The organism is Nocardia veterana NBRC 100344 (genome assembly GCF_000308855.1).
Lineage (GTDB): Bacteria > Actinomycetota > Actinomycetes > Mycobacteriales > Mycobacteriaceae > Nocardia > Nocardia veterana.
Genome location: NZ_BAGM01000208.1, coordinates 1 through 57,671, shown reverse-complemented (window position 1 = coordinate 57,671; position 57,671 = coordinate 1). Strand labels below are relative to the sequence as shown.

Below are 57,671 nucleotides of genomic sequence, written 5' to 3'. Positions count from 1 at the left end.
GGTCGATTGGGCCCGGCACTACTGGGAACAGCAGCGGTTGGACGGCGACGAGCAAAGGTTTCTCGCATTGACGTCATTGCTGCGCTACCAGCGGATCGTCACCGATGCGGTCGACACCGAACTTCGCTCGCACGGACTCAACATGACGGATTACCTGCTGCTCATGACCCTGCAGCTGTCGGAGACCGGCACGCGCCTGATCTCCAGCTTGGCGCGCAACCTCCTGGTGCACGCCACGACGGCCACGCTGGCGACCGACCGCCTGGAGCAGCGCGGGATGCTGCGTCGCAGTCCGCATCCCACCGACCGCCGCGCGACCTGCGTCACCATCAGCGAGCACGGCCGCCAAGTCGTCGAGAACGCGACGCGCGGACTGACGACGATCGATTTCGGAATGCAGGGCAGCAGCACGGAGGAGATCAACCGCCTGCACGAGGTCCTCACCGCCATGCGGCATTCCCTCGGCGACGCATAGATCCCCCGAGGCCGACTACGCCGGACGAAGCAGGGGCGCACTCCCGGCCCCGCTTCCCGCCGGCCTTCGCGGCACACAGAAGGCGCGGCCGCCCTCGACGACGTCGTCGTAGCCGACGCTCACCAGGATCTACTCGGCAGTACCACCATCGCTGCCTGAAATTTTACGCGAGTTCGCAATAATCTATCCCTCAATAGTCGCACTTACGATAAAGTGACTCAGGTCATACGACCTGTCCGGCGATTACAGAGCAGCGGTCTGGCTATCTTTGCCGTCCGCTGGCGTCGCGGCTGATCACTTACACAGATTCATCGGCCATCCCGGCGTCTACCCCGTAGCGCGGGAGGCCGACCCGACATGAGGGAGTCCATGATGACCGTCCGAAAATCCTCAGTGGTGTGGCTTGTCCTGGGGGTCGTGCTGATAGCAGCCGCAGCGATCATCAGATTCGTCGCGCTCCCGGCCCTGACGAAACTTCCTGCCGATCTCGATCAATCGCAGAAGTACGAGGGCACGATGCAGACGATCGATCCGAAAGCCTTCGCCGCCAACGACCTCGCCCACTTGCTGACTCCGGAAATGCCGATCACTGCCGATCGCTCGCTCAAGGTCGACACGGTGAGCGGCGACACGGCCATCGTCACCAGCAAGGCCCTCCTCAGCCTGCCGGACGGGTCGACGCAACCGGACGTGCACACCTACGCGGTGAGCCGGGTCGACTATTCGCCGGTCACCATCAGCGAAACACAGGAGAAGTCGCTGGTTCCCAGCGACGACCAGGCCTCCTTCGAAGCCCACAAGGGTCTCGCGTTCAGCTGGCCGATGAATCCGCCGAAAGACGGTACCGCCCTTTATGATCCGGTAACTCGCACCGCGCAACCGGCCGCGTTCCAGAACGAAAGCACGATCGACGGCCGCGACGTCTACAACTACAAGATCGACGCGGCCGGCCCCATCGCCAGCCCCGGCGTTCTGAGCCAGTTCAAGGACTTTCCCAAGCAGCTGCCGAAAGCGGCAGTCGCCGGCCTGCTGCAGGCGGGGATCGTCCCCGTGGAGTCCCGGGCCACGCTCACCGCGGCCCTGCCGGCCATGTCCGATGTCGTCACCATCGGGTTCGGTAGCACGAACCTGATCAACGCCGCCGTCGACAGCCAGTTCGGGGCGCCGTTGAAGGTGAGCCAGACCCAGGGGTTGTACGTGACCGTCCCGGTCGACGGCAAGGACGTTCCCACGATCCCGCTGTCGATCGTGAAGTTGCACACCGCCGATTCCGCGGTCAGCGACACCGCCCACACCCTGTCGAAGAACGCCACGATGCTGTCCTTGCTGGGGGTTTGGCTTCCGATCGTCCTGCTGGTCGTCGGGATCGTTCTCGCCGCGCTGGCCGTCCTGCGCTGGCGGAAACCTGCGCTGGCTACGACCGCGCGGTAAGGGCTCACGAGGCGACACTCACCGGTCCCGGCTCGGCGTCACCCACACCTGTGGGTCTCGATCGAGCCGGGACCTTGCCGTCTCACCACGACTCGGCCCGAACCCTTTGTCGCACTTTATGTTTCCGCGACCATCCGCAACGGGACGGAGTCCGGCACACGACAGCGTCGAGTTTGCGCAGCGCACAGCGTGCCGAAAGTCTTGTCCCCCTGAACCACCGACTCAACTGTATAACGCACAATGGCGAGGGACGTGTAAGTGTCCCTCGCCATTGTGATGGTCGATCGAAAACGCGCAGGCCTCAGGCCGACGAGCGCCTCTCGACTATGGTGACCACGCCCGCAGTTCCGTCCACGCGAATCATGTCACCCGTGCGGATGACCCGGGAACCCGATCCGGTGTTGATCACACAGGGAATTCCGAGCTCACGAGCCACGATCGCGCCGTGGCTCGCGGTGCTACCGATGTCGATGACCACCGCGTCGACCAGCGTGAACAGCGGCGTCCAACTCGGATTGGTGGTTCGGCAGATCAGAATATCGCCGCTGTCGAAGATTTCGTCGTCCACGATGTCGTCCACGACCCTGGCGCGCCCGGACACGACGCCGCTACTCGCTCCGATGCCTGTCAGCTCGGTGACGCAACTGTCCGCTCCGGTCTCCCGCACAGGTTCCGGAACACCGTAGAACGTCATCGGCAAGGTAATGGCGTCGTACTCCTTCCGCCGCTGGCGCCTGAACGCGACGAGCGCGCGAAGGGCCTGCGGGGGCTCGCGGAGTTCCTCCATGGTCAGAAAGAACACGTCTTCCGGGTCCGCGACCATCCCACGCTGGTGAAGCTCCGCACCGAGCCGGCGCGCGGCGGCACGGCAGCCATCGAGCGCCATATGGTATGTCGCCTTACCCAGCTCCAGATTGCGAACCTGAGTAGCGGCCTGTCGAAACAAGAAGCGCGCCACTGGTTTCCGTGTCCTCGGCAGGCAGGCGAGTAGTTCTCGCTCTGCCTCCTCCCGTGCCCTGATCACGTCCTCGGCTCGACTGCGAGCCTCGTCGACCGAGCGTGCGGCGACCGACTTGGTCAGCGCGTGCAGCGGCGACTGGTCCTCTCGCCAAGACGACGTCCACACCATCCCCTCGTTCGGACCGTAATATCCGTGCCGTTCGAGGAACGCCTGCATGGTGAGACGGCCGTTGCCGAGTCCCCAAATGTCCTCGGCGAGGGCGGATTCGCTGACACCACCGAATCCGGAGAAGACCGCCAACGCGAGGTCCGAGCGCCCGCATGCGCCTGCCAGATCGGTCAGCGCACCCTGCACTCCCTGGAGAAAGGTGCGCACGCGAATGTGCAAGCTCATTGTTTCGCGGAATCGCTGCGCGGACGCGTGGAGATCGGCGAGTGCGTCGCCGCCGCCACCGGCGTGGAAAACCTCCTTCTGCCACCACTCGTGGGTGTCCTGGTGTCGCGCGTGAAGTTCGCGGGTTGTGCGTCGGTACGCCGATGGCAACTTCCTCACCATCGCCGGCAGTCGCCGATTGGAACCCTTCGTGTCGGGCATGCCCGGACGGACCGTTCCGCAGATATCCCTTTCGAAATCGTTCGGTGACGCTCCGGGCACGGATCCCATGAACGTGCGCACATAGTCGACGTTGAGCGCGTGGCGCCCATAGAAGGGAAAGGTCTGGCGGAGGTTCGGATCCGATGGCAGGTAGACGTCCGACTTTCGCATGATCCCGAGATCGAACCACGCTTGCCGCACAGCGAGTTCGAAGTTGTCCCACACACTCCAGTCCAGCGCCGCCAAAATCCCCGGCGTGACTTCGCCGGTATTGGCCAAGGTCCAGAAGCGGTCGCTCTCTGAGGTGCCGTGCACCGGATCGAAAAGCGTGTCGGTGGCCGGGGTCAGCGCGCTCATGCCGGCCTGCCGTCGGGACCGATTCGGTCGGTGAAACCCTCGTTCCAGGTGAGCCCATCGGCCAGTGTCCGGGTGTCACCGACCAATCGAGTCTGCCCCAGCTGGGCCCGGTAGTTGGCCCAGCGGGATTGTGAGAACTCGGTCATGCGACCGTTCTCCGGCCCCACGAACCGGTACGTCTTGTCGCCGATACCCCAGGTCGTGTCCACCGGCCAGGCGTCGGCGTCGAGGGTGAACAGCGGGTCGGTCCGGCTCGTCATGGCGACGTCTCCATTGCTCTGCACCACGACGCCAGGGCTGAACCCATCGCGTCCACTGACGAGATGGCCCCATTCGAAGCTTCCGTCGTCGAACTTGTTGCAGAACACGTGCCACATGATCTGGTAGTCGGTGAAGTAGCCATATTCCTTCCACTCCAGGCCATGGCGCCAGAAGGCGTTGTCGAACCAGATCGGGCCGGATACCTGTTTCCCTTGGAAGAGGCCCTCCATCCAGAAGCAGGTCGAGGTGTACAGCAGCGGGCGCTCGAGGGACGGGATGAAGAACTGCACGCCGAGCCCGGCCGACGGTCCCTCCAGCGAGAGGATGTCCCCCTCGTTGTAGATCAGCCGCTCGCGCGTGAACTCCAACTCCACCGGCTGCTCCCCTGCCGGCAAGGTGCCTTCCGGCAGGCGTTGGAAGACGGGATCGAACCAGCGGCGGGACTTGCCGTCGAGCACCCGGCGCAATTCACCACGCGCGCTACGGCCGGAATCCTTGTGCACATCGAGTTCGGCGGCGGGGTCGCCGTTCTGGGTCATGACGAAACAGCCGGAGGTCAGAGAACCGACGAACTTCCGCTCTGCGCAGTACGTCAGACCATCTTCGTCGCGGAAGAACCCGTACAGCCACGTCGTCTGCAGGCCGATGCCGTGCTTGCTCGTCAGAACGGCCATGTCGTCCGGGGCGGGGTCGAAGGTTCCGACCACCGGCTGCGTACCGAAGTCACCTAGCTTGTGCGACGCCATCATCTCTCCTGATACGTAGGTCGGCTCGATGTATCGAGCTGGTGTGATGCTAATCGCACACCACCAAAACGTCTAGTGACAATCTATCTACATATGGATGTTCCAGTTTCGGACCACACGCGACGGCGGAAGTGATACAACTTTCTTTACGCGTATCCGCCACATCGGCACCGGACCGGGATTGGCGCAACGAAACTCGTTGTACAACTTGCTGTTTCATTTCCACGGGCCGGATGCCGATTCGCAGTTGCGCCACCGAGCGCCCGAGGCGGCGTGCGCAGGATCGAACCGATCGCGCTTGCGCCGCATCGCTGCCAACACAGTGAAGCGCCCGCAAGTAATAGCTGTCCAACATCAGTCAACGGAACACAGCGTCCGAGAGAAGCGAGAGAGCATATGACGGGAAGCGAAGCAGAAGCGGCCTCGCCCGAGTTCGGTGAATTCGACTTCCGCACGGTGGTGGGCGCGTTCCAGCCCCGAGTGGCGACCATGCAGCCCACATCCACCTATCACGGGATGGGGATGCAGGTGCAGTACACCTACGCCTACCTCGGCGACGAGGAGGGCAACTCCTATGTGGTCGAACGCAAGTACATCGGCTCGATGACCGGCGGTCTCTACATCATGTGCAATGAGCACGGAACGCTCGGGCTCCGTCCCGAGACCAGTGTGAGCGCGCGTGGCGAACTACGCAGGTTCAGTTCTCCCGAGATGCGACGCTGGTCGGAGCCGGTGTTGCAACGCACCCGAGACACCATCGCGCCCCGCGACGAACGTCCCCTCCACGTCGAATTGACCGATACCTCCGTGTTGTGGGACGAGGGAGACCTTCTCCACCTCGAAGGCACCCCGGGGGCGTTGGGGGTCCAGGGCTATTCCCCGATGCCCGAGGACCCATGGTTCTATTCGGAGTACCCGTGCCGCGTATCGGGGAGAGTCGTAGGACGTCCGTGCCGCGGCATCATGGTGGTCGAAACCGGCTACTGGAAGCACGGAGTCGAACCCAAGGAAGCGAAATTCTTCCGGGAGATCGAGCACAGCTTCAACGCGTTCGGCAATCTGCTCGACGACGGCACCATGCAGTGGGGCACCCTGGTCCGCGGCGGGCAAGGCATGCGAGTCGCAGCCGTGGTCGAGGACTTGAACGGCGTCGGGACGGTCGTACTCGCCAGCAGTGATCTCGATTGCCGCTATCGCGTCGAGGATTCCGGCCAGATCCATTACGCCGAACAAGAATCCGCCGGCCAAATCTGGGAGTACCGATCGAACGGCAGTGGCCATATGGACGACTTCGAGGCGTCACGGTGGGACGGGTACGGCTCCATGGCCGGGATCACGACGTTGCGCGGCGATGCGCGCGGCGTCGAGTTCGGCTACGGCTGGTTCGAGTATTTCCGTCACCGCATTCCCGCGGACAAGCTGATCGCGGGCTGAGGATGCAGACCACGAACATGCGAGCCGATCGACGTCGCGCGATCATCGAGGCGGCGCGAACGATCCTGCGCGACAAAGGGATCGACGGCACTCGAATGGATGACATCGCCGGTGAGGTAGGAATCGCCCGCCCGAATCTCTACCGATACTTCTCGAACAAGGAAGAACTGGTACGGGCACTCCTGCAGGACGAGATCGTATCGGTCAACGACGAACGACGCCGACGCATCCCGATCAGCGGCCCGGTTCGCGACATCATCGCCGAGTCGCTGGTGATCGGTGCCGAGTTGTCGGCCTCCAACGAGTTGCTGTCGGTCGTCTTCACCGAGGAATTCGGCGATGTGGCGGCGAAGCTGGTGGCCGCAGACAGCGGCGTGATGTGGATGGAATGCGATTACTGGCAGCCGATTCTCGATCACGGCCGGCGGCGGGGCGAACTCGTCTCGCGCCTCACTGATGAACGGATCATGCATTGGTTCATGTCCAACCACTACGTCTTCATGTCGCGAAGGGAACTGGTCAGCGGCGACCTGCGTCGCTGGATCGAGGACTTCGTCGTGGCACCGATTGTGGTTCGGCCCGCGCCGACCACGAACGTATCCCAACGAAGGAAACAGTCATGACGAATATCGCAGCAACGGCCGACTACGATCCGGTTCGAGGCGAGAGCGAGCCCGGACGCTACTGGTCCACGACGAATACGGCAGAGGCCACACCGCAAATCCTTACTCCGCTCTGCTGGAGCGTGTGGGGCGACGGTCTGGAGGCCGCCTGGCTTCGCTCGATGGGTGATTTCGGTGTGCTGTCCCGACGCGAGCAAATCATGTCCCGCGATATGAATCGCCGCTCCACCGCGGCGATCTACGGGCGCCAAGCAGTGAACGTCGACGTGCTGCGCGCGGTCCTCGCGCGGCTGCCCGGTGTAGCTCCCGATGACGTCGAACGCGATCTGCTGGGAAGCGTGCGACCCGGCCTCCCACCGGAACCCCGTGCTGTGCAACGGATCCCGATCATCGCCGCGAAACTTCCCATGAGTGCGCTGCGGCTCGACTCCCGTCATGCCGCGCTGTGCGAGAGCCAATACCGGTGGTGGAAGGAGGAGGTTTTCGACGTCGACCCTGCGAACACGCACGCCCGAACCGAGCCCCTCCATCGGCTGCACGTTGCTGCCCAGCGGTTCAGCGATGCGATGTACATACACTCCATCGTGCGGTTCCTGCTGCCGGCAGCGGAGGGGGCGGTTCTCTCGGCAGCCGAGAAGGCGGGGTGCCAGCACATCGTGTCGGACACGCTGCGCGGATACGGAAGTATCGCCGAGACCCAGATGACCGAAGCGTTGTGGGAGGTGGCTCAGGGCCGCCGAACTCTGGTCGATTTTCTGGCGGACTACGGTTTCCACGGACCGAGTGAGGGCAATGTCTACACCCTCTCGTGGCGAGAAGAGCCCGGTCCACTGCACAGCCTTGTGGCCTCCTTCCGCGCCCGCGACGACATCATCAGCGCCAAGGACCGGGAAGAAGAGGCGATGCGGGCCCGTGTACGGGCCGAGCACGAATTACTGTGCCAAGTTCCCAGGCTTCGCCGACCGGCTCTGCGTTTCATGCTCCGCCGAGCGGCCGGACTGACCAGGAAACTCGAACTCACCAAAGCCGCCTACCTGATGGCGTTGGACGGATGCCGGGCAGCCGCCCGAGAACTCGGGTCACAGTACATGTCGGAAGGACGCATCCAGGAAGCCGACGACATATTCTTCCTGACGATTCCCGAAATCGACGCCATGGCTGCCGATCGCTCGTCCCGGGCCGAAGCATGTATCGCCTATCGCCGGTCGCAGCGAGAAATCTACGAAAAAATCGTGATTCCAACCGCATTCACCGGAATGCCCGACATGACGACCGAAGATCCGGCGGTGTTCGCCTGCCCGCCGCCGGACCGTCCTCTCTCGGGGAAAGCATCCGGAGGCGGGCGACGAGAGGGACGTGCCCGAGTGCTGACCCAACCCGATACGGACATAGAGCTCGAAGCCGGTGACATCCTGGTCTGCCGATTCACCGACCCCAGCTGGGCGCCGCTGATGATGTTGGCATCCGCGCTGGTGATCGATATCGGCAGCCAGTCCAGCCACGGTGCCGTTGTCGCCCGCGAATTGGGTATCCCCTACGTCATCGGTACCGAGATCGGGACCCGGGTCATCCACGACGGCGACCGCGTCGTGGTCGACGGCGCTGCCAACTCCGTGGCCATCGTTCGAGACTGACGCCGTATCCGGACCTCAATGAACTGTGATGGTTCCCGCGCCACCGTCCACGGTGATGCGGGTTCCGTTGCGAATCCTCTTGCTGGCATTCGTAACTCCGAGAACACACGGAATGCCCAGCTCCCGGCTCACGATGGCGGCGTGACTCATCACCGCGCCGACATCGACCACCACCGCCTCCGCGGACGTGAACAGCGGCGTCCAACCCGGATCCGTCAACGGAGCGACCAAGATCTCTCCGGGCTCGAGGTCGGCCGCCTCCTCAGGGTCGAGGATGACTCGCGCCGTACCCGTTGCCACACCCGCACACGCGGGAAGTCCGCTCAGCACATCGCCGCTCACCGCCACATCGACGACGGGGTCCTTCCGCTTGGCCCATGTCGTGACCGGCGGAACGCTGCCCGCTTCGATGATGAAAGGAGGCTCGAGCTCGGACAACGCGTCGAACCAGGCCCACCGCTCCGCGATCAGGTCACCGAATCCGCCCGGGTTCGCGATCAGCGCGTCGAGTTCGTCCTCGCGGAACATCGTGATGTCGTCAGGTCGGCGGAAATGTCCTGCAGTGGCATACCTGCGCCCGAGTTCCACCATCGGCAGCCTTCCCTCATGCAGGACCCGGACAGTATTGGTCTTACTCTGCTCGCGGGCCGGGGAGTACACGGCGACCGACCGCAGCGCGGCCTCTATTCTCACCAGTTCAGGGGTGCCCGCCAGCTGCTCTCGCAAGTCAGCCAGAGCCTTCTCCCGCTCGGCGCGCAACCGGCGCGCCTGCTCGGCAGGATTCTTTTCCTCCGGCTGCAGCCGCATGCGGTCGATCATGCCCAGCGGGATGGCGGGAAATGATTCCCAGGTCTTCGCGTTCGCTTCCCACTCCTGCGTCGAGCGGGAGCCGAAGCGGTACAGGAGGTCATCGAAACCTGCGACGAATTCGGCGATGTCGGGATCGGCGGAACTGCGCAGGCGGCGCTCCAGGTCGCTGGGACCGGCGTCGAACTCGGCTCGAACGGTCGGCGACTCCTGAGCCATGCGTCCCAACTGCCACATGACGTCGTTGGGAGCGGCCGATGCCACATTTCCGAGCCCGCTCATCAGCGTCACCGAGAGACTCGGCTCCCCCAGCGGCGCCAGGGCCTCCTCGAGGGCGCCGGTGACCACCGAACCCTCGTACACCATGCGCAGATGGGTGCGCAGCAACGGTGGATAGATCTCACGGAGCACGTGGCGCTGCCGCTCCAACAATTCGGCATCGGTCATCGCCGCCAGATCGGGACGCTCCGCGCGCAACTTCTCCGCGAGCAGACGATGCTCCTCGAGGTCGGGACGTTCGGTCTCCGCCATCACTCGACCGATGGTCTCGAGAATGCGCTGCGTGTACTCCGGCTTGGCGTCATCCGGATGAGGTACATAGGCCGGCGCTTTGGTGTCGCCGAGGTAGGTGCGGTCCATGAGGTCCGGTGTCGCGCCGGGCATTCGGGCGCCGAAGGTCCGCATATTCGACAGGTTCAGGTAGACGTATCCGTGCACCAGTCCCTGGATGTCCAGAGTGTCGGGGCGAAATTCGTCCAGATCGAACGCGCCGAACTCCGCCAGCGCCTGCTTCCACTGACGCTCGTTCGGAGGGCCTCCGATCATCGTCCAGAACAGCGGGGTGGCGACCGTGCCCGCGACCTCCGCGACATTGGCTCGCGTATAGACCGGCCACCGTGTGCTGAGTTCGTTGTCGACGACCCACGGCTTCGTGATGTCCACCATGACACAGCGCTCCTCTTCATCCTCGACGCCGTTCGCGCTTGACGGTACCAGATAACACAACTATTGATAGTTAGAGTTATTAGGAGGAAGCGTGGACGATCCGTTTCGGCTGGACGGCAAGACGGCACTGATCACCGGGGGAACGAAAGGCATCGGACTGGCAACTGCCCAACTCATGCGGCAACGCGGCGCTGACGTGGTGATCTGCGGACGTACCGTAGAAGCCGGCACGGCCGTCGCGCAGCAATACGGCCTCACCTTCTACCGAGCCGACGTCACCGACGAGAACGACGTCCGCGACGTGATCGACGTATGCGACTCTCGCCACGGCGGAATCCAGGTGTTGGTGAACAACGCCGGGCCGACCGATCTGCTGCACACGCGAGACGTGGACGGGCCGATCGGCACCGTCACACCGGAAGCCTGGCGGCAACTCATCGATCGCACACTGACGTCGTGTTATCTCACGACGCACTACGCCCTGCGCACGATGGTCCAGGCCGGCTCGGGAGCGATCGTCAACATCTCCTCGATCGCCGCCGCGCAGGCGATGCCGGGCTTCGACGTGTACGCCGCGGGGAAAGCCGGCCTCGAAGCGATGACTCGATCGGTCGCGATCGGTTACGGGCACCTCGGCGTTCGGTGCAACGCGATTCGAGTCGGCACCATCGCCGTCGACCACGGAGATGGCAATCGGCAACTACTCCCCTCCGCCGACACCGCTCCCGACGCGTGGCGCCGAGCCGAGCCGCCGGCCGCCGGCAATGCTGCCGACGTGGCGAACGCCGCGCTGTTTCTCGCCGCTCCCGCCGGCGCGTACGTGACCGGCGTCGTCCTCCCGGTCGACGGCGGGCTCGGCGCTCGCTCGCTGATGCCGTGGCAGACACCCCGGCCGCAGCGTGCATAACTGCCCACGGGGGATAAGACCACAGCACGTGGAGACAAAACGCCGCGCTAATCCAACCCGTAATGGGGCAAGGCCCCGCGGGTCATCACGGTGCAGTATCCCGTCGTTCGGACACCGTCGACCCGCACCGTGGCAAATTGCTCTCTGTGCCCGCTCGGGGTCGAGTTCCCGCCCAGCAGCACTTGTTCGGGCGGGACCAGGTCGTACACATCGTGCTCGGCGATCTCGCCGCGCGGGACCCCCAGTCCCCTGCCGTCGTCGAACCCTCCGTCATAGCCCGTTCCCGCGTACGCCCACGGTTCGAGTAGCGGAGCAGCCTCGATGTCGAAGGATCGCCCGTCGTCGCAGTCAACGTGCAGTGAGACGGATTCATACACCCGGGCACCGTCGACGAACCGGGGCGACAGGTCCGCCCGGATCACCGTCGCGTGGGTGCCGTCCGAGCCGATGACCTCGCCGTCGAGATAGGTGACCCGCCCCGCCGCGTCCTCGCGCCGCGAGATACAGATCGACGTATCTGCAGTGGCGCAATACAGCACTGCGTGCAGCATGGGCGCCGCCCGGCCCGCCGCGGGATCCGCGACAGACCGGTCCAGTCCACCGACGCCGGGCCGGACACCCCAGGAGTGGTCCCGCACTCCCCACCAATCACGAACGTCGATACGTTCGTCATCGACGCTGAGCCAGCCGTTCCAGCGTCCGATCTGGTTGTATCGGGTTATCTCCTGCGTGATCCGGCCCGTGCTGGCGTCGAGGTAGTGCTCTTCGGTGTAGGGGTCGAACGACGAGCTGTAGACCAAGTCCGCCGACAACGGCGTGGTCGCGCCGGACCACCGCACTCGCAGTTGTCGATAGGGCTCGAGGACCTCGACGGATAGATCACCGACCGCGGTCGCTTCGAGGTCCGCCGCAAGTGGCCGCGACCACCTGGCGTTGTGCTGACGGCGACCGGCCTGGACGGCGCCATATCCATCGCAGACGTGCATGTTCTTGTAGAAGGCCATCCCGGACAGAAATCCCGCCCTGCCTTCCGGGTCGACCCCCGCGAACCAGTATCGGTCGTAGAAGCGATGATCGGAGGTGGCGGCGAACCGAAACGGCCACGGCGCCTGATGCATCAACGTCTCGTCCAGCGAATGCAACGCCCGGGTGCTCACAGCTGCACCTCGAAGGCGTTCTCCAGACCGCTGAGCAAGAACCTCGGCGCGTGCAGTAATCCCAGAACACCGTCCAGCAACGTACGCGGCTGCGAGACGAGTCGCCCGAGCCCACGATAGGCTCCGACGAATCTCCACGCATCGTGCCAGACGCTGTAGAAGCGCAACCGATCGTCGTCGGGGGCCTCTCCACCCGCTTCTCGATAAACGCGCAAAAAGTCCTCCCACGGCTGCACTCGCGTGACGTGGGGGCGAACATAGGCAAGGTCCTGCGCGGCATCCCCGACCCGGGCGCGCTCCCAATCCAGCAGTGCCGTCAACGCCCCGTCGCGGACGAGAATGTTGTGGAACCCAGGGTCACCGTGCAGCAGGACGGGCCTGGGCACCCCCGAGGGGGCATGCGTCCTCAGCCAGGCGAAGAGCAGATTCTGCAGCGGGTGGACGACCAGTCCGCCAGCCGGATCAGCGGCGGCGACCAGCCGCTCCTGCTCATCGATCGCTGCGAGGATCTCACCATGCGTCGACATCGGCGCGACCGGGGTATCCGGCATATTGTCGAGTTCGACGGTATGCAGCCTCGCCAGCGCCCGAGCCAACTCTCCCGCCGCTTCCGGGCCGGTGCCTTCGTCCGGCCCGAAGACATCACCGAGATTGCCGCCCTCCGCGCGGCGTGAGGCGAAGAACGGACCGCCTAGAGCATTGGATTGCGGTTCGATCCACAGCGGCTCGGCGACAGTCACTCCTCGCTCCCAGACGAAGCGCAGTACCTCGTATTCCCCGGCCAGCGTGTGCGAGTCACGTCCCGGAGTGATCTGGCGTAAAACGATCCGTTCGGGCTCGCGTCCGGGCCGGCGCAGACTCACCGCGGTCGTCGTCTTGGAGAATCCGCCGGACAATTCGGCGACCGACTCCACCGAGATCGGCTCTCCCGTCTTCGCGCGCAGATACTTTTCGACCTGCGCGACACTCAACCCGGACGACGTCTGCCTTCCGAGCCAATTCATCACGGTCGCTTCCGTTTTCAAGCGCTCGGCGGGTCCCGCAGTACCCAGTTCGGGCAGGTCGGTGCGCGCCAGAAGGTGCAGCACCCGTGCGGTCAGCTCATGCGGCACGAGGTCACCCGCAGCCAGCGGTTCCGCGGTATCGGCGACAGTCCGGTACGGATCGTGGTGCGGGTCCAGCTCGGCCCACGGCGCCACAGCCGACATCAGCTCCGCGAGCTCGTCGCGGGCGCGGGCGCGGCGTGCCGGCAGCAAATCGGTCAGCACCGCGCGATGAAACAACGCGTCCGCGACCTCCAGAACATGCGACTGCTGAGCCTGGTCCGAATGCGCGCTTTCGAGTTCGAGCACCAGAGCCCGATGCACACCGGTCACAGTCGCCGTCGCGTCGACGGTTTCAGCCTGTGCGAGCACGGCACCTCCTCACCACGAAATCGCTATGCGATTTAGTCTAACACTAAAATATCTACTACTCATACATATCACTTTCGACTCCGATGTGCCGCAGCGGCTTACGCCCGAGCCCCGGCACAAGCTCGACGTGAACAGCTCTAACAGAAAATAGTCAATCAGTAGACAAACTACCTCGGGTGGCCCTACCGTCTTCCGGCATGAGAACTACGCCGCGGGAAAGCGGTGTCGACCGGGGTGTGAGCACATGATCAGGGCGGCTGTGCAGAGGTTTGCCCGCAGCCGGTTCCGACCGCGCGGGATCCGCGCCCGGGTATTGGCCATCGCCCTCGTTCCGTGCGTAGCGTTGGTGGTCACCGGCGGTGTTACCGTCACGCGCCTCGCCGTGGACGCCCACGCGGCGAAGAAGTGGTCGGAGTATCTGGGCCGCCAGATGGACCTGGCAGTGCACCTGACCAACGCCGCGCAGAACGAACGCGCGGCCAGCCTGCTGGCGTTGGCCGGCGATCGCGGCGCGGCGGCAGATCTGGCCGGACGGCGGGCAGACACCGACCGCGTGTTCTCCGAGCTGGGTCTGGTCGCTCGCGAAATGAACACCCTCAACCCCGACGCGGTGTCGAAGTCGACGCCAGCCTTCACCGCAGTCGCCACCCAACTGCCCCAAGTCCGCGCCTCCGTCGACACCGGGCGAACCGATATCGCAGCGGTCGACGACTACTTCACCACTATCACCGGCATCGTGGTGCTCGGTCTGCAGGGGTCGGCGCGGCACACGCCCGACGCAGTCGCGGCGGCCGAGCAGATGACTGCGGCGAATCTGGTCCAGGTGGCAGATCTGCATTCACGAGCGGTGGCGACAACTGTTTCGGCGCTGGCCGCCGGCTCCCCGAGTGCCGCCGATCGACATCGTGTCGGCCAGTTCACCGGCGCGTACCGCCAGCTGCTCGAAGGTCTGATCACGAGCCTTACCGACGACGGCCGAGCCGCATACCGCACCCTCACCGACAGCCCGCAATGGCGCACCGCGGTCACCGGCGAGGACCAGTTCGCCAACGACGGCACACTGCAGGTCCCCGAACACGAGTGGCGCGACGCAGAAGCCGCCGTGAACTCGCAACTGATCACGCTCTTTCACGACCACGGTCGTTACGCCACGCAACTTGCGGTAGACGCTGCTTCCCGCCTGCTCACGCAGACTCTTCTGAGCACGGCGGTCATATCCGTCGTCGCGGCGATCGCCTTCGCCTGCGCGCTGGTACTGGCCAACCGGCTCATTCGGCGGCTCGACTCGCTGCGATCGCGAAGTCTGGAACTTGCGAACGAGCAATTGCCCTCGATCCTGCGCCGGATCCACGGGGGTGAAGAGGTCGATCTGGACCACGAAACTACGGTCCTGGATGCGGGCGACGATGAAATCGCCTCGGTCGCATACGCATTCGGCGTCGCACAGCGAGCCGCCGTCGATGCCGCGGCAGCGGAAGCCCGCACCCGGGACGGCTTCAACAAGGTGTTCCTCGATATCGCGCACCGCAGTCAGACGGTAGTCCGCAGACAGTTGGACATCCTCGATCTCGCGGAAAGCAAGCAGGACGACCCGGAACATCTCGAATTGCTCTTCCGCTTGGACCATCTCGCGACACGCGCCCGACGAAATGCCGAGAATCTCCTGATCCTCGGCGGCGCACAACCCGGCCGACGTTGGCACGACCCCGTCCCGCTGGAAGACATCGTTCGTAGCGCGGTGTCGGAGACCGAAGATTTCGCACGTGTCACCGCCGCCCGTCTGCCGGCGGTCCATGTCCTCGGCGGCGCTGTCGCGGACCTGATTCACCTTCTCGCAGAACTGATCGACAACGCGGCGACATTCTCGCCGCCGCAATCGCTGGTCACCGTCCGCGGGAGCACCGTCGGCAACGGTGTCGCGATCGAGGTCGAGGACCAGGGCCTCGGAATCCGCGCCGACGAGCGGGACCGCTTGAACGAGCTGTTGCGCAATCCCCCTGAATTTCAGGAGATGGCATTGGCCGGGCGCCGGCATCTCGGTTTGTTCGTGGTCGGCCGGCTCGCCGCGCGCCACAACATCATGGTCACTCTGCACGAATCGGCATACGGCGGGACGACCGCGGTCGCCCTGATCCGCTCCGAACTCCTGCAAGGCGTACCCGATGAGGAAATGCCGATCTCGCCACCGCGAGTCGCCGTCGCGCCCCCACCCGTTTCCCGAGTCGAAGCGCATCACACTGCCGGCGAACTCGAGAGTGCCCCACCGGCCTTCGCCCCCGCCGTCGAGGTCCCTCGGCGAAGCGAAAGAGAACACGGCGAGGCGTCAGCGCACTCCCTCGACGTGAGCTCGGCCCGCGTGCCCCTTCCAGGTCGTCCCCCATTGCCGCGCCGCCGCCGGCAGGCCCACCTGGCCCCTCAGCTGAGGCTGGACGAGCAGGCCGCATCCCCGTCGAATCGCACCACCGACCGCCGACGCGACGCGGCAACGGTGAGAGGCGCGATGGCCTCCTTCCAGCAGGGCACACGACAGGCACGACATACGACATCCGCCCAGCCGCAGAGGATTCGGAGGATCGACAATGAATGACAAAACCGCGCTGCAGTCCGCCAAACCCGCGCTCGACTGGCTCCTCGACGCCCTCCTCGACCGACTACCGGGAGCTGAACACGCGCTCGTGCTCTCGGCTGACGGTCTCGCGATGGCAACCTCCCGCGGTCTCGCAACCGAAAGCGCGGAACATCTCGCGGCAATGGCCTCGGCGCTGCACAGCTTGGGCCGGGGCGTCGGCGCGCGCTTCGACAAGGGCAGCCTCCAACAGACCGTGATCGAGCTGGAGGGCGGCTACCTCGTCGTCACCGAAGCCGGCTTCGGAGCCTGCCTGGCCCTTCTGGCATCGATCGACGCCGACCTCGGAATGGTCGCCTACGAACTCAACGTCATGGTCGGGCAAGTGCACGATCACATGTCCGCTGACGCGCGTTCGTTCCCCGGCGTCACGACACCGACCTATCCGCGGTGAATGGCGACGATGCGTGGTCGGTAGACCACGATCCGGGGCCGTTGGTGAGGGCATTCGCGGTGACCCGCGGCCGAGCGGGCAGAAATGTGCACGGACTGGACATGCTGACGCTCGTAATCGCCGTCCGGTCGGAGACCGATCTGCCGGCCCCCGACCGCGAATACGCCGAGATCGTGCGATTGTGCCAAGGCAAACCACTGTCCATCGCTGAAATAGCCGCATATCTCCAACTGCTGCTGGCGGTGGTGAAAGTACTCGTCAGTGATCTGATCACCTCCGGCCACGTCATAGTCAGGACACCGCCACCGCGCGGAATGGCCGATCCCCTTCTCCTCCAGGCGGTGCTCGACGGTGTTCGCAAACTCTGAAAGCCACGACCTCTTCGGCGCACTCGAGACCATGAAGGTTTTGGTCGCCGGCGGCTTCGCGGTCGGGAAGACGACATTCGTCGGCTCGGTGAGCGAAATCGCACCTCTGCGCACCGAAGAGCAATTATCGGCATTGGGCACGAGTATCGATGACCTCACCGGCGTGGCATCGAAGACCACGACTACCGTCGCTCTGGACTTCGGCCGTATCACGATCGACAACCGAGCAGTGCTCTACTTGTTCGGAACCCCAGGTCAGGACCGATTCTGGTTCATGTGGCAGGAGTTGTCGGTCGGCGCGATCGGCGCGATCGTGGTGGTCGACACCCGCCGGATCGAAGACAGCTTCGCAGCCGTCGATTTCTTCGAATCCCGGTCGATACCCTTCATCGTCGCTGTCAACTGCTTCGACAACGCCGACATCTACTTCGACGACGAAGTACGTACCGCGTTGGACCTACCCGACGGCCTTCCGATCGTCATGTGCGACGCACGCGATCGCGCCTCGAGCAAACAAGTCCTCATCTGTCTGCTCGAATATCTGCTCGCCCAGTCTCACAGCCCCCAATACAGCTGACGAGCCCGTCGTCCTCAACCGCCAACGAGGTGTCACCATGCAGTTGTCAACATTTGTCCGCACGGCGTCCATGGCTCTCGTCGCTACGGTATTGACCGCGTGCACCGCATCCTCTCAGGATTCGACGACGCATTCGCCAACGCTTCCGGGCGACGACCACACCATAACGATTACCTTCGTCCGCCACGGTGAATCAGCTGGGAACGCCTCAGGTCTGATAGATACGTCCACGCCCGGGCCGGACCTCACGGACCTAGGCCGACAGCAAGCCCGAGCGGCCGCGGATACGTACGCCGGTCAGGGCATCGACGGCGTTTTCGCCTCGACCATGGTCCGTACCCAGCAGACCGCCGAATACATCTCACAGTCGGTGCACAAGCCGGTACGAGTACTCGCCGGCCTCAGAGAAATCGAGGCCGGGCAATATGAACACCAACCGGAAGCGACCGCGCAGCGCACCTACTTCCAAGCACCGATCGCATGGCTGGATGGTCGCAGATATATGCGAATTCCCGGTTCCATCGACGGTGACGAGTTCGACCGCCGCTTCGACGACGCGATCCAACAGATTTACGACAGCGGAGACCGCCGCCCCATCGCCGTCGCACATGGTGGATCGATCATGATCTGGACACTCATGAACGTGAAGAACCCCCAGGACGACCTTTTGAAAACACACCCTTTGGGCAATACCGGCCATATCAGCGTCACCGGCAACCCCCGCGACGGGTGGGAGTTGCTGGATTGGGACGGGGTCGCCGTACCGCACTGACGGGGATACCGGCCCACCCTCACTATCGTGCCCGGATGGGTTGGTCCGCGCCACAACAGTTCCCGCGCGTCCTCGGCTTCTTACCGACCGTGCAGATCGTCTGTACGCCCGCGCCGGTGCCGACGCGGCGACTCCGAGCCGACGGAATCAGGCGGACTCGACACGCCTGTGTTCAGCAGACGACATGGGCGACCGCTAGACTATTCACTTTACGAATACCGACAACGCAGGCGCTCGATCGCCCACCGAACTTAGGGACTCTCATGGCCACTGCGCAGCAGAGCAAGACTGCAACGCCCGACACCACCGATCCCGTAAGTTGGGCCCATCACTACTGGCAGGAACAGGGCTTGGAGGGCGACGAGCAGCGATTCCTCGCCCTCTCCTCGCTGCTGCGCTATCAGCGTCTGGTAATCGACCCGGTCGAGGCGCAACTACGCAAACAACGTCTCAACCTGACCGACTATCTCCTGCTGATGACACTTCAGCTGAGCGACAACGGCACACGGCTGATCAGTAATCTCGCACGGAGCCTGATGATCCATGCCACCACGGCGACGCTGGCGACCGACCGACTCCAGAAGCGTCGACTGATCAGCCGGAAACCACACCCCACCGACCGGCGAGCCACCTGCGTCACCATCACCCCGACCGGCCGCAAACTTGTCCTGAAGGCCAACAACAGCTTGACGGAGATCGGCTTCGGGTTGGGCAACGCCACCTCCGAGGATGTGAGCCGTTTGCTGGAGCTCCTTGCCGACTTGCGCGCCTCCGCCGGCGACATTCCGCCTGCGCCGCAGAACGGCAAGCAGCGCGCCCGGAGCAAATCGAGCGCCGACGGCGAATCCGCCTGATTCGCCTCGCCGCATGCCCACCCTCCTCGGCCGGACGCTTCCTACCTCGTCGCGCATATCGGGAAAGCCGATTCGATCTCAGTGAAGCTGCCGTTCGGCACGAGCATCCGGAACAATCCTGCCCGCATCCACCAGTGCCTCGAACGCCCCACGCTTGTGCACACACGAGTCCAATCCGCACGAGCGATGTAGCTGCATTACTCGGTGCGCCGCATCGATATCACGAAGCTCGACGTACGCCTCGTGGCCGAGACCGGGAAGATCGAGCCTGCCCGGTCCAACTCCACCAGGAATAGTCGGACCGGACGCAGCCGATACGGCGGCGGTGCGGCCTACTCGTATGCCGGCTCGAAGCCACGATACGAAAAGGGCTACCACCGAGATGTCTGCACCGATAGCCAGCGCCAGGAACAACAGATTCCCCATGGTCAAGACCGCCTCCACGTGCCGCGCAACGATGCGGTGACACAACGACTTCCAGGAAATTCTCCCATGAGCAAGCCCTCCGAGAAATTACTCTATCACTCGATAGTATATCGATAGACTATTTCTTGTCGAGCGCCCCCTCGACGTGAACCCACGGCAAACCTGGCGAGTAGGTAGACAGGCCAGCTTCAGTCGCCCGACCTGCGGGCATCAGCCGCGGGACCCGCGGTGGCAGAAAGCGTCGAATCAAGCACAGCGGCGGGCCGGCCGATCACAATCCGAGCCCGCCATCCGCCCCCGCAACCGGTTTCGTGACCCACATTCGAAGTGGAACCCGTTCAGAAGCAACAGGTCCCAACACCATCGCTACCTGGCAGGTACGTCAGGAAACGCCGCATCGCGCCCCGCAGCGCCGATCCCCTTTGCCTCGACCGGGCTCGCGGCAACGAATATCGCAAACGCAGTGCCCAAACTCAGCGCGATCGTGCAAATCGCACCGATGTAGGACCAGAACAGTGGCGCACCCATCGTCAGAGCAACAAATGTGGGCCAGCCGGCCCACATTTCCCAAGCTCCGAACGCGCATGGGACCACTGGTATCGCCAGCAGGCTCGCACGTATTCCGAAGCGTTCCACCGCGATAGCCAGAAGCACGCCGGAGAAGACACCGCCGAGGTTGGTGAAGAGCCACCACAATGGGAATCCGCCGCTGTAGAACTGGAAAGGCTGGTTGCCATAGTAATCGTAGAGCTTCAGGGCGGTAACCGGGATCTCGATGATCAAGTTGGAGACGACGACCACGACGGCCACCGTCAGCACCACCTGATGGGTGCCGGCCGGTGCCGTGACGTCAGGTGGTGAGGGGTATCCGCCTGCCAACATCATCGTTCACTCCTCCCTGTCCCGCAACGACGAGTTCGCCAGCCTCGTTCCGACGCACCGTTACGCCACTCGATGGAGGCTACTGCGCCGCTGGGAGATTTATCTATGAATCGACTATTTTGCTATCACCTACTGTAGGTTACGCATAGAAACTGCTCTACCCCAGGCTTTTAGGCAGGACAGCTGCCGCCGACAGCTTCACAGAAAGGCCGCGTTCCGCGTCAGCTACCGGGACAGCGACCGAAGAGTCCTACTGTTCGCACACCAGACGAGAACGCAGGATTTGCCGCTCACTCTCCGTCAACCCGAGCCCGTCCTCGAGGTAACCGTCCATATCGCCGTACAGTCTCTCGACTTCGGCGAACGCGGTATCGAGGTACGCCATGTCGCAGCGAAAGGCGGGTTCATAGGCCGGAGCACGAGCGGCGCCGACGTTCTCGAGTATCGAATCCAGCGTCGCCTTGCGGCTGTTGACCGCATACTCGTCAGTAAGGAGATAGTCGGCGGTCACCGCTTGCGGGTCGACGCCCGCGATGTAATGGATCAGAACCGTGGCCCAACCGGTGCGATCCTTACCCGCTGAGCAATGGAACAGTTGCGGCCCCTCGATCGAGGCGATACCGCTCAGAAGATCGGAGAATCCGCGGCGGCACTGCGGATCGCTCACGAAGGTGCGGTAATTCTCGATCATCGCAGCGTATGTCTGGTCCGCATCGGACAGGGCCGCAACCTCTTCCTGAGGAATTCCCGGCACCGGATGGTGGTACCACGGAGCACCGGCCACCGACGTGTCGGGATGGCTGGCGATCTCGTGGTCCTCTCTGAGATCGTGGATCGCCGTAAGTTCCAAGCTTTCGAGGACAACGAGATCCTCCGGTGAGACCTCGATCCGATTGGAACGGTAGAGGACACCGCGACGAACTCGCCCGTTATCAGTGGGGTAGCCGGCGCCTGCCCCCGCGACGTCCCGCAGATTGTCGAGAGTCGCAAGCCTGGGCAGCGTAGGGATCGCTGCGGGTTGCGTTGTCATCGACCGTCCCGCCGACCAGCAGACTTTCGGACAAACATAGGTGTTCTCCCTCCAATTGGACGGCCCCGCGACCCCGGCGCGGTACGGGTGCATGAATGGCGGCCGCTTTCGTCATCACCGGCAACCTCAATGTCGTCCGGAGTAGACCCGGCGCACAGCCCGGGACCAGAGTAACATATCTTACTATATACTATTGACCACTAGATCTTTCGCCTAACCTCTTCCAGCGCAAGGGTATACCTGGGCACACCCGGCCCGTGTGATCACGTAACGTATGGCCGTTCACATTTCACCGTTCGTTCAGGGACAACTGCGCGAGGGACAGTGCGTGACCCGCTCCCCGACGGCTGATGGCGGACCTACCTGGATGCCTACGGCCTCGACGAATCCACGCACGGTCAATGCCGGTATGCATGAATTGCATGTGAGGCGAGAACGAACTCCGGCGCCGTCACTTGCGATCCACCGCAGGGATAGTTGCCATCCCTCGCTTGTGATCCGCTATCGGAGATGGACAGCAACAGTGGTCCGGCGGCTACGACCTGGCCACCTACAGCCGCGTCCGAGACCAGACCGGATCGCTCACAGCGTCGCCGCTGACGACGACACTGACCACGATCTCTGACAACCGCTCGAATCGACAGGCCGAATCGGTCTGTCGAACGTCTCGTATTGCCCCCGCCTGCGCACTGACCGGACGAACCGACACAGGCTCCTGAGGTCGGCGTGCTGATCGGACCCTGGGTGTTCAAGCTACGGCGCCTGCGTTCCGCAATGCGGCGTCGATCTCGAGCGAGCGCGCGTTTCCCAAAGCTGTCGCCGCACGAGGTTCGCAGAAGCTGAGATGGACACCACCAGGGTCCTCACCAGCGTTGGGATCGGCACCAGCATCGAGTTGTTCGACGACAGCGGCGAGATCGTTCTCGTGAATCGCGCGCAACAGCCTGGCCGTGGAGGCCTGGACCGGCTCCGCCGGCAGACCTGTCGGGTACTCCACGTTGGCTTGTGCGGTCAGGTCGTACCAGTCCCCGCCATAGCTCATCGCGGCCGGTAGCCCCGGCAGACTCGGATCGGCGTATCCGTAGGCGACCGGCGGCCGTCCCGGCAGACGAAAGTAGTCGAGGCCGTGGAACTTATCCCACGCGTGCAGTAACTGCCCCGGCCGCAACGGCGCCCACGGTATGTCGTCCCACCGCCGTGGATCGAGAACTTCCCGCAACCGCAGGAACTGGTAGTACTCGGTGTCGTAAACATAGAGGTTCAGAAGGTGCAGGTGGCCGGTATCGGCAAGCGCCACCACCATCCCACCGAAGACAATCACCACCGTGTCCGGAGCAATCGATCCCTGCCTGTGGTGGCGGCACGTACCACCCCAGGTGTCGCCCGGGTACACCACCGCCTCGCCCGGGAACACCACCGCATACCAATCCGAGAAACACCACTCGCCATCGCTGTCTGTTTCGACTTCACCGATGAGAGTCCGGCCCCACTCCTCGGGGAAACCTTCATTCACCCTCACGGAGGCAACCGTAGTATCGGGCCCCTCCATAGATCGCAGAGGAAGGTCCCCCCTCATGGCACCTGGCCGCGGATCGATAACGTACGCAGGTAGACAACCCTCTGGGTGCACGTCTGAAAGGCGTTGCTGGACAAGAGTTGTCCAGCAACGCTTTCGGCTATCCAGCGTACGGCGGCATCGGCTGCGGTCGTGGCGGCTTCATCGCCTCAGCTATCCAGCCGATCGCCATCATCGCGAAGAACGCCAGATATGGGGCCTCGAACGTCCAACCCATCAGCGTGCGAGCTGTCGACGGATTGTGTGCGCCGGCCTGGACGATGAGCCACGTTCCGAGTAGATACGGCCATTCGACGAGCCAGAGCACGGCGGCCAGTGCGAGGCAGCCCACGAACAGTAATCCGAGCGCGGGCAAGCAGCCGCCGGCCGATGATGACGACGATCGCCGTCCGCGACCGCGTCGGTGACCACCCCAGCCGCTACCAGCAGACAACGGACCGACACCAACGCCGAAACCTCGCGTTGACACCCCCATCCGGACGCCCATCACGCGCCCGCCGATGCCCAGTCGCATCTATCGACGACCGTGGCCGCCGCCACCGTGATGGACGTGCCCCTGGTTCTTCTGCTCACCGCCGTGATGCGAGCACGTGCCCGGTCCGGTGCTCGGGCTCACGGTGCCGTCGCCGCACAGCGTGCCGCCACCATCGCTTGCTCCGTCAGCGGAACCGCTTCCGGCGGAACCGGAATCGATATACGACGGCGTGGCACTGGCGGTTCCGTAGAGTGCGCCGGTCGCAGCCACCGCGACGGCGGCAGTGCCGATCAGGTTGCGGAGTTTCACAGATGAGTCCTTTCGGATTGAGTGAACAGGGAGTGTTTCGGCGGGCAGTGGCCGCCGTTACGCGCGCTCGGCGTGTTGGCTTCGTGTCGGCGCGCCGCGGCAAGCGCACCAGGCGCCCGTCGACGAGTGGTTCCCTCAGCCGTCCGGCGACACCCTGGGGCGCTCGATCGAATTCCGGACCGCCAACTAGCCGGTCCCAGCTGCTTCGAGCCAGCGGCCACCCGCGCGTGAAAGCCGGTGGGCAATCTGGCCACGTCGCCCCCACGAGGCAAGGAAGTAGCCGACGTCCACGTAGACAGGAGGGATCCTGCTGCGTTGGTTAGTTTCGCAACGTGTTTCGCCAAAGTATGGAGGACCGCCGCGTGGCGAAGAAGGTCATCCTCGAGCTGATCGACGACTTCGACGGCAAATCGAAAGCCGAAGAGACGGTCTCGTTCAGCCTCGACGGCGTCGAGTACGAGATCGATCTCTCGAACAAGAACGCACGCAAACTCCGCAGCGCGTTCGAGCAGTGGACCGACCCCGCCCGCAAGGTCGGCCGAATTCCCCGGCAAGGCGAAGACGACTACGCGGGCCACGGCCGACCAGCAGAAGACGGGCGCAATTCGCGAATGGGCGAAAACAACGGCTACAACGTCTCCAGCCGCGGACGAATCCAAGCCGACATCATCGAGGCATACAACAAGGCAAGCTAGGCCGGGCTCGGCACGGCACCACCGGCATGCCTCGCGAACACCCCCTCCTCTACCCGCTCGGTGATGTTGGTGTGCACATGCCTTACGCCGGCGGCGACCTTCGAAGAGCGCGGTCTGGCAGACCACGGAATGCCAAGCACCGCCGGACTCGCACAAACCCGGCGTGCCATCACGTCGAGCCATGAAGAGAACGGATTTGCCAGTCGATTGCTGGTCAGGAATTTTGTCGGCGTGTCGCAATTCGACACGCCGACCAGCCTGCCTCCAGAGGTGAGCCGATCGCCCTCGTACCCCGTAGGGGTATCGACGCCGTCCCGTCATCCTCTCGTGTCTCAATGGGACGCGATGAGAATTGCCAGGTCAGGACGGGGAAGACCCCGCGGAGATTTCGGGCGATGTTGGGCACGAAACCGCCTCTCACCAGGCGTTTTGTCGACTCTCGCCGAGCATGAAGCTGATCATCGGGCGGAGTTTGTAGCCCTGTCTTCGCATCCGGTCAGCGGGTTCCGGCAGCGCGAGCGGCCGGCAGCTCAGGCCAGTTGGTCACCGGGTCGAATCCTTTCGACCGCTCTAGAATCCGGCCCGGCCGACCAATGTGGCGGCGTCGTGCTCGTTGTTGACAGTATTCACCACGATGAAAAGTCCGGTCCGCAGATCGAGGCACCGAAGGCTGTTGGCCAACTCCGGCGGATCGGATTGCCCGCCCAACCCTTCGAACACCGCGAATACTGCGAACACCGCGCCGTCGTCGCGCACCACGCGGTCGCTCGGCGATTGCTGCACTCGATAGCGGTAAGACGCGGGACTCGACACGATTGCCGCGTGGACGATATGGCCCAGTGACGGCACGGCGACCAGGCCCCTTATCAACGGACTGTCCGACGGCAGATAACAGGTGGCACTGCTGGTGACGAAACTTTCCCGATCCATGCTGCCCGGCGACCGGCATTGCGAGCGTGCACGAAGCGCCGCGGGCATGGCGCGCCGCAGGTCGGCGACATCGGGACCGTTCACCTTGCCGGTGGCGGTTACGGACCCGCGGAGCGACGTCGGGGTGGAATGCGAGTCACCCAGGTGAATAGCCACCGCGGCCACCGCTACCGCCAACGCCGCGCAGACAACCCCCGCGGCGCCGGCGATCATCACGCGATACGCGCCGCGCCGCGACCCGGTCGCACGCACCGGGGATGCCGGCGCGCCCATATCCGGCGCGGTAACCGGTGGCGGCCCCGATGCCGGAGTGGTGGCCACAGCGAGCTTTTTGCGACCGGACCGCCGGAACGCCACCTCGACGAGCACCCCGGCGAACAGACTCACCGTCATCACGGTGAGGCCGATGGTGAGCGTGTCGCCCGCGTGTTCCTTGTTTCCATGCTGCCGGTCGATCTTCTCCTCGTAGGTATAGGAGTCGACCGTGGATCCGCCACGAAGGACATCACATCTGTCGCCGGCGGACATGATCTTGCCGTCACAGGTCGGGGCCGCGTCCGGGTCCGAGACCATGCTCGTCGCACCCACGACCGTCGCCGCGCCGCCGACGAGCAGTGCGATGAACGCGGCTCCGAGGAGCAGCTTCACAACCACCGGACGTGGTTTCCTCGGCTGAGTCATGGCCCGAAGGCTAGCCGCCGGCGAACTGTTCTGCGACCGTGGGAATCACCGGTCCGGAAACGGCGGGACGAAATCATCGGCCGCTGGCAACGTGCCGACCTTCGCGCAGCGCTTCCGAACGCTCGTGCTCGGGTTCCCCGGATTCGGGGTCAGCGACGACTTCGGTGCGGCACATCCGATGATGTCGGCGCAGCAGGCGGTCACCGCGTTCCTGGACGGCCTCGGACTCGAGACCGTCCGGATCATCGGGAACTCGATGGGCGTATTCGTGGCAACGGAATTCGCACTCGCCGCGCCGGAGCACGTCGAGCGGCGGGTGACCATCGGCGGGATCGGCACCACCATCTTCGGTCCGCTCGTATTCCGTCGCGCGGTCAGATCATCACCCGCAGGGGCCCCGGCGGCACCTCCACGCCCAGCGAGGCCATGGCGGACGCGTGATAGGTCGTGCTGCTGACGTGGATGGCGTGGTGCAGTCCGGCGTGCGCGTCGCGCCAGAACCGTTGCAGCGCATTGTCCATCCGCAGCGCATTACCGCCCGCGCGGTCGAAGATGTCGTCGGCGGCGCGCACCGCTCGCCATGCGGACCGGATCTGATCCCGGCGCACGCGGGCACGTGTTTCGAAATCGATCTCCTTGCCCGCGTCGACCAAATCCCAGATCCGGTCCACGTTGGCCAGCAACTGCTGCCGCGCGGCGTCGATCTCGGACGCGGATTCCCCGAGCGCGTGCAGGACGTAGGGGTCGTCCTTGACCAGAGTTCCGGTGGCGCCCACGCGGTTTCGCTGATAGTCGATGCCGGCGGCGAGGACGCCCTCACAGATGCCGATCGTCGCCGAGGTGATGCCGAGCGGGAACATGGTCGACCACGGCATCTTGTAGAGGGTTTCAGTGACGCCGTATTCCGCGGCCGCGGTTCCGTCGATGACCTTGCCCTGGTCCATCACCCGGTAATCGGGGATGAACGCGGCATTCACGACGATGTCCTTACTGCCGGTCCCGCGCAGCCCGACCACATCCCAGGAATCTGCCACGATCTCGTAGTCCGAGCGCGGCAGGATCACATGCAGTGGCCGCGGCGGCATCACCGGCTTGCCGTCCGCGTCGCCCACCAAGGCGCCCAGAAAGATCCAGTCACAGTGATCGGTGCCGGAGGAGAACTGCCAGCGGCCGCTCATGACATAGCCGCCGTCGACGGGGACCGCCACGCCGCCCGGCATATAGGGCGATGCCATCCAGGTGTCGGTGTCCTCGCCGAGCACCTCTTCCTGCACTCGGGGGTCGGCGAAGGCGAGCTGCCACGGGTGGACGCCGACGATGCCCGCCACCCAGCCCGCGGAACCGTAGAGGCTCGCGGTCTTCATCACCGTCTCGGCGAATTCTCGCGGATGCGCCTCATAGCCGTCGTATTTCTTGCGCTGCAGCATCCGGATGACGCCGGCGTCCTTCAGCCCCTTGGCCATGTCGTCGGGCAGCCGGCCCAACGAGTCACCCTCGTCGGCGCCGGTGCGGATCTCCTCGGCGATGGTGTCGATATTGCCGATCACTGTGTTGGACATACAACTCAGCTTGGCCGCTCGGGACTCGTTTGTGACGTGGGTCTCCTACTCATCGGAACACGCGCCACACGGATCGACAACCAATTCTTGTCGAAGCGTCAGATTTTGCTGTTTCACATTTGTTGTACCCGCTCCTACCGTCGGTGTGGCAAGCGAACACCAGCGACGCGAAAGGGCTCTCTCCATGACGGGCAAACTGGCAGGAAAGTCGGCGATCGTCGCCGCAGGAGCGAAGAACCTGGGCGGACTGATCAGCACCACCCTCGCCACCGCCGGCGCCAACGTGCTGGTCCACTACAACAGCGCGAGCAGCGAGACCGACGCCGACAAGACCGTGGCGGCGGTGCGGGCGGCCGGCGCCGAGGCGGTCGCGTTCCAGGCGGACCTGACCGTCCCCGCCAACGTCACCCGGATGTTCGATACGGGCATCGAGGCGTTCGGATCGGTGGACATCGCGGTGAACACCGTCGGCAAGGTGCTGCGCAAGCCGATCGTGGAAACAACCGAATCCGAATACGATTCGATGTTCGACATCAATGCCAAGGCCGCGTACTTCTTCCTCCAGGAGGCGGGCAAGCGCCTCGCCGACGGCGGCCGGATCGTCACCGTCGTAACCTCCCTGCTGGCGGCCTTCACCGACGGTTACTCCACCTACGCCGGAGCGAAGTCGCCGGTCGAGCACTTCACCCGCGCCGCCGCGAAGGAATTCGCCACCCGCGGCATTTCGGTCAACAACGTGGCGCCCGGCCCGATGGACACCCCGTTCTTCTACCCGCAGGAAACCCCCGAGCGGGTGGAATTCCACAAGTCGCAAGCCATGGGCGGGCGGCTGACGGAAATCGAGGACATTGCTCCGCTGGTGGAATTCCTCGTCACCGACGGCGGCTGGATCACCGGCCAGACCATCTTCGCCAATGGCGGCTACACCACCCGGTGACGGCAGCGCCGACCCACGGTGGTCGAAACCGGCCCCGGATCCGCCCTCATCGCCGATTTCCGCAACGACACCTGGCGGAACGAGGCGGACCCGGTGGAGCTTCACGGTCGATTCCGGCGGCCGAATTTCCCACATCGACACCGGCCAAGCCTGATCCCGTCGCCGAGGCCGGCCGCACCGGCCGACCGTTCACGGCCGCCGAGCCCGACGACTCGGCGGCCGACGCCTGTTCGGCAATGTGGCGGCAAATCCAGAATTGCCCTCGACCTTGTAGTAGCTTGACTGACTACCGTTGCTGGTCTGAGAAGATCGGAGTGGTCGATGCCGAACCTGTCCGGGAGAGGTGCGCGGTGGCTGGCCGCGGTGGTCGTCTCGCTCCTTTCGGCGACGGCCGTGGGCGCCGCTACCGCCGCGGCCGATCCGGTCGCACCGGTGGCCGCGCAGGTCGGCCTGAACGTGTATTCCCCGGCGATGGACCGGTTCGTCCCGGTGCGTGTGTTGCGGCCCGCGGACACCTCCTCACCCCGGCCCACGCTGTATCTGCTCGACGGTGTCGAGGGTGGGGAAACCGGGTCCGGGTGGCTCGATCGCACGGATGCGGCAGCCTTCTTCGCCGACAAGAACGTGAATGTCGTGCTGGTGCTGGCAGGTCGCGCGAGCTACTACACGGACTGGGAGCGCGACGATCCGGCCTTGGGCCGCAATAAATGGGCAACCTTCCTGACCAGGGAGCTGCCGCCGGTCATCGATGCGACGTTCGGCACGACCGGACGCAATGCGATCGCCGGATTGTCGATGTCGGCGCTGTCGGTGTTGAGCCTGGCCGTGCGTGCGCCCGGGGTGTACCGGGCCGTGGGCTCCTACAGCGGATGTGCGCAGACCAGCGACCCGGTGGCGCAGGCGTACGTGGCGATGATGGTGGCGCGCTACGGGGCGAACCCGGTCAACATGTGGGGTCCGCCGGCGGATCCGGAGTGGGCCGCCAATGATCCGACCCTGCACGCGGACAGCTTGCGTGGCACGCAGGTCTACGTGTCCACGGGAACCGGCCTGCCCGGCCCGCACGAGACGATGGCCGATCGCGATGTCGCCGGCAATCCGGTCGCGCTGGCCGATCGGATCGTCATCGGCGGCGGGTTCGAGTCGGTGGTGAACGGGTGCACGGCTCGACTCGCGACGGCGTTGCAGGCCGCCGGGGTGCCGGCACAGGTCGTCTTCCGGCCGACCGGAACCCACGCGTGGGGATATTGGCAAGACGCGCTGCACGATTCGTGGCCGATGTTCGCGGCCGCGCTCGGCGCCTGACCCTCGACGCAGGACGTATGGATATTTCGCCCCGAAAACCACCTGCCGGACAGCGAATCCCGAGCTCGCCGGAGATCCGGTTCCGTACATTTCGGACACTTCCGCGTAGCGTCGGCTTTTCGGTGAATCGTCCGTCGAATATGTTGCGAGAAAACAGCTTCGATGCCACCCTCGCCGACCCTGCGACGTTGTTTGCAGAAATTCGGCGAGGGTACTCGCGCACACAGAGCGGATCCACTGTCAGCGCCGGCCGATTCCGAGTGGTGATGACCTGCATGACCTAGGCAATTCGAGGAGAGGATAGATAGCGATGACGGTTGGTCTCGACCTTCGGTCCGAGCGTGAGCGCGTCGCCCGCGCCTGCCGCCCTGGGCAGCCGGTGCCCGAATTCGCCTACAGCAGTGCCGAAAACGCCCTCTGGTCGCGGGTGTTCGCGACGCTTCGCAGCATGCACGAGCAGCTCGCTTGCGCCGACTACCGCCACGCCGCTCGCCTCGTCCGGCTTCCCGCCGACCGGGTTCCGCAATTGGGCGAGGTCTCCCGCACGCTCGTCTCGCTGACCGGTTTCCGGCTCGCACCGGCCATCGGAAGCCAACCCGGCCGGCTGTTCTACGGCCCGATGGCCGACGGCATCCTGCACGCCACCCCGGATGTGCGGCCGGTGACGGAGCAGGCGTTCTCGCCGGATCCCGACGTCATCCACGAACTGGTCGGACATGCCGTGATCCTCGCCGATCCGGAATTCGCAGAACTGTATCGCTGTTTCGGACGGGCCGCCAACGAGGCCACCGCCGACGAGGCGAGGATGGCGATCGCACGGCTGTTCTGGTTCACCCTCGAGGTCGGCGTGGTCGCCGAGCAGGGCCGGCCCCGCGCGTACGGCGCCGCGATCCTGTCCTCGGTGACCGAGATGGAATCCTTCGTGACGGCGGATCTGCGGGAGTTCCGGATAGCGGACATCCTCGCCAGCGATATCGACGACAGTATTTGCCAGCCGGTCCTTTTCGTCGCCGATTCGATCGGCCGGATGATGACGGAAGTAAAGAACTTTCTTCGGACGCGGATCGGCTCGTGACGCCGCCGGACCGCACCGTCGAGGCGATCGAATTCGCCGACCTCGTCGCCGTCGAGAAGTGAGGAATTGCGGTGGTAGACCTGTCGACTATCGAACGTCGCACCGACGTTTCGATTCCGCCCGCGGACTTCTTCGAATTGTCGGTGGCGCAGTCCGAACTGTGGCTGGCGCAGCAATTGCATCCGACGGTTCCGTTCGCCATCTCCCAGTACACCGATGTGCAGGGCGATCTCGATCTGGGCCTGCTCCAGCAGTGCGCCCGCCGGGCCGCACGCGAATTGCAGTCGCCCCATGTGCGATTCGCCGTTGTCGGCGGCCGGCCGCGGCAATACCTCGACCCCGATATCGACACCGGATTCGAGTGCGTCGACCTGAGTGATCAGCCCGACCCCGAGCGCGCCGCCGACGAGTGGATGAGCCGCGACCATCACGGAGGCATCGACCTGACCGGAGCCGACGTCACGCGAACGGTGCTGTTCACCCTCGGCCCGCGCCGCTATCGCTGCTACGCGCGCAGCCACCACATCGCCGTCGACGGTTTCGGCGCAGCTCAGGTCTTGCAGCGGACGGCCGAATTGCATTCCGCCGCAATCGAAGACCGGCCCGCGGCCCCGTGCCGGGCGGTGCCGCTGGCCGAGATCGTGGCGGCCGAGCAGCGGTATCGGTCGTCGGCGCGGTTCGCCGCCGACCGCGAGTACTGGGGCGAGCAGCTCGCCGGCCTCGACCATGTGACGCGGCTCAGCGAGCGATACGCGGCGCCGTCGGCGCGGCCCCATGTCGCGCACGCGACCGTCGACGAGCAGGTGATGGCACGGCTCGATGCCGTCGCCCGCCGCTACGGCACCGGGATGGCCGAGGTACTGGTCGCGGCGGTCACCGCCTTTCTGGCGCAGATGACCGGCGACCGGGATGTCACGGTGTCGCTACCCGTCGCCGGCCGCACCACCGGGGCGCTGCGCCGGTCGGCGGGGATGGTGTCGAACGTGGTGCCGTTGCGGACGCGGGGGGTGGCCGAAAGCACGGTCGGTGATCTGGTGCGACAGGTCCGGTTGAATATGATCGGCGCACTGCGCCACCAGCTGTACCGGCACGAGGACCTGCTTCGCGACCACGGGGTCGGGCAGGCCGGCCGCCACGGCTACGGGCCGCTGATCAACGTCCTCAGCCTGCCCGACGGCATCGACTTCGGCGCGGTTCGCGGCCGCACCCAACTGTTGTCGGCCGGTCCCGTGGAGGATCTGGCGATCAGCTGCTACCGATTCGGCGACGAGCCGTTCGTCGTCGACTTCCATGCCAATCCGGAGCTGTACCGGGCAGACGAAGTGGCGGGGTACCACCGGCAGTTCCTGGACTGCCTGTCCCGCTTCCTGTGGGCCGGCGATGCGGAACCGGTGTTCGCGGCCGTCGCCGGGGCCCACCCGATCGCCGCGCCACAGCCGCGGCAGCGCCAGCGGTTGCTGCCGGAGCTGCTCGCGGGCGGAATCGGTGCCGGCGATCGGGTCGCGCTGAGCGGGCCGGACCGATCGGTGACCTACCGCGAACTCGACGAAACCACCGCGCAGTGGGCGCGGGAGCTGATCGCGCACGGTGCCGGGCCGGAAGTCGTTGTCGCGGTGGCATTGTCCCGGTCCGTGGAATCGGTGATGGCGCTGTGGGCGGTCGCCCGGTCCGGCGCGGTGTTCTTCCCGGTCAATCCCGCCGATCCGCCGGCGCGAGTGTCGAAGCTGATCGCCGATTCCGGGGCGGCGCTGGGGATCACCCTCGCCCGATGGCGCACTCCCCTGGCGAATACGACGCTCGACTGGTTGCTGCTCGACAGCGACGAATTCAGCCGCGCCGCAGCAGCACGGCCGACCACCGAGGTGACCGATGCGGACCGGATACGACCGCTGCGGGCCGCCCATCCGGCCTACCTGATCTACACCTCCGGCTCGACCGGCGAGCCCAAGGGGGTGCTCAGCACTCACGAAGCGCTGGCGACGCTGGCCGACGATCTGCGTACCCGGAACCGCATCAGCAGCGAGTCCGTCGTGCTGCAAGCACATTCCCCGTTCTGCGATGCGTCGATGCTCGAGTACCTCTCGGCGTTCCCGCCGGGGGCGAGGTTGGTTGCCCTCGCACCGGATATCGTTGCAGGCCGGCGACTTTCGCAGGTGATGCAGGAAGAATCCGTCACCCACCTGGTGGTCACCCCGGCCATTCTGGCCACGCTCGACCCCGACCGCCTGCCGGCACTGCAAACGGTCACCGTCGGCGGCGACAAATGCCCGCCCACCCTGGCCGAACGCTGGGCGGGCCGGCTCCCGATGTTCAACTCCTACGGGCCCACCGAGGCCACCGTCGTGGTGACCCAAACCGAGCCCCTCGACCCTAACTCGCCGATCACGATCGGCCGGGGGCTGCCCGGCGTGCAGACTCTCGTCCTGGACACGCGGCTGCGGCCGGCCGCGCGGGGCGCCCGCGGCGAACTGTATCTCGCCGGCGATGCCCTGGCGCGTGGCTATCTGGGTCGCCCCGGCATCACCGCGCAGAGTTTCGTGGCGAACCCTTACGGGCCACGGGGAACGCGGATGTATCGCACCGGCGATGTGGTGCGCGAGCTGCCCGACGGGACGCTCGAATATCTCGGCCGGGGCGATGTCCAGATCTCGCTGCGTGGACAGCGCATCGAACCGTCCGAGGTCGAGCGCGCGCTGGCCGCCGACGACGCGGTCGATCAGGCCGTGGTGCGGATGTGGACATCGGAGGACCTCGGTGATCGGTTGATCGGCTATGTCGTTCCCGCCGCGGCACATCGGGAGCACTTCGATCGCTTCGCCGTCCTGGCGCGGTTACGGACGGTGCTGCCGCCGGCGATGATTCCGGCGGTATTGGTGCCGCTGGCCGAGATACCGATCAATCCGAGCAGCGGCAAGACCGATCGATCCGCCCTGCCGGATCCCCGGACGCTGGCGCGCCCGGCCTACCGTGCTCCGGCTTCCCCGCTCGAGCGGACCGTAGCGGAGACCGTCGCCGAAGTCACCGGGCAGACGCGGGTCGGCTTGGACGACAATTTCTTCGAGCTCGGCGGCAACTCGCTGCTGGGAGTCGAACTGTGTCAACGGTTGTCGGAGCGGACCGGCGCCACCGTGACGATCCCGATGCTGTTCACGCCCACCGTGCAGACCTTGGCCGCCGCCGTCGAGTCCGCTGCCGCCGGAACCGATGACAGTGCGATAGCGGGCAGTGCGGCCCTGCAGACCGTCCTCCCGCTGCGCGGCCACGGGTCCGGAATACCGTTGATCTGCGTGCATTCCGCGGTCCCGCTGTCATGGTGCTACGCGGGTCTGCTGCATCATGTCACCGACCGGCCCGTGTACGGGCTGCAGTCGCCCGCCCTCGCCGCGGAAGCATGGCGATCCCGCACCGTCGAGGAACTCGCCGAGTCGTATCTGGACGAACTTCTGCGAGTACGCCCGGAAGGGCCGTACCACCTGCTGGGTTGGTCGCTCGGAGGACAGCTCGCGCACGCGCTCGCCGTCGCGCTGCGCGCCCGCGGGCACAGCGTGGGTCTGCTCGTCATGCTCGACAGCGTGGTCTTCGCCGAGGGGGCGCCCGAACCGCAACCACCGACCGTCCGCGATCTGGTGACCCATCTCCAGGGCAACGAGTCGGCCACACCCGACACGCGTCCGTTGACCCTCGACGAAGCGGTCGCCCTGCTCGCCGAGAGCACCGGGCCCGGCCGTGGCCTGACGCGGCACCAGCTGGAGCGGTTGCATCAGGGCTATGTCGAGTGTGTCGCCCTGTCCGCCCGCTACCGCCCGGCCGGGTACGACGGCGATCTGCTGTATTTTTCGGCGCGACAGGGCATCACCGGCGACCTGACCGCCGAGATGTGGCGCCCCTACTGTTCCGGACACATCACCGAATACGGCGTCGAGGTCAGCCACGCCCAGATGACCAACCCCGAGGCACTCGCGGTCATCGGGCCGCTCCTGGATGCCGAGCTGAAGCGGCGGACCACGGAAGGAACGATCGGGTGAGCAGGAATTCCGCCGCCTTCGCGGCAGCCACGGTCTCGGTCGCCTCGTCGATGCTGCTGACCACCCGCCGGCCGCGCGTCTTCGGGCTGCCGCTACCCCGCCCGGCGCTGGCCGCCGTGGCGGCCACCGCACTCGCGGTGGCCGCCAACGAATGTGCCGGCAAGCCCGTGATGTTCCTGCGCTGGTCCTACGTGCGGTTCTTGTTCGGTCTGCGGCATATGGGCGCCACCTGGCAGGTCGGCGACGGACGTGAACAAGCCCTGGCCGACTACGTCTGCGCGCACGCCCGCCGAAACGACATCGACGACGTCATCAGGGCGATCGACGAATTCTGCTACACCAAGAGTTACCTGATCAATGTCGGTGACGAGAAAGGCCGGATTCTCGACCGCGCGGTCGCCGCCGCCCACCCACACCGACTGCTGGAACTCGGAACCTATTGCGGTTACAGCGCATTGCGTATCGCACGGGTCATGCCCGCCGACGCCGTGCTGTACTCGATCGAGTTCAATCCCGCGAATGCCGCGGTCGCCCGGCGGATCTGGGATCACGCCGGAATCGGTGAGCGCATCGTGGTCGTCGTCGGGACACTGGGCGACAGCGGAAAGACCCTCGACACCTTGCGTGACGAGTACGGGTTCACCGACGGCACAGTGGATTTCGCCTTTCTCGACCACGAGAAGGACGAGTACCTTTCGGATCTTCGCCGCATGCTGGACCGGAACTGGCTGCATCCCGGATCGGTCGTCGTGGCGGACAATGTCAAATATCCCGGCGCCCCGGAGTATCGCGCGTACATGAGGCGCCACGAGGGCGCGGACTGGCGAACCCGGGAACATCGCACGCACGCCGAGTATCAGAAGCTCGTCAAGGACCTGGTACTCGAATCGACCTACCTCGGCCGGCCCGGTGCGACCGCACCCGCGCGGCTCCCCTGATAACCGACCGGAAATTCCTTGATGCCGTTCAACCAGCCCGACCGCAACCGCCGCGGCTCACCCAGCCCGGTGATGTGGGGTAAATGGTCGGCGACGGCGTTGAAGATCAGGTCGATCTCCAGCTTCGCCAGGTTGGCGCCGAGACAGAAGTGCGCGCCCGTGCCACCGAATGCCAGGTGCGGGTTCGGGTCGCGGGTGATGTCGAAGGTGAACGGATCCTCGAAGACCTCCTCGTCGAAGTTCGCCGAGCGGTAGACGATCAGCACCCGCTGTCCCTTCCGGATCCGCACACCGCCGAGTTCGGTGTCCGCGAGCGCGGTTCGCTGGAACGTACTCACCGGGGTGGCCCACCGGATGATCTCGTCGGCGGTCGTAGCGGGCCGTTCGGATCTGAAGAGTTCCCACTGATCCGGATTGTCGAGAAAGGCGACCATGCCGTGTGTGATGGCGTTGCGAGTGGTTTCGTTTCCCGCGACAGCGAGCAGGATGACGAAGAAGCCGAATTCCTCGGAGGTCAGGGACTCCCCGTCGATATCGGCGTGCACGAGTTCGGTGACGATGTCGTCGGCCGGGTGGGCCTTTCGCGCCTCGGCCATCTGCCACGCGTAGCTCAACAGTTCGGCCGATGCGGCCATCGGATCGGCGCCGGCGTACTCCGGATCGTCGTAGCCGATCATCTCGTTGGACCACCGGAAGATCTTCATCCGGTCCTGCTGGGGTACGCCGATCAGGTCCGCGATCGCCTGCAGCGGCAGTTCGCAGGCGACCTGGGTGACGAAATCCCCGGCACCCGCGGCGCCGGCGGCGGCGACGATGGCCTCGGCGCGCGCCGCCAACTGCGCGCGGAGTCCGTTGACGGCGCGCGGGGTGAATCCCTTCGAGATCAGTTTCCGCATCCTGGTGTGTTGTGGCGCGTCCTGGTTGAGCAGGACCAGCCGCTGCATCTGCATCCGCTCGGGCGTGAGCGGCACACCGTAGCGCGGCAGGGCGGTGTTCTCGGCGTTGGAGAACACCTCGCTGCGCCGCGAAACCTCCTTCACATCGGCATGTCTGGTCACCACCCAGAATCCGTCGTCCGGGAATCCGTCGCTTCCGGGCGGCTTCGCGTTCCACCAGATCGGGGCGACGCGGCGCAGCTCCGCCAACTCCTCGGCCGGTATTCGCCGGGCCCACATATCCGGGTCGGTGACGTTGAAATCTCGCGGAAGGGCAGGACGTGTCGCATCCATATGAATCACCGGTCCGGCTGCGCGACTGAAACAGGTTCTACCTGTATTCAAGCACAGCGCGCGGGTGCGTGGACGCGGTTCGCGCGGCGCGGCCGAGCGGGCCGCCGCACGGTTGTCCGACGGCCGTCGGCAGGTGCCGCACGGCGGCCCCGGCGAGGAACACCGAGCGGTGCCGCGGGTGGCCGCAGGCGTCGCGGAACCCGCACGGCGCCAGGGTGATTCACGCCTCCTTCGGCTTGGATGCCCGCAGCGAGAACAGCAAGGGTACGCGTGGCTGTCCCGCGGGCAGTCGATACCGCCCGTTGTCCTCGGTCAGGTTCTCGAAGCGCGGATACAGGGTGTAGTCGTGTTCGTGGACGAAATCGATGTGGAGTCCGGCGCCGGCGAGTGCGGTGACGATCTCGCCGAGCCCGTGCTGCCACTGCACGGTCACGTTCGCACTGGTCTTCGCGTCCGGGTCGGCGTAGGTGCCGGGCTCCTCCCATACCAGCGGCGTCCGATCGAAATAGTCGTAGGCCACCGTGCGGCCGTCGGCCTCGGCGAGAATATCGCCGAACGGATGGAATTCCGCCAGAAAGACGAACCCGCCCGGCGCGACCAGCTCCGCCACCACCGACGCCCAGCGCACGAGATCCGGTAACCAGACCAGAGCCCCGACGCCGGTGTAGACGATGTCGTAGCGGTGCCCGTCCAGCGCGGTCGCCGCGTCGTAGACATTCGCGGCGACGAACCGCGCGTCGGTGACGCCGATACGGGCGGCCAGTTCGGCGGCGGTACGCACCGCGGGTTCGGAGAAATCCACGCCGGTGACCGTCGCGCCGTGGCGCGCCCACGCCAGCGTGTCGGTGCCGATATGACACTGCAGGTGCACCAGGCGTTTGCCGCGCACATCGCCGACTTCGTCGAGCTCGAAATCCCGCAGCGGCTCGGCGCCGCCGACGAATCCGTCGAGATCGTAGAAGTCCCCGGCGGCGTGAATCGGCACCCGCTCGTCCCAGTTGGCGCGATTGAGCTCCACCCAGTTCGCCGCCTGCGTGTCGGTACTCATGTGGTGCGACAGTAGCCAGCGGGCCCACCCGGCTCAATCCATTTTCCGTCGGTTACCGAATGCCTTGCGGCAGTGGGGTTTCAGGGTCCGATTCCGGTGAGGCGGGCGAGCGCGGCGAAGCCGTCGTCGGTGCCCGGCCACTGCGCGCGGACGGCCCGGCTCCCCGCGGCCCGCACCACACTGCGCAGCACGGCCGTGACGATGATCGCGTCGTCGGCATACCCCACCACGGGGATGAAGTCCGGGATCAGGTCCACCGGCGACGCCAGGTAGGCCAGTAGCAGCCACAGCCGGATGCGGACCCCGCGAGGAAGATCTCGATCGGCCGCCAGCCGCCGGATCAGGCGCAGCGTATCGGGCAGGATCCGCACCGCCTCGCGCAGCAGATTCCCGCGCGGCCGCACGACGACGAGCGCCGTCACCAGCGCAAACCAGGCGAGCACCAGCGCGGCCGCGATGCCCAGCAGCAGGGCCCACCAGAAGGACAGGGTCACGGATTCATCATCCGGCATCACGACCACGAGTGAACCCGGCGATCGCCGCCACGGCCGCCCCGACCACGGTCACCGGCGCGCCGAGTACGAGCGCCGCGGCCGACGTCGAGAGCCGCCTCATTCGAACCGACGCGATCGCGCGAGGGAGATGGCGCCGAGAGCCGTGCCGACCAGACCGAGCAGCACGGCGAACAGCGCACCCGCAAGCCCGTTGCCGGTGCCCAGGCCACCCGCGGCATTCGCCGCGTGGATGGCGCCGACCACGACACCGATCGGCCCGAGCACCAGCGCCACACCGGCCCGCACCCGCCGACCTCCGCTACGCACCCGGGCAGTCACCGCTGCCGCGCCGGCGACCACACTGATCAGGCCCAGGACCACGGCAGCGGTGGGAACCGTTCGGCCGACCCCGATTTCGTAACCCCCGAGCGCGACGATCGGAGAGACGAGAGATACGGCCTGCACAGGGAGTGTGGTCATCGGGCATTCCTTCCGGACGATCGAATCGGCAGGGGCAGGCACGAGTCCCGGCCCGCCGAGCAGGGCGACAGTGAGAATTCTCGCGCCGATCGAGCCGCTCGGCGTCGGCCCGGAGGCGGCACCGAATACGACGTTCGGCGTAGGCCGTTGCGGTCCTGACACGTCCGGAGGCGTATCTCGCGTCGCGTCCGGGCCGATGGTCCGGCGGGATCGGCCTCCTATGATCGCCACATGCCGGATCGCGTCACCCCGCGCCGCCCACCCGCCTGGCTCCAGGACGTGCTGCTGGCAGCGTTCGTCACCGTGATGCAGGTCCAAGGCGTGATCGTTCGCAACAGCGGCCGGCCCGACCAGGTGCTGCGACCGCTGTCGGATTTCGGCGGGCTCGGCTACCTCTTGTTGATCACCGCGGGGGCGGTTCTGATCGTGCGCCGCCGACGGCCGGTCGCGGTCTTCGTCGTCACCGCATCGACCAGCGCGATGTACTACGCCCTCGACTTTCCCGACGGCCCCGGATGGCTCGCCCTGTTCGTGGCGCTCTACACCGTCACCGCTCATGGTGACGGTCGGCGGTCGTTGCTGACGGCCGGGACGGGCATCGCCGTCCTGGCGGCGGTCTGGCTACCCGCCGCCGCCGACGTCGAGCCCCCGGCCGCGATCGGCTGGGTGTACTTCCGGATCGGCGCGGCCGTACTGAGTGCCGCCCTCGGGGAGAGTGTGCGCACCCGGAAATTCATTGCCGCACAAGCATTGGAGCGCGCCGAACTCGCGGAGCGGACCCGCGAGGAAGAGGCCCGAGCCCGGGTCGACGCGGAACGTCTCCGGATCGCGCGTGAAGTTCACGACACCGTCGCCCACGCCATCGCCGTGATCAACGTCCAGTCCGGCGTCACCGCCCATGTGCTCGACAAAAGACCGGAACAGGCGCGCGAAACCTTGCGAATCATCGAGGAGACCAGTTCCCGCGCACTGACGGAGATGCGGGCCGTGCTCGGGGTTCTCCGCGGCGACACCGACGGTCGAGCGCCGCACCCCGGGCTCGAGCAGATCGGTGAGCTCACCACGGCCGCGACCGCCGCCGGGCTCGAGGTCCGATTCGTCCCGCCCGCGACGCTTCCCCCGGTGCCGAGCGTCGTCGGCACCGCCATCTATCGGGTCCTGCAGGAATCGATCACGAACGTCGTCCGGCATGCCGGGCCGACGCGAGTGGCGATCGAACTGAACTACAGCACCACCGACGTGGAGATCCGCGTGACCGACGACGGCCACCGGCCCGATCCGGAAACCGTGGGGTCCGGGCCGGGCACGAGCCGGCCGGACGGGCTCGCGAAAGCGGTGACCTCGGGCCACGGCATCCGCGGGATGCGGGAGCGGTGCCGGCTCCTCGGCGGCGACCTCCATGCCGGCCCGCGCCCGGACGGCGGCTTCGTGGTCAGCGCCAGGTTCCCGTTGACCGCCGCGCGAACGGTGGAGCCGTGAGCAGCACCGGTGACGCGGCGCCCGGGCGGTCCCCGATCCGGGTCCTGCTCGCCGACGACGAGCGATTGGTCCGGTCGGGCTTTCGCCTCCTGCTGGATCTCGAGGACGACATCCTGGTGGTCGGCGAGGCGGCGACCGGCGCCGAAGCCGTGCGAATGGCACGCGATCTGGTCCCCGACGTCGTCCTGATGGATATCCGTATGCCGGGGACGGACGGCATCCAGGCCACCCGGGAGATCGTCGCGGCCGCGGAATTACGCGCCGTTCGCATCCTCATCCTGACCACCTACGACACCGATGCCCACGTGTTCGACGCGCTGCATGCCGGTGCGGCCGGTTTCCTGCTCAAGGATGCGGGCCCGGCCGAACTGCTGCACGGCATTCGGGTGGTCGCCGCGGGCGAGGCACTGCTCGCGCCGCGCATCACCCGACGGCTCATCGCCCGGTTCACCACCCGGCAGGCCGCGCACAAGGCGGGCGAAGACCGACTCGCCGTGCTCACCGCACGCGAGCGCGAAGTGCTGGCTTTGGTGGGCCGGGGTTTGAGCAACGCCGAGATCGGGGCCGAATTGTTCCTCAGCCCGGCGACCGCTCGCACCCATGTCAGCCGGGCCATGGCCAAACTCGGCGCCCGGGACCGGGCTCAGTTGGTCGTCATCGCCTATCGCACCGGACTTGTCGAGCCGTAGGGTGCGAGCCCGGTATGCCGGCCCACCAGCCGAAAATTTGTGATCTGAGTCACATGGTGTCAGGTTTTTCCGGGGTGCGGTGTCTTGTTCACGACCCTCTCGGAGTGAAGGAGACACCATGGGCAACAACATCGATGTGGTCGTGGTCGGCGGCGGATACGCCGGAGTGATGGCGGCCAATCGCCTGGCCGGGCGTGCCGGGGTGACGGTGACGGTGATCAACCCGCGCCCGGTCTTCGTTCCCCGGTTGCGACTGCACCAGCTGGTGGGCGGCACGCACGAGGCGGTGACCGATTTCGAGACGGTGCTCGCCGACGGAGTGCGGTTGGTGGTGGCCGCGGCCGAGCGGATCGACGCGACCGCGCGGCGGGTGATCCTGGCCGACGGCGACAGCATCGGCTACGACTACCTGATCTACGCGATCGGCAGCACCGACGCCGCCCCGGTGGTGCCCGGCGCCGCCGAATTCGCTTATCCCCTGGCCACTTTGGAATCGGCTCGGCGGCTGCGATCGGTGCTCGACGATACGCCGGTCTCGGCGGCGGTGACCGTGGTCGGTGGCGGGCCGACCGGCATCGAGACCGCGGCCGAGTTGGCCGAACAGGGCCGGCCGGTCACCCTCGTCTGCGGCGCGGAGCTACTGCCGTACCTGCACGCGAAGGCGCGTCGCACCGGCCGCAAATATCTCACCGATCTGGGGGTGACCATCGTGGCAGGGCCGGAGGCGGTGGTTACCGCGGTCACCCCACACGCGGTGCAGCTCGCCGACGGCCGCACCGTGGACAGCCGGGTCACGATCTGGACCGCGGGATTCGGAGTGCCCGATCTGGCCGCGCGCAGCGGTCTGCGCACCGACGCCGCCGGGCGATTGCTGACCGACGAAACCCTCACCAGTGTCGACGACGAGCGCATCCTCGCCGCCGGTGATTGCTCGGCGCCGTCGGGCGTGCCGTTCCGGATGAGCGCCTATGCCGCAGGCTGCCTGGGCGCCCACGCGGCCGACACCCTGACCGCCCGCCTCACCGGCGACCGGCCGGAACCGATCGACCTGTCGCTGGCGGCGATGTGCCTGAGCTTCGGCCGCCGCGCGGGCATCTTCCAGATCTCCCGCAAGGACGACACCGCACTGCCGCTGTACTTCCCGGGCCGGGCCGGCAAGAAACTCAAGGAGTTCGCGTGCCGATCCAGCGTCGCCCACCTCGTCACCGAGGCCAGCAAGCCCGGCTCCCACCACTGGCCGAAGGACGGCAAACACCGTCCCACCCTGCTGGCCGCGGCACACGACGAGGTCGCCGCACCCGTCGTATAGGACACTGAACGGTCGCGTCCGGCCGCTCGCGAATCCCGCGGCGGCCACGCGGCACCGCAGCGTTCGGGCGCGAGCGCTGCGATCGCGGTCACCGACCTGCCGAACTGCGGCCCGGTGCACCGAGAACAGGAGAGGAAACCATGGACACCACAGGCGAATTCGCGGGACGGCAGGACGATGGCGGGCTGCAGGGAGGTGCCGGGCGCGACGAGAGCGCCGTCGTCGAGGCGACGGAGATCTTCGTCTCCCATCGCAATCTGCTGTTCACCGTCGCCTACGAGATGCTGGGATCGGCGGCCGATGCCGACGACGTCCTGCAGGAGACCTGGTTGCGCTGGATCGCGGTCGACGCCTCACGGGTCGAGGACGCGCGCGCCTATCTGGTCCGGATCACCACGCGGCAGGCGCTGAATCGGCTGCGTTCGGTGCAGCGCCGCCGGGAGGCGTATGTGGGCTCCTGGCTTCCCGAACCGCTGCTCACCACCCCGGATGTGGCCGCCGACGTGGAATTGGCCGAAAGCGTGTCGATGGGGCTGATGCTCGTTCTCGAGACGTTGACCCCGACCGAGCGTGCGGTGTTCGTGCTGCGCGAGGCCTTCGGATTCGGCTACGACGACATCGCCGCCGCGGTGGACAAGACTCCGGCGGCGGTACATCAGATCGCCCACCGCGCACGCCGACACGTGGAGGCCCGCCGCCCCCGCCGGACGGTCACCGCTCGCGAGACGGAGGCGGCGGTCGTGGCGTTCCGCACCGCCCTGGAGACCCGCGACCTGCAGGGCCTGCTGGATGTCCTCGCCCCCGATGTGGTGGCGATCAGCGACGGCGGCGGCATCAGGCAGGCCAGCCCGCGCCCGGTGCTCGGCGCCGACAAGGTGGCCCGGTTCATCGTCGGTGGGCTCGCCAAGAACGGCGTCGAACTCGCCGTCGAGGCCGCGATCGTCAACGGCGGTCCGGCACTGGCCCTGTACATGAACGGGGAACTGGACGGCGTCATGACGATGCGGGTGGCGGACACCCGGATCACCGATCTGTACTACGTCCGCAACCCGCAGAAACTGACCCGGATCGACGCCGAAATCCCGCTCAGCCGACAGTGATCGCGAACCGCATCACCGGTATCCGAGCAGCCGCTCGCCGGTGCGCTAGAGCTCGATCAGCCAGGGCCGCAAGGCCTTTCCTGCCGGGTCACCTCACGGGCACCGCGACCGAGGTGGCACGGCAGGAGGGATCTTGCGGTTTCGCCAGGTGACCCGCCCGGGAACACCGAGACGGTCACCAGCGGGGAGTACGCGGACGAGTCCCGCCTCGACGGCGGGTCGTGGCGGCTCACGCGCAGCGGACAGAGGCGGTTCTGCGCGGAACTCGCCTTCGGATCGCTTCCGATTGGTACTCTTTGACGCACGGAAGGTGTCGATCAGCCGTACCCGGCCAGCGATCCGCGATACGCGACCATCCCGCCTTCTGCTCGGATAGTTCGGCTCTCGGCACTGTCGCCGCAGCCGAGAGCACTCGTCAGGCATCGTTGCCGCACGCCGTTGATCCCCGCGCGTGGGAGATTCGCCGTGCGTATGCCGGCCGGAGACGGCGAACCGAGATCTTCCCTTCCGAGGTGGACGATGGCCACGAAGTTCGAAGGACATATCGCGCTCGACATCCGAGATTCCGTTGCCGACTGGGGTCCCTTCGCGGAACCCACCGCACCACGCGGCGCGCCGAATGTGCTGTATCTGGTGTGGGACGACATCGGTATCGCCACCTGGGACTGCTACGGCGGCCTGGTCGAGATGCCGGCCATGCGCCGGATCGCGGACCGCGGCATTCGATTCACGCAGTTCCACACGACGGCACTGTGTTCGCCGACCCGCGCGTCGCTGCTGACCGGCAGAAACCCGACCTCGGTGGGGATGGCGACGATCGAGGAGTTCACCGACGGATTCCCGAGCATGTCGGGCCGCATTCCCGACGACACCGCCTTGTGTTCGGAGGTTCTCGGCGAGCGTGGCTGGAATACCTATGCCGTCGGCAAATGGCATATGACGCCGTTGGAGGAGGAGAACCTGGCCGCCTCCAAACGGCATTGGCCGCTGGGCCGCGGATTCGAGCGGTTCTACGGATTCCTCGGCGGGGAGGCCGACCAGTGGTATCCGAATCTCGTCTACGACAACCATCCCGTGCCGCCGCCATATGCACCGGAAGACGGCTATCACCTGTCCAAGGATCTCGCCGACCGGTCGATGGAGTTCATCCGCGATTCGAAGGTGATCGCTCCCGGCAAACCGTGGTTTCTGTATCTGTGCCCGGGCGCCGGCCACGCACCGCATCACGTGGCTCGCGAATGGGCGGACAAATATCGCGGCCGGTTCGATATGGGCTATGAGAAGTATCGCGAGATCGTGCTCGAGAATCAGAAGAAGATGGGCCTGATACCGGCGGATACCGAACTCTCGCCGATGAATCCGTACGCCGACGCCACGAGCGCCGACGGCCGGGCGTGGCCGGCGCAGGACACCGTTCGCGCCTGGGATTCGCTGTCGGACGAGGAGAAGCGGTTGTTCTGCCGGCAAGCGGAGGTTTTCGCGGGCTTCCTGTCCTACACCGACGCGCAGATCGGACGGCTGCTGGACTATCTGGAAGAGAGCGGCCAGCTGGACAATACGATCATCGTCACCCTGTCCGACAACGGCGCCAGCGGGGAGGGCGGGCCGAACGGGTCGGCCAACGAGATGAAGTTCTTCAACGGCTACATCGACACGATCGAGGACAGTCTGGCCAAACTCGACGACCTGGGTTCGCCCACCACCTACAACCACTACAGCATCGGCTGGGCGATGGCCTTCAATACGCCCTACAAGCTGTACAAACGCTATGCCTCGCACGAGGGCGGCATCGCCGACGCCTGCATGATCTCCTGGCCCGCGGGCATCGCGGCGCGGGGCGAACTGCGCCACCAGTACGTCAACGTCTGCGATATCACGCCGACGGTGTACGGCCTGCTCGGTATCGCGCCGCCGGAGACGGTGAAGAATGTCGCCCAGCGTCCCCTCGAGGGCGTGGATTTCCGGGCACTGCTCGACGATCCGAATGCCGATACCGGTAAGCACACCCAGTTCTATTCGATGCTCGGCACTCGCGGAATCTGGCACCGCGGCTGGTTCGCCGACGCCGTGCACGCGGCCTGCCCGTCCGGGTGGGGACATTTCGACAGCGACCGGTGGGAGCTGTTCCACCTCGACCGCGACCGCAGTCAGATCCACGATCTGGCCGATGCGCAGCCCGAGAAGTTGGCGCAGTTGCAGGCGCTGTGGTTCGCCGAAGCCGAGAAATACGGCGGACTGCCGCTCTACGACCTCGATATCGTCTCGGTGATGCTGCGTGAGCGGCCGACGTACGCGCAGACCCGGGATACGGCGGTCTACTATCCGGGCATCGCGGAGGTCGGGCCGGGCGCGGCGCTCGAGATCCGCGGCCGCTCCTTCGCCCTGCTCGCGGAGACGACCATTGCGGCCCCGGATGCGGAGGGCGTGCTGTTCGCCCACGGCGGCCGTCTCGGCGGGCACACGCTGTTCCTCCAGGACGGCCGCCTCCACTACGTCTACAACTTCCTCGGCGAGGAGGAACAGGTCGTCGTCTCCGATCGGCCGGTACCGGTCGGGGACCATATTCTCGGGATGCGCTTCGAACGACAGGGCACCCGGCCGGACAATTTCACCCCTACCGGGACCGCGGTTCTCTACATCGACTCCGAACCGGTGGGCGCACTCGACGACATGCGTATCCAGCCGACCGTGTTCTCCGGTGTCGGCGAGGGCGTGCGGGTGGGACGCGACAGCGGCCGATCGGTGTCGAGGCGGTACCGGGCGCCGTTCCCGTTCACGGGCGGCGTCATGCACCAGGTGATCGAAGACGTGACCGGGAAGCCGTATCTGGACCTGGAAATGGCCGCGGCCGCGGCCTTTTCGCGGGATTGAATCGATCCGGAAGGGATTCCCGGCCACGCCCCTCGCGCTACCCCGGGCAGGCCGAGCCCACTGTGCGCATGAGCGGCCCGCGCCGGGGTAGCTCACCGGTATGAGCGACTCCAGCGGTGATGCGATACCCGTCGGCGGCCTGCGGGCGGCGGCCTACACGATTCCTACGGATGCGCCGGAGTCCGACGGGACGCTCGCGTGGGATTCGACGACGCTGGTCGTCGTGACCGCCGAGGCGGGCGGCCGCACCGGGATCGGATACACCTATGCCGGCCCGGCCGCGGCCGCCGTCGCCGGCCACGAGCTCGCCGAGGTGGTGATCGGCCGAGACGCGCTGACCCCGCAGGCGTCCTGGGCCGCCATGCAGCACGCCGTGCGAAATCTGGGCAGGCCGGGGTTGGTGGCCGAGGCCGTGTCGGCGGTGGACATCGCCCTGTGGGATCTTCGGTCCCGGCTACTGGACGAACCACTGACCCGCACGCTCGGTGCGATGCACGACGCCACCCCGATCTACGGCAGTGGCGGATTCACCTCCTACGACAACACCCGGCTGGCCGAACAACTCGGCGGCTGGGCCGAGGCCGGAATCGGCCGGGTGAAGATGAAGGTGGGGCGGGATCCGGACGCCGATGCCGACCGGGTGGCCGCCGCGCGCGCCGCGATCGGCGACGACGTCGACCTGTTCGTCGACGCGAACGGCGCCTACACCCGCAAGCAGGCGCTGTGGTGGGCGAACTGGTTCGCCGACAACGGGATTCGCTGGCTGGAGGAACCGGTGAGCTCCGACGACCTGCCGGGCCTGGCGCAATTGCGCGCGCACGGCCCGGGCGGAGTGGATATCGCCGCCGGCGAATACGGCTACCACCTCCCCTATTTCCAGGCGATGCTGGACGCCGACGCCGTCGACTGTCTCCAAGCGGATGTCACCCGCTGCCTGGGCATCAGCGGGGTGCTGCGGGTCGCCGCCCTCTGCGATGCCCGCTCGCTCGACCTCTCGCTCCACTGCGCGCCCCAGATCAGCGCGCACGTGGGCACCGCGATCTGGCATCTCCGCCACCTCGAGTACTTTCACGATCACGTCCGCATCGAACACATGGCGTTCGACGGTGTGCTGCAACCGGATTCCGGCGGAGTGCTGCGTCCGGATCGCACCCGGGCGGGCCACGGGTTGAGCCTGCGCGATGCGGAGGTGGAGCAGTTCAGGGTGGCGTGAGGTTGCGGCCCCGGCCGCGAAGTTACCACCGCCCCTGGCGAAATCGGCGTTTTCGCTCGCGGAAGAATGCGGGATTGGCCCGCTCTCCGGTTGGGTACTCCCCGCTGGTGCGCGCTCGTGATGTCGAGGTCGGGCACACCTACGCGGTGCTCGTGCCATTCCGGCTCCCGGCCGGCCGTTATCCCGATCGCGACCGGCTGGGCAGCTCGACCTGGATCGCGAGTTTCCTGACCGGCGCCCGCTTCCGCCTCACCGTCACCTGCGTCGACCGGTCCGCCACCCCCGCGAGCGTCGAAGGTCTGCGACTCATCGAACGCGCGCACACCGAGGTTCCGCTCACGCCGGAACAGGCCGGCGCCCTCGGATTGCCGCCCGAGCGCCGGTATCGGGCCGTCGGTTCGGTGGTCGACGAGGAGGGTCGCGTGATCCACCTGCCCGACGTCGAACCGATGCGGGTGCCGGCGCGGTGGTTGCGTCATCTCGACGATCCACAGCTGCTCGAGCGCACCGATCGCGACGCGGACCGCTTTCCGTTCATGTGACCCGCGCCGGGTGATCGCGACCCGAGCCGATACGACAGACGTCGCAAAATAAGCGGAATGGACAAATCGGATACTCCCTCGCCGCAAAAATGAGGGATATTTCATCCGGTATTTAGTTAGTTAGTGCTTGCAACTATATTACGGGGAGGCCCTTGTCCGTTTTCCGTCGTTGAGGGGAAAGCCTTGACCTCCGCTCAGTCCTCCGACGGTCTGGATACTTCCGATATCCGGACCATCGGCCGCCGGCTTCGTGTCGATCGCGACCATCCGCACTACAAGTGGGTGGCCCTGTCGAACACCACGCTCGGCATGTTGATGGTCACCATCAACTCCTCGATCGTCATCATCTCGCTGCCCGCCATCTTCCGCGGGATCCACCTCAACCCGCTGGCCCCCGGCAATGTCAGCTACCTGCTGTGGCTGCTCATGGGCTTCCTGCTCACCTCCGCGGTCCTGGTCGTGATGTTCGGCCGCCTCGGCGACATGTTCGGCCGGGTCCGCATCTACAACCTGGGCTTCGTCGTGTTCACCGTCGCGGCGATCGCGTTGTCGTTCGACCCGTTCGACCTGGGCGGCGGCGCGCTGTGGCTGATCGGCTGGCGGGTGGTGCAGGGCGTCGGTGGCGCCATGCTGATGGCCAACTCCGCGGCACTGGTCACCGATGCCTTCCCCGCGCGGCAACGCGGAATGGCGCTGGGCATCAATCAGGTTGCGGCCGTGGCCGGTTCGTTCCTCGGCCTGCTGATCGGCGGTCTGCTCGCCGAATGGGACTGGAAGGCCGTCTTCTGGGTCAGCGTGCCCTTCGGCGTGCTCGGCACGATCTGGTCGTACCGCTCGCTGCACGACAACGGACAGCGCACCCCGGGGTCGCTGGATCTGCCCGGCACCCTCACCTTCGCGCTGGGGTTGACCGCCCTGCTGACCGGCATCACCTACGGCATCCAGCCGCACGGTTCGTCGAAGACCGGGTGGACCAACCCCTGGGTGTTGGCCGCGGTCATCGGCGGTCTCGTTCTGCTCGCGGTCTTCTGCGTCATCGAAACGAAGACGAAGCAGCCGATGTTCGAGATGTCGCTGTTCCGCAACCGAACCTTCGCGCTGGGCAACTTCGCCGGCCTGATGGCCTCGGTCGGCCGGGGCGGCCTGCAGTTCATGCTGATCATCTGGCTGCAGGGAATCTGGCTGCCACTGCACGGCTTCGACTTCGAATCCACGCCGCTGTGGGCCGGTATCTACATGCTCCCGCTGACGATCGGATTCCTGGTGTCGGGACCGCTGTCGGGCTGGCTGTCCGACCGCTACGGCGGGCGGATCTTCGCCACCACCGGCCTGCTGCTGGCGGCGGTGACCTTCGTGCTGCTGGTACTGATCCCGGTCGACTTCAACTATTGGCTGTTCGCCCTGATCATCCTGCTCAACGGTCTCGGCATGGGCATCTTCACCTCGCCCAACACCGCCGAGATCATGTCCGCGGTGCCCGCGTCGCAGCGCGGAGTCGCCTCCGGTATGCGGGCCACCCTGATGAACGGCGGTATGGCCCTGGCGATCGGCATCTTCTTCTCGCTGATGATCGTCGGTCTGTCCGGGACACTGCCCGATGCGATGAACTCCGGTCTGCGCGATCAGGGGGTTCCCGCCGACGTCGCCTCCCAGATGGCCGATATGCCACCGGTCGGCAGCCTGTTCGCGACCTTCCTCGGCTACAACCCCTTCAAGGAACTCCTCGGCCCCACCGGCACCCTGGACCGGCCCGGCGTGCACAGCGACGTGCTCACCGGCCAGGAGTTCTTCCCCCACCTCATCGCCGACCCGTTCCACTCCGGACTCGTGGTTGTCTTCCTGGCCGCCGCGGTGATGATGCTGCTGGGTTCGATCGCCTCCTGGTTCGCCCGCGGCGACTACGTCGAACACGAAGCGGCACAACTGACCGAGGCGGTCCGCGAAGGCATGCTGACCCCGGCCGAAGCCGACGCCGAGGCGCCGCGACCGGCCACCGGCGGTCTGGTCCGCACACCGCTGCGGGCGACGGAATCCGGACGCTCGATCAGCGGGCACGTGCAGCGGGCGGACGGCCGTCCCGTCGCCGGCGTGGCGTTGACGCTGATCGATCAACGCGGACACCAGGTTTCGCGCGCCACGGGCGACGGCGACGGCCGCTACCTGATCGATCCGCCGAGTCCGGGCAGCTATGTGCTGATCGTGTCCGCCGGCGGGCATCAACCGGCGGCGGTCAATGTCGGCGTGGACGGGCGACCGCAACGGCTGGACGTCACCCTGCACGGTTCGGGCGAGCTGTCCGGCACGGTCCGGGCAGCCGGACCGGGCCGTCCCGTGGCGGGCGCCACCGTCACCGTCACCGATGTGCGCGGCGAGGTCGTCGCAGCGGCCGTATCCGGCGAGGACGGCGGCTACCACTGCCAGGGTGTGGTCTCGGGGACCTACACCCTGGTGACGGTCGCGCCGCACATGCGACCGCAGGCGATCGCGTTGACCGTGCCCGACAGCGGGGTGCTGCACCACGATGTCGAGCTGAATCCGCTTGCCGTACTTTCCGGTTCGGTCACCGCCGACGGTCGCGCTGTGGCCGATGCGGAGGTCACCGTGCGCGACGACAGCGGCACGGTATTGGGCAGCGCCCGGACCGATCGATTCGGCCGCTACACGGTGACCGATCTGACCGAAGGGGAACACACCGTGGTCGTACGCGGTTATCCGCCGCGCACCAGCCGGGTGTCGGTCACCGACAGCGCGCCCGAGCACGACGTCCAGCTCGGCTACGACCTCCCGTCGAGCGGCAACGGCGTCGCCCGCGCGGGCGACGCGGCGCTCGATCGTCCGGCCCACGCGGTGTCCGAGGCCGACTGATCCGGCGATCGCATTCGGTCCGCGACGGCACCGATCGGCCGCTCCCGCACACCCGCGCGGGGGCGGCCGGCGCGCGCGTCCGTCACGCCCGCCGGGGCTCGGCCGACTCCGGCGTCGGTGCATACCGGGCGATATGGTCGATCAACAGCGCCGCGATCCGGTCCGGCGCCTGCTCCGGCAACCAGTGCGACGCGTCCTCGAGCACCTCGTACCGATACGGCCCACCGACATACCGGGCACAGTGCCGGCCGGCTGTCGCGGTGACGAAGCGGTCGGCTCCGCCGCGGACGTACAACGTCGGTACCGTGACCGCCCCGACCGGGCGGGCCAGGTTCAGCGGCAGCGCGCGATACCAATTGATCGGTCCCCGCAGATCGGCCCGGCGCCGGGCCCGCCGCGCGTAGCGCGCGGCCGACTCGCCGTCCAGGCCGGTGCGTATCAGTCCTCGCCGCATCATCTCGCCACCGCGAGCCGACAGCACCACTTCCGGCAGCCCGGGCAGCTGGAAGGCGGCCATGTACCAGGAACGAAAAGCCTGCGTACCGGTGAGCACCGCCTGCGCGAAGGCCATCGGATGCGGGACCGACAGGGCGCTCATCGATGTCACCCGGTCCGGATGTTCCGCCGCCAGAAACCAGGCCAGCGCCGCACCCCAATCGTGACCGACCACATGGAACCGCTGCGCTCCGGCCGCATCGGCCAGTGCCAGGACATCCGCGGCCGGCCGCGACAGGCGGTAGGCCGACCGTGCGCGCGGCCGGGCCCCCGGCGCGTAGCCGCGCAGATCCGGAGCCAGCACGCGATGACCCGCCGCCACCAGTGCCGGGGTCACGCGGTCCCAGCTGTGCCGGTCCTCGGGAAACCCGTGCAGGAGAACGACGGTACGCGCGGGGTCGGTCCGCGGCCCGGAATCGGTCACGTCGAACACGAACTCGCCGTGGGTGTAGGTCTGCATGGTCGTCCCCTTTCCCGGCGATGCGTGGCGGCCTCGCCGGCCCGGACGACGTTAGCGCCGGAGGCGGCGGCGATCATCCGTCCGCGGGCGAGTGGATTCGTCCTCCCCCGGTCGGATTCGCACCCCGCGCCCCAGGTCCGATCGACGGGCAACGCCGCCGGCCGGGGGCCCGACCGTGCGGCAACCGGGTGGACCTGCGGCGGCGGTGTAAAGCCTTGGACCACAGCCTGATCCGGACGCCAGCGCAGGATCGGGCAGGGACGTCCGGCGCAGCGCCGACCCTGATTGCCGCTCAGGAGGTTAGGCTCGACCACTGTGATTAGGACCACGCAGGGGAACGAGGAGGACCGATCGGTGCGCCACGGCGACACCGAACACAGTCAGGGACGGCCGGCAACCGCGCGGACACGCGACGGCCGCGAGCTGTACTACATGCACCGACCCGGCAGCGGCGCCCGGACTCCACTGGTGGTGTTCGAGGGCGGCCTGGCCTGCACGCGCTCGTATTGGGCTGCGGTACAACAACATCTGGCCGATTCGGTGGCGACGGTCGTCTACGATCGCAGCGGGCTCGGCCGCAGCGCACCGGACGCCGGCCCGCGCACCCTGCGCCGCCTGGCCGACGATCTGGTCGACCTGCTCGATCACCTCGGTGGCCGGTTCGACGCGTCGCAGTTCGTCCTGGTCGGTCACAGCTGGGGCGGGCCGATCGTGCGGGTGGCCGCCGCCGACCGGCCCGGCCGCATCGCGGGTCTGGTGCTCGTCGATCCGGCCGACGAAGCCTGCGACGCCATGACGACCCCCGCGGCGCGCCGCGCGGCCCGGCGCGGCCACCGGCTCAGCGTCGCGCTCGCCCGGATCGGTGCGCTGCGACTGGCCTACCGAAACATGCTGGCCGCCTTGCCCGCCGACGCCCGCCACGATTTCCGCAAGGAAGGTTTCACCGTGGCGGCGATGCGCGCCCGCGGTGCCGAACTCGGTTGCTTCGCCACCGATCTCGAACAGCTGCGGACCGCCGGCCCGGACCGGCCCGAGATCGCGATGACCATCGTGTCGGGCGATTCGACCTCCCCTGGTATCTCTGCCGCGTCGCGCGCCGCGCTCAACGCCGCCCACCGGCATCGCGCCGACCGGGTCCCGCACGGACGGCATATCGTCGCCACCGGCTGCGGGCACATGGTGCCCACGGAATGCCCGGCGCTGGTCGCGGCGGAGATCAGCAGGATGACCGCCGGCCGCACCGGGTGACGGCGCACCGACCGCCACACGACGGATCCGGATTGCCGGGCGCGGCTGCGGGTAGTCCCGAGAAATGACTGCTACCAGCGACGTCGCGGTGGTCGGCGCCGGAATCGTGGGGCTGGCCACCGCATACGCTCTGCACCGGGCCGGGCTGTCGGTCACCGTGTACGAATCGGGCAGCCCCGGCGGTGGGCAGTCCGCCGGGCAGTCCCGCATCTTCCGGCACGCCCACACCGACCGGCGCCTGGTCGAGCTCGCGGTCGCGGCGCGCCGCCGCTGGCAGGAGTGGGAGGGCGAATTCGGGATCGAACTGATTTCCGGTGACGGTGCCGTCGCGCTGGGCGCGGGAGTGGCGGACAAGCTGGCGATACTGCGCGACACACCGGGCGTCGCCGCCCGGGCGATCGATCCCGACGAGGTCGCGTCCCGGCTCCCGCTGCTGGCGCCCTACGACGGGCCGGCGATGCTGGACGAAACCGGGGGCTCGATCCGCACCGTCGCCGCCATCGCCGCACTCGGCGCTCGGCTGCGGCCCGCACTGGTGGCCGACCATGTCCTGACGATCCGCCCGGCTCCAGGGAATAGCGTCGAAGTCCGCACCGGCACAACATGTTCCGGGCACGGTGCCGCGGTCGTGTGCGCGGGGCGCGGCACCGCGGCCCTGGCCCGCGGCAGCGGGCTCGCACTCCCGATCCAGCCGTCCGCGCATGTGCGGGTGAGCTTCCGGCCGCGCTCGGCGCCGCCGACGACCCTGGCCACGCTGCAGGACAGCAGCGGCCGCTTCGGGGAAACCGGCATCTACGCCGCCGCGTACCCGGGCAACACCCACTACGGCCTGGGGCTCAGCGACACCGTCGCCACCGACGGCGCCGACGCGGTCGATCCGGCCGCACTCGCCGAGTTGGCCGAACGCGCGGGCGCCTACGTTCGCCGCGCGCTGCCCGGGCTGGTTCCGGAACCGGCCGGCCACGTGCACTGCTGGGTCACCCGATTGCCCTGGGGCGAGGACGGCGTGGCCGCCTGGCAGCACGAGAACCTCACCTTCGTCGCCGGGCACAACCTGTTCAAACTGGCCCCCGCCCTCGGCGCCGTCCTCGCCGACAGCGTCACCACCGGCCGGCCCGCCGCCACCCTGCACCCGTCGCGTCGCCTCGGCGACCCGGACGCCGCCTAGTACGGCCGGGTGGCACTACGGTCGAAAGTACTTAAGTACGACAGATTCCCCGGCGCGCGGATCTCCATAACTTTGTGGGTGTTCGACAGCAACCACGAAGGAGCATCCCGTGAGCGACATCAACGATCTGATCGACCGCTACCTCGCCGTCTGGAACGAGACCGATCCGGCCGAACGCGCCGCCCTGATCGCCGAAACATTCGCCGACGACGCCGAATACACCGACCCGCTGGTCTCGGTGCACGGTCATGCCGGCCTCGACGCCGCCGTCGCCGCGGTCCAGCAGCAGTTCCCCGGGCTGTCGTTCACCCTCGGCGGCGCCGTCGACCACCACCACGACATCGCCCGGTTCACCTGGAATCTGGGCCGTCCCGGCGAGGAGCCGCTCGTCGTCGGCTTCGATGTCGCCGTCGTCGCCGACGACGGCCGCATCGACCGAATCCACGGCTTCCTCGACCGCGTTCCGACCGGCGCCTGACCCGACTTCTCCCCTCCCCCAAGGATCGTCATGTACTTCACCACCACCGACGGAACCACCCTCGCCTACGAGGACTACGGCACCGGCGAACCCCTGGTCTTCATCGCCGGCGCGATGCTCAACACCGAGATGTGGGAATACCAGATCCCGTATTTCGTCGAGCGCGGCTACCGCTGCATCGCCCTCGATCGACGCGGCCACGGCCGGTCCGACCGTCCGTCGACCGGCTACGACATCGACACCACGGCCGACGATCTGGGCGCGCTGCTCGACCACCTGGACCTGCGCGGCGCCACGCTGGTGGGGCATTCGACCGGCGGCGCCGAAATAGCCCGCTACCTGGCCAGGCACGGCGAGGACCGGGTGGCGCGAGTGGTTTTCCTGTCGGCGATCCTGCCGTTCGTCAAGGCGACCGACGACAACCCCGACGGCATTCCGGAAGCCATGCTCGACGCCCTGCTGCACAGCATTCGCACCGACCGCGGTCGCTGGCTGGCGCGCCAGTCGCAGGTGTACTTCAACAGCCACCTCAACCCGGACGTCTCTCCCGAACAGATCGACATCACCTACCGTCAGTGCCTGTCGACCGCTCCGTGGGCGACGCTGCGGATGCAGGAGGCGGTATTCCACTGCGACAACCGGGAAGCGTTGCGCGCCATCACCGTTCCGGCGTTGATCGTGCACGGCGCGCTGGACTTCTCGGCGCCCGTCGAGATCACCGGCCGCCGCACCGCCGACCTGATGCCGACGGCGACCTACCTGGAGTACCCGACCGGCGGCCACGGCATCTACACCAGCCACGCCGCCGAGTTCAACGACGATCTCCTGGCCTTCCTGCGCAAGTAGGGATCCCATCGGCCCACCCGGGGCGAGCTGCGCCGATTACGCCAATTGATCCGCGATATCCCGCAACTCGCCCCGGGAGGCGATGCCCAACTTCGGATACGCCTTGTACAGGTGGTATCCGACGGTGCGATGACTGAGGAACAACTGCGCGGCGATATCGCGGTTGGACAGCCCCTGCGCCGCCAGGCGCGCGATCTGCAACTCCTGCGGGGTGAGCCCGGATGCGCTGCGCCCCTTCGGTTTCAGTGGATCGTTCGGCTCGCTCGGGGACGCGCCGGTCGCGGTCAGTTCGGTCCGGGCGCGATCGGCCCAGGGCCGCAGCCCGATTCGTTCGAACGTCTCCAGCGCCTCGGACAATCTCGCCCGGGCCTCACTCTTGCGGCGCGCCCGCCGCAACCATTCCCCGTACAGTTGCGCGGTGCGCGCGTACTCGACCGGGCGCGTCTCGCGATCGTGCAGATCGAGTGCTCGCCGAAAGTGATCCTCGGCCGTCTCGTCCGCGGCCAGTAGCGCCCGGCAGCGCAGCACCAGCGCCTGGGCCCAGGGTTGCCGCACGGAATCGGCCCAGGTCGCGAGGCGCTCGGCGGGAAGCGAGGCCCGGTCACCGGCGCCGACCCGCACCGCGGCCTCGACCAGGTCCGGAATCGAGCGCAGCGCGCACAGGTGGTGCCGGACGGGTTCGCGGGTCAGCCATTCGAAGCGGGCGAGCGCGGACTCGGCCCGACCGGCGCCGAGCTCGAGCAGGCCCAGCGACCACTGCGCCCACGGCACGCCCGCCGCCACCGCATCGGGTGTGCCGTCGGCCGATCCGGCCTCGGCGTAGGCCCGGCACTGCTGCTCGTCGCCGTCGAGGGCGTAGGTGTGGGCCAGGACGCTGCTCAGCTGACTGACCCACTGGCGCTGCCCGAGATCGCGGGCCAGCCGCAACGCCTCGCTCGCGGTGGTTCGCGCATCGCGGAGCCGACCGGTGAAGATCTCGGTCTCGGCGATGAAGAACAACACCGTGGGCAACCGGCCGGCGGCGCCGGCGCTGCGGTAGTCGCGGGCCAGGGTGGTGGCCAGATGGTGGGCGGCGCCGTCCTGCCCGCCGGCGGTGGCCACCCCGCACAGCATCAGCTGCACCTGCTCCGGTATCGGCCCGCGGCGGGCACATTCGGCGAGGGTTTCGGTCAGCGCGGCCGGTGGCGCGGCGCCCGTCGGGCCCAGGGCTCGGACCATGAAATCGACCACCGGACGCAGCGGATCGGCGTCGGGCAGCGGCACGGCGGTCAATTGCGCCAGCGTTCGCGCCACGTCCTGCTCCCCCAGATACCAGCCGGTGTGCACGGCCTGGATGAGCATGGTGGCGGCGAGCGCCGGATCCGGCTCGGCGACGGCCGCGGCGCCCGCGCGCAGCAACCGGTCCGCCTCCGGGTACCGGCCCTGCCAGAATTCGGCCAGCCCTTCGATGTGCGCGAGCCGGGCCCGCAGGTCGAC

The 57,671-nt window shown here is 66.7% G+C and carries 49 protein-coding genes and 1 pseudogene (1 of these 50 running past the window's edge); 32 read left to right on the top strand and 18 right to left on the bottom strand.

Annotated features, from left to right (window positions below):
- Window positions 1-475, top strand: the 3' portion of a protein-coding gene (locus ON37_RS29700; protein ID WP_040724208.1) for a MarR family winged helix-turn-helix transcriptional regulator. Its footprint begins 41 nt before the window's first position; the window shows 475 of its 516 coding nt (coding positions 42-516); its start codon lies off the left edge, out of view; it ends in the stop codon at window positions 473-475.
- A 357-nt stretch (window positions 476-832) separates the two neighbouring features.
- Window positions 833-1,906, top strand: coding sequence for a porin PorA family protein (locus ON37_RS29695; RefSeq protein WP_306306523.1), 1,074 nt, complete (start codon window positions 833-835; stop codon window positions 1,904-1,906).
- Window positions 1,907-2,207: 301 nt separating this feature from the next.
- On the opposite strand, the gene ON37_RS29690 is transcribed toward ON37_RS29695, so the two are convergent.
- The gene (locus tag ON37_RS29690; RefSeq protein WP_040724206.1) at window positions 2,208-3,818 is read right to left on the bottom strand and encodes a PEP-utilizing enzyme; all 1,611 of its coding nucleotides are present in this window, start codon (window positions 3,816-3,818) and stop codon (window positions 2,208-2,210) included.
- Entirely contained in the window at window positions 3,815-4,828 is a 1,014-nt protein-coding gene (locus ON37_RS29685; protein ID WP_083893390.1) for a hypothetical protein, read from the bottom strand. Before ON37_RS29685 ends, ON37_RS29690 begins: the two co-directional genes overlap by 4 nt.
- 393 nt (window positions 4,829-5,221) lie before the next feature.
- Here ON37_RS29685 and ON37_RS29680 point away from each other — a divergent pair, with 393 nt between their 5' ends.
- The 3 genes from ON37_RS29680 to ON37_RS29670 are packed head-to-tail and all read left to right on the top strand — an operon-like array spanning window position 5,222 to window position 8,516.
- Window positions 5,222-6,259, top strand: coding sequence for a hypothetical protein (locus ON37_RS29680; RefSeq protein WP_040724203.1), 1,038 nt, complete (start codon window positions 5,222-5,224; stop codon window positions 6,257-6,259).
- A gap of 17 nt (window positions 6,260-6,276) precedes the next feature.
- Window positions 6,277-6,882 carry a TetR/AcrR family transcriptional regulator gene (locus ON37_RS29675; protein WP_157171707.1) on the top strand — a complete coding sequence of 202 codons (606 nt, stop codon included), beginning with the start codon at window positions 6,277-6,279 and terminating at the stop codon, window positions 6,880-6,882.
- Window positions 6,879-8,516, top strand: coding sequence for a PEP-utilizing enzyme (locus ON37_RS29670; protein ID WP_040724201.1), 1,638 nt, complete (start codon window positions 6,879-6,881; stop codon window positions 8,514-8,516). Before ON37_RS29675 ends, ON37_RS29670 begins: the two co-directional genes overlap by 4 nt.
- A gap of 15 nt (window positions 8,517-8,531) precedes the next feature.
- On the opposite strand, the gene ON37_RS29665 is transcribed toward ON37_RS29670, so the two are convergent.
- Window positions 8,532-10,268 carry a PEP-utilizing enzyme gene (locus tag ON37_RS29665; protein WP_040724199.1) on the bottom strand — a complete coding sequence of 579 codons (1,737 nt, stop codon included), beginning with the start codon at window positions 10,266-10,268 and terminating at the stop codon, window positions 8,532-8,534.
- A gap of 91 nt (window positions 10,269-10,359) precedes the next feature.
- On the opposite strand from ON37_RS29665, the gene ON37_RS29660 reads away from it, so the two are divergent.
- On the top strand, window positions 10,360-11,175 hold the full coding sequence (locus ON37_RS29660; RefSeq protein ID WP_040724198.1) for an SDR family NAD(P)-dependent oxidoreductase: 816 nt from the start codon (window positions 10,360-10,362) through the stop codon (window positions 11,173-11,175).
- 47 nt (window positions 11,176-11,222) lie between these two features.
- Here the strand turns inward: ON37_RS29660 and ON37_RS29655 are convergent, their stop codons facing one another.
- Entirely contained in the window at window positions 11,223-12,332 is a 1,110-nt protein-coding gene (locus ON37_RS29655) for an Rv3169 family protein (protein WP_040724197.1), read from the bottom strand.
- The gene (locus ON37_RS29650) at window positions 12,329-13,747 is read right to left on the bottom strand and encodes a phosphotransferase family protein (protein WP_040724196.1); all 1,419 of its coding nucleotides are present in this window, start codon (window positions 13,745-13,747) and stop codon (window positions 12,329-12,331) included. Before ON37_RS29650 ends, ON37_RS29655 begins: the two co-directional genes overlap by 4 nt.
- Window positions 13,748-13,991: 244 nt before the next feature.
- Here ON37_RS29650 and ON37_RS29645 point away from each other — a divergent pair, with 244 nt between their 5' ends.
- The 6 genes from ON37_RS29645 (at window position 13,992) to ON37_RS29620 (ending at window position 19,338) form a co-directional block, all read left to right on the top strand.
- Window positions 13,992-16,334, top strand: a complete 2,343-nt coding sequence (locus tag ON37_RS29645) for a sensor histidine kinase (RefSeq protein WP_083893389.1) — start codon at window positions 13,992-13,994, stop codon at window positions 16,332-16,334.
- Window positions 16,327-16,767 carry a roadblock/LC7 domain-containing protein gene (locus tag ON37_RS29640; RefSeq protein ID WP_051032293.1) on the top strand — a complete coding sequence of 147 codons (441 nt, stop codon included), beginning with the start codon at window positions 16,327-16,329 and terminating at the stop codon, window positions 16,765-16,767. The genes ON37_RS29645 and ON37_RS29640 overlap by 8 nt, the downstream gene beginning before the upstream one ends.
- Window positions 16,764-17,135, top strand: a complete 372-nt coding sequence (locus ON37_RS29635) for a DUF742 domain-containing protein (protein WP_040724194.1) — start codon at window positions 16,764-16,766, stop codon at window positions 17,133-17,135. The genes ON37_RS29640 and ON37_RS29635 overlap by 4 nt, the downstream gene beginning before the upstream one ends.
- Before the next feature lie 31 nt (window positions 17,136-17,166).
- Complete coding sequence (locus ON37_RS29630; protein ID WP_040724193.1) at window positions 17,167-17,712, top strand: GTP-binding protein; 546 nt, start codon at window positions 17,167-17,169, stop codon at window positions 17,710-17,712.
- Window positions 17,713-17,749: 37 nt separating this feature from the next.
- Window positions 17,750-18,484: a histidine phosphatase family protein gene (locus ON37_RS29625; RefSeq protein ID WP_083893388.1), complete on the top strand. Its 735-nt coding sequence runs from the start codon at window positions 17,750-17,752 to the stop codon at window positions 18,482-18,484.
- Window positions 18,485-18,747: 263 nt separating this feature from the next.
- Window positions 18,748-19,338: a MarR family winged helix-turn-helix transcriptional regulator gene (locus ON37_RS29620; RefSeq protein WP_051032292.1), complete on the top strand. Its 591-nt coding sequence runs from the start codon at window positions 18,748-18,750 to the stop codon at window positions 19,336-19,338.
- Between the two features lie 792 nt (window positions 19,339-20,130).
- Here the strand turns inward: ON37_RS29620 and ON37_RS29615 are convergent.
- The 5 genes from ON37_RS29615 to ON37_RS29595 all read right to left on the bottom strand — a co-directional run bounded on the left by ON37_RS29615 (window position 20,131) and on the right by ON37_RS29595 (window position 24,036).
- The gene (locus tag ON37_RS29615; RefSeq protein WP_157171706.1) at window positions 20,131-20,649 is read right to left on the bottom strand and encodes a hypothetical protein; all 519 of its coding nucleotides are present in this window, start codon (window positions 20,647-20,649) and stop codon (window positions 20,131-20,133) included.
- Window positions 20,650-20,896: 247 nt separating this feature from the next.
- Window positions 20,897-21,676: a tyrosine-protein phosphatase gene (locus ON37_RS32240; RefSeq protein ID WP_157171705.1), complete on the bottom strand. Its 780-nt coding sequence runs from the start codon at window positions 21,674-21,676 to the stop codon at window positions 20,897-20,899.
- 748 nt (window positions 21,677-22,424) lie between these two features.
- The gene (locus ON37_RS29605) at window positions 22,425-23,195 is read right to left on the bottom strand and encodes a hypothetical protein (protein ID WP_157171704.1); all 771 of its coding nucleotides are present in this window, start codon (window positions 23,193-23,195) and stop codon (window positions 22,425-22,427) included.
- Window positions 23,196-23,352: 157 nt separating this feature from the next.
- On the bottom strand, window positions 23,353-23,583 hold the full coding sequence (locus ON37_RS29600; RefSeq protein ID WP_157171703.1) for a hypothetical protein: 231 nt from the start codon (window positions 23,581-23,583) through the stop codon (window positions 23,353-23,355).
- A 183-nt stretch (window positions 23,584-23,766) separates the two neighbouring features.
- On the bottom strand, window positions 23,767-24,036 hold the full coding sequence (locus ON37_RS29595) for a DUF3761 domain-containing protein (RefSeq protein WP_040724187.1): 270 nt from the start codon (window positions 24,034-24,036) through the stop codon (window positions 23,767-23,769).
- A 362-nt stretch (window positions 24,037-24,398) separates the two neighbouring features.
- Between ON37_RS29595 and ON37_RS29590 the strand changes: the two genes are divergently transcribed.
- Window positions 24,399-24,731 (top strand): histone-like nucleoid-structuring protein Lsr2, encoded by a 333-nt coding sequence (locus ON37_RS29590; RefSeq protein WP_040724247.1) that lies wholly within the window; start codon window positions 24,399-24,401, stop codon window positions 24,729-24,731.
- A 570-nt stretch (window positions 24,732-25,301) separates the two neighbouring features.
- On the opposite strand, the gene ON37_RS29585 is transcribed toward ON37_RS29590, so the two are convergent.
- Complete coding sequence (locus ON37_RS29585) at window positions 25,302-26,342, bottom strand: hypothetical protein (protein WP_157171702.1); 1,041 nt, start codon at window positions 26,340-26,342, stop codon at window positions 25,302-25,304.
- On the opposite strand from ON37_RS29585, the gene ON37_RS32235 reads away from it, so the two are divergent.
- Window positions 26,341-26,799, top strand: coding sequence for an alpha/beta fold hydrolase (locus ON37_RS32235; RefSeq protein ID WP_083893386.1), 459 nt, complete (start codon window positions 26,341-26,343; stop codon window positions 26,797-26,799). The two genes, ON37_RS29585 and ON37_RS32235, sit on opposite strands and share 2 nt — an antisense overlap.
- Here ON37_RS32235 and ON37_RS29575 read toward each other — a convergent pair.
- Entirely contained in the window at window positions 26,717-27,901 is a 1,185-nt protein-coding gene (locus tag ON37_RS29575; RefSeq protein WP_040724184.1) for an acyl-CoA dehydrogenase family protein, read from the bottom strand. The genes ON37_RS32235 and ON37_RS29575 overlap by 83 nt on opposite strands.
- 184 nt (window positions 27,902-28,085) lie before the next feature.
- Here ON37_RS29575 and ON37_RS29570 point away from each other — a divergent pair, with 184 nt between their 5' ends.
- The 5 genes from ON37_RS29570 to ON37_RS29550 all read left to right on the top strand — a co-directional run bounded on the left by ON37_RS29570 (window position 28,086) and on the right by ON37_RS29550 (window position 36,181).
- Window positions 28,086-28,838: an SDR family oxidoreductase gene (locus ON37_RS29570; RefSeq protein ID WP_040724183.1), complete on the top strand. Its 753-nt coding sequence runs from the start codon at window positions 28,086-28,088 to the stop codon at window positions 28,836-28,838.
- Window positions 28,839-29,159: 321 nt separating this feature from the next.
- Entirely contained in the window at window positions 29,160-30,143 is a 984-nt protein-coding gene (locus ON37_RS29565; RefSeq protein WP_040724182.1) for an alpha/beta hydrolase, read from the top strand.
- A 310-nt stretch (window positions 30,144-30,453) separates the two neighbouring features.
- The gene (locus tag ON37_RS29560; protein ID WP_040724181.1) at window positions 30,454-31,218 is read left to right on the top strand and encodes an amino acid hydroxylase; all 765 of its coding nucleotides are present in this window, start codon (window positions 30,454-30,456) and stop codon (window positions 31,216-31,218) included.
- A 71-nt stretch (window positions 31,219-31,289) separates the two neighbouring features.
- Window positions 31,290-35,243 carry a non-ribosomal peptide synthetase gene (locus ON37_RS29555; protein WP_245553568.1) on the top strand — a complete coding sequence of 1,318 codons (3,954 nt, stop codon included), beginning with the start codon at window positions 31,290-31,292 and terminating at the stop codon, window positions 35,241-35,243.
- 170 nt (window positions 35,244-35,413) lie between these two features.
- Window positions 35,414-36,181, top strand: coding sequence for an O-methyltransferase (locus ON37_RS29550; RefSeq protein ID WP_051032302.1), 768 nt, complete (start codon window positions 35,414-35,416; stop codon window positions 36,179-36,181).
- Here the strand turns inward: ON37_RS29550 and ON37_RS29545 are convergent.
- From ON37_RS29545 to ON37_RS29530, 4 genes are all read right to left on the bottom strand, one after another.
- Window positions 36,136-37,410 (bottom strand): cytochrome P450, encoded by a 1,275-nt coding sequence (locus ON37_RS29545; protein ID WP_051032290.1) that lies wholly within the window; start codon window positions 37,408-37,410, stop codon window positions 36,136-36,138. The genes ON37_RS29550 and ON37_RS29545 overlap by 46 nt on opposite strands.
- Window positions 37,411-37,630: 220 nt before the next feature.
- A complete protein-coding gene (locus ON37_RS29540; protein WP_040724179.1) occupies window positions 37,631-38,458 on the bottom strand; it encodes a class I SAM-dependent methyltransferase in 828 nt (275 codons plus the stop codon).
- Window positions 38,459-38,538: 80 nt separating this feature from the next.
- Window positions 38,539-38,970 (bottom strand): YkvA family protein, encoded by a 432-nt coding sequence (locus tag ON37_RS29535; protein WP_210742026.1) that lies wholly within the window; start codon window positions 38,968-38,970, stop codon window positions 38,539-38,541.
- 99 nt (window positions 38,971-39,069) lie between these two features.
- A complete protein-coding gene (locus ON37_RS29530; protein ID WP_040724178.1) occupies window positions 39,070-39,432 on the bottom strand; it encodes a DUF6223 family protein in 363 nt (120 codons plus the stop codon).
- Between the two features lie 231 nt (window positions 39,433-39,663).
- On the opposite strand from ON37_RS29530, the gene ON37_RS29525 reads away from it, so the two are divergent.
- The 9 genes and pseudogenes from ON37_RS29525 to ON37_RS34395 all read left to right on the top strand — a co-directional run bounded on the left by ON37_RS29525 (window position 39,664) and on the right by ON37_RS34395 (window position 51,500).
- Window positions 39,664-40,911 carry a sensor histidine kinase gene (locus ON37_RS29525; RefSeq protein ID WP_040724177.1) on the top strand — a complete coding sequence of 416 codons (1,248 nt, stop codon included), beginning with the start codon at window positions 39,664-39,666 and terminating at the stop codon, window positions 40,909-40,911.
- Complete coding sequence (locus tag ON37_RS29520; RefSeq protein WP_040724176.1) at window positions 40,908-41,600, top strand: response regulator; 693 nt, start codon at window positions 40,908-40,910, stop codon at window positions 41,598-41,600. The genes ON37_RS29525 and ON37_RS29520 overlap by 4 nt, the downstream gene beginning before the upstream one ends.
- 118 nt (window positions 41,601-41,718) lie before the next feature.
- Entirely contained in the window at window positions 41,719-42,909 is a 1,191-nt protein-coding gene (locus ON37_RS29515) for an NAD(P)/FAD-dependent oxidoreductase (protein WP_040724174.1), read from the top strand.
- A 140-nt stretch (window positions 42,910-43,049) separates the two neighbouring features.
- A complete protein-coding gene (locus ON37_RS29510) occupies window positions 43,050-44,009 on the top strand; it encodes an RNA polymerase sigma-70 factor (RefSeq protein WP_083893385.1) in 960 nt (319 codons plus the stop codon).
- Between the two features lie 519 nt (window positions 44,010-44,528).
- The gene (locus ON37_RS29505; protein ID WP_040724173.1) at window positions 44,529-46,880 is read left to right on the top strand and encodes an arylsulfatase; all 2,352 of its coding nucleotides are present in this window, start codon (window positions 44,529-44,531) and stop codon (window positions 46,878-46,880) included.
- Between the two features lie 100 nt (window positions 46,881-46,980).
- The gene (locus tag ON37_RS29500; RefSeq protein ID WP_040724172.1) at window positions 46,981-48,093 is read left to right on the top strand and encodes an enolase C-terminal domain-like protein; all 1,113 of its coding nucleotides are present in this window, start codon (window positions 46,981-46,983) and stop codon (window positions 48,091-48,093) included.
- Window positions 48,094-48,200: 107 nt separating this feature from the next.
- On the top strand, window positions 48,201-48,635 hold the full coding sequence (locus ON37_RS29495) for a hypothetical protein (RefSeq protein ID WP_040724171.1): 435 nt from the start codon (window positions 48,201-48,203) through the stop codon (window positions 48,633-48,635).
- A 183-nt stretch (window positions 48,636-48,818) separates the two neighbouring features.
- Window positions 48,819-50,537, top strand: a pseudogene (locus tag ON37_RS34400) (MFS transporter); the annotation flags it as partial.
- 45 nt (window positions 50,538-50,582) lie between these two features.
- A complete protein-coding gene (locus ON37_RS34395) occupies window positions 50,583-51,500 on the top strand; it encodes an MSCRAMM family protein (RefSeq protein ID WP_245553571.1) in 918 nt (305 codons plus the stop codon).
- 82 nt (window positions 51,501-51,582) lie between these two features.
- Here the strand turns inward: ON37_RS34395 and ON37_RS29485 are convergent, their stop codons facing one another.
- Window positions 51,583-52,455 (bottom strand): alpha/beta fold hydrolase, encoded by an 873-nt coding sequence (locus tag ON37_RS29485; RefSeq protein WP_051032289.1) that lies wholly within the window; start codon window positions 52,453-52,455, stop codon window positions 51,583-51,585.
- A 315-nt stretch (window positions 52,456-52,770) separates the two neighbouring features.
- On the opposite strand from ON37_RS29485, the gene ON37_RS29480 reads away from it, so the two are divergent.
- The 4 genes from ON37_RS29480 (at window position 52,771) to ON37_RS29465 (ending at window position 56,195) form a co-directional block, all read left to right on the top strand.
- Window positions 52,771-53,703 carry an alpha/beta fold hydrolase gene (locus tag ON37_RS29480; RefSeq protein ID WP_210742009.1) on the top strand — a complete coding sequence of 311 codons (933 nt, stop codon included), beginning with the start codon at window positions 52,771-52,773 and terminating at the stop codon, window positions 53,701-53,703.
- 64 nt (window positions 53,704-53,767) lie between these two features.
- A complete protein-coding gene (locus ON37_RS29475; protein WP_040724169.1) occupies window positions 53,768-54,871 on the top strand; it encodes an NAD(P)/FAD-dependent oxidoreductase in 1,104 nt (367 codons plus the stop codon).
- A gap of 109 nt (window positions 54,872-54,980) precedes the next feature.
- Window positions 54,981-55,349, top strand: a complete 369-nt coding sequence (locus ON37_RS29470) for a nuclear transport factor 2 family protein (RefSeq protein WP_040724168.1) — start codon at window positions 54,981-54,983, stop codon at window positions 55,347-55,349.
- Between the two features lie 30 nt (window positions 55,350-55,379).
- The gene (locus tag ON37_RS29465) at window positions 55,380-56,195 is read left to right on the top strand and encodes an alpha/beta fold hydrolase (RefSeq protein ID WP_040724166.1); all 816 of its coding nucleotides are present in this window, start codon (window positions 55,380-55,382) and stop codon (window positions 56,193-56,195) included.
- A 36-nt stretch (window positions 56,196-56,231) separates the two neighbouring features.
- On the opposite strand, the gene ON37_RS29460 is transcribed toward ON37_RS29465, so the two are convergent.
- The coding region (locus ON37_RS29460; RefSeq protein WP_217999970.1) for a helix-turn-helix domain-containing protein at window positions 56,232-57,671 on the bottom strand (1,440 nt) is incomplete at its 5' end.

Coding starts and splice junctions, on each gene's coding strand:
- ON37_RS29500 (WP_040724172.1), top strand. CDS start 46,981: ATGAGCGACTCCAGCGGTGATGCGATACCCGTCGGCGGCCTGCGGGCG.
- ON37_RS29475 (WP_040724169.1), top strand. CDS start 53,768: ATGACTGCTACCAGCGACGTCGCGGTGGTCGGCGCCGGAATCGTGGGG.
- ON37_RS29615 (WP_157171706.1), bottom strand. CDS start 20,649: ATGATGTTGGCAGGCGGATACCCCTCACCACCTGACGTCACGGCACCG.
- ON37_RS34395 (WP_245553571.1), top strand. CDS start 50,583: ATGCTGACCCCGGCCGAAGCCGACGCCGAGGCGCCGCGACCGGCCACC.
- ON37_RS29565 (WP_040724182.1), top strand. CDS start 29,160: ATGCCGAACCTGTCCGGGAGAGGTGCGCGGTGGCTGGCCGCGGTGGTC.
- ON37_RS29670 (WP_040724201.1), top strand. CDS start 6,879: ATGACGAATATCGCAGCAACGGCCGACTACGATCCGGTTCGAGGCGAG.
- ON37_RS29535 (WP_210742026.1), bottom strand. CDS start 38,970: ATGCCGGATGATGAATCCGTGACCCTGTCCTTCTGGTGGGCCCTGCTG.
- ON37_RS29515 (WP_040724174.1), top strand. CDS start 41,719: ATGGGCAACAACATCGATGTGGTCGTGGTCGGCGGCGGATACGCCGGA.
- ON37_RS29505 (WP_040724173.1), top strand. CDS start 44,529: ATGGCCACGAAGTTCGAAGGACATATCGCGCTCGACATCCGAGATTCC.
- ON37_RS29645 (WP_083893389.1), top strand. CDS start 13,992: ATGATCAGGGCGGCTGTGCAGAGGTTTGCCCGCAGCCGGTTCCGACCG.
- ON37_RS29545 (WP_051032290.1), bottom strand. CDS start 37,410: ATGGATGCGACACGTCCTGCCCTTCCGCGAGATTTCAACGTCACCGAC.
- ON37_RS29525 (WP_040724177.1), top strand. CDS start 39,664: ATGCCGGATCGCGTCACCCCGCGCCGCCCACCCGCCTGGCTCCAGGAC.
- ON37_RS29685 (WP_083893390.1), bottom strand. CDS start 4,828: ATGATGGCGTCGCACAAGCTAGGTGACTTCGGTACGCAGCCGGTGGTC.
- ON37_RS29620 (WP_051032292.1), top strand. CDS start 18,748: ATGGCCACTGCGCAGCAGAGCAAGACTGCAACGCCCGACACCACCGAT.
- ON37_RS29560 (WP_040724181.1), top strand. CDS start 30,454: ATGACGGTTGGTCTCGACCTTCGGTCCGAGCGTGAGCGCGTCGCCCGC.
- ON37_RS29510 (WP_083893385.1), top strand. CDS start 43,050: ATGGACACCACAGGCGAATTCGCGGGACGGCAGGACGATGGCGGGCTG.
- ON37_RS29695 (WP_306306523.1), top strand. CDS start 833: ATGAGGGAGTCCATGATGACCGTCCGAAAATCCTCAGTGGTGTGGCTT.
- ON37_RS29625 (WP_083893388.1), top strand. CDS start 17,750: ATGCAGTTGTCAACATTTGTCCGCACGGCGTCCATGGCTCTCGTCGCT.
- ON37_RS29640 (WP_051032293.1), top strand. CDS start 16,327: ATGAATGACAAAACCGCGCTGCAGTCCGCCAAACCCGCGCTCGACTGG.
- ON37_RS29585 (WP_157171702.1), bottom strand. CDS start 26,342: ATGACTCAGCCGAGGAAACCACGTCCGGTGGTTGTGAAGCTGCTCCTC.
- ON37_RS29465 (WP_040724166.1), top strand. CDS start 55,380: ATGTACTTCACCACCACCGACGGAACCACCCTCGCCTACGAGGACTAC.
- ON37_RS29575 (WP_040724184.1), bottom strand. CDS start 27,901: ATGTCCAACACAGTGATCGGCAATATCGACACCATCGCCGAGGAGATC.
- ON37_RS29530 (WP_040724178.1), bottom strand. CDS start 39,432: ATGACCACACTCCCTGTGCAGGCCGTATCTCTCGTCTCTCCGATCGTC.
- ON37_RS29690 (WP_040724206.1), bottom strand. CDS start 3,818: ATGAGCGCGCTGACCCCGGCCACCGACACGCTTTTCGATCCGGTGCAC.
- ON37_RS29550 (WP_051032302.1), top strand. CDS start 35,414: ATGTTCCTGCGCTGGTCCTACGTGCGGTTCTTGTTCGGTCTGCGGCAT.
- ON37_RS29485 (WP_051032289.1), bottom strand. CDS start 52,455: ATGCAGACCTACACCCACGGCGAGTTCGTGTTCGACGTGACCGATTCC.
- ON37_RS32235 (WP_083893386.1), top strand. CDS start 26,341: ATGGCCCGAAGGCTAGCCGCCGGCGAACTGTTCTGCGACCGTGGGAAT.
- ON37_RS29680 (WP_040724203.1), top strand. CDS start 5,222: ATGACGGGAAGCGAAGCAGAAGCGGCCTCGCCCGAGTTCGGTGAATTC.
- ON37_RS29675 (WP_157171707.1), top strand. CDS start 6,277: ATGCGAGCCGATCGACGTCGCGCGATCATCGAGGCGGCGCGAACGATC.
- ON37_RS29665 (WP_040724199.1), bottom strand. CDS start 10,268: ATGGTGGACATCACGAAGCCGTGGGTCGTCGACAACGAACTCAGCACA.
- ON37_RS29540 (WP_040724179.1), bottom strand. CDS start 38,458: ATGAGTACCGACACGCAGGCGGCGAACTGGGTGGAGCTCAATCGCGCC.
- ON37_RS29630 (WP_040724193.1), top strand. CDS start 17,167: ATGAAGGTTTTGGTCGCCGGCGGCTTCGCGGTCGGGAAGACGACATTC.
- ON37_RS32240 (WP_157171705.1), bottom strand. CDS start 21,676: ATGACAACGCAACCCGCAGCGATCCCTACGCTGCCCAGGCTTGCGACT.
- ON37_RS29570 (WP_040724183.1), top strand. CDS start 28,086: ATGACGGGCAAACTGGCAGGAAAGTCGGCGATCGTCGCCGCAGGAGCG.